Origin of the sequence: Acinetobacter sp. NIPH 284, from assembly GCF_000369425.1 — a bacterium.
In the GTDB taxonomy this organism is placed as follows: domain Bacteria; phylum Pseudomonadota; class Gammaproteobacteria; order Pseudomonadales; family Moraxellaceae; genus Acinetobacter.
In genome coordinates this window covers 1-56,255 of record NZ_KB850003.1, presented here as the reverse complement: position 1 = coordinate 56,255, position 56,255 = coordinate 1, and the positions used below count along the sequence as shown (strand labels likewise).

Here is a 56,255-nt window from a genome sequence, read left to right as displayed (position 1 = left end):
AGCTTCTACAGCCATGTATTCATGGTGTTCACTGCCGTATAGGCAGCTTAGAAAAAGAGCTATAGCTCATATCACCAGCAGCAGCGGTTCACTGCCGTATAGGCAGCTTAGAAAATACTGACTTACTAGCTTCTGCATCAGAATATGTTCACTGCCGTATAGGCAGCTTAGAAAAATAATGGTGCTGTGCATGTCGGCTTTCATCTGCTCACTGCCGTATAGGCAGCTTAGAAAAAAAATAATAGGTGCTTGCCCACCAATTGATTGCTCACTGCCGTATAGGCAGCTTAGAAAAATGCCCTAGCCTATGAGCCGAGAACAGCGGGGCTCACTGCCGTATAGGCAGCTTAGAAGTATTATTTTCAGTTATACTTATGCAAGCGAGATATTCTGTAAGTAATTCTTGTAATAAAAGCCAATTATTTCAGTGAGATAATTGGCTTAAGTGAGAGTTGCGATTATCCGCTAATTCGTCGGTCATCCCAATAACACGGCACTACAATCAAATGGTTCTCATGCAACCGTGACCATAATCTTACACCTAAATCCCGCTGCATATTTTGGACTGTGAAATTGGAAATCAGCAGGGTAGATTTCATATTGTCATAACGGCTATATAGAACCTTATGTACCATCTCTAGGCGTTTTTCATGCCGGTCATGCAGGCCATATTCATCAATCACTAATAAATCAAAACTGGAGAAATGGTCGATGACTTCTTTCTCAGAGCGTGAAGTATCTGACCAGGTATCCATCATTTTTTGAGCAATTTCTGCACTGGTATAGTAGCGTGCAGACTTTGTACTGTTATGCAGAATGTTGCGAATAATTGATGCGCTCAGATGGGTTTTACCTGTACCCGGTGTACCAATCATCAACATGTTCGGATTGTGACCAGAAATAATCTGCTGTGCAAAAGCCTGACATAGTTTGATGGCATTGTCTTGAGCAGGACATGCAACTACAAAATTCTTGAAGCCACGGTCCAGATAGCGTTTATTGAGCCCTGAGTTTTTGATTTTCTGTTGTAGCAATCGCTGTTGCAGTTCATCCTCATAGGCTGCATTTGAGTGATGGACGGTTTCTTTGGCACACAATTTACAGAGCCTGTGACCTGCAATTTCCATCAGGGGTATATGATGGGTAGCGCAAAGTGTTTCCGTTGTTTTTGCGCGAAACTGGAGTGTTTTAAGCATGGTATTCATGAATGATCTCCTAAATCCACTTTGAATTTTCTAAAAAACTCTCATTTTTTTCTTCAAAATTTGAAGATGAAGATGAAGATGAAGATGAAGATGAAGATGAAGATGAAGATGAAGATGAAGATGAAGATGAAGGGCATGATTCAAGCATGGCTTGAGTAATACTCGAGCTCTTCTCAGGAGTTGCTTGAGCATTTACTTTTCGTTGCTTGGTTGATGCTTGAGCATTACTAGCGGATTTCCCCCAACGTGCTTGAGCTGCATTTTTAGCTTTATCAGATTTCATTTGCTGATTTTGCAATGCCTGGCTTTTTAAACTGCTTAAGAAATTTGAATGAATCTGCTCAGACTCGACTTCAAACAATTCTAGGGCCATCAGCGTATTTAACAAAGTTTTAGCCTTGGTGTGCTGCGGTAATTTCGTGATGCTGCATACCGTTGCTAAATCATGAGGAATGGCACCATTTTTCCAGAAATCCATCATTAACAGCAGTGCCGCACCAATTTGTTCTGCTGTCATTCGTGCAAATTTCGCCTGTAGGTCGCCAATATAGAGTGGCATCCAAATTGAAATATCTTTATTCATATGTTGACCTTTTTATAGGTATAAAGGGGCTAAGGTCATCGATTTGATGACCTTTTATGTTTGTTTTATGAGTGAGCGAGACTCATTAAGCGGAGACGGGCCTGTTGAGCCAAGTCATCGTAATGAGCTTGCCCTTCATCCAGCATTCGCTGTAACCAGAGTCTCAATGCTTGGTGGTCATCGAAGCATTTATTGATTTCCAGCAAAAAGGCCAGATTGTGCAGTTTGGGAATGTGTAACTCATGAATGAGTTCACGAGCGACCATATCTGCTTCAGGGCTGACGACCACACCACCAAAGAAAGCTTTACTATTCATGTGCAAGCTCCTCTGTATTTAGTTTTTCCAGCATGGCTTCAAATGCACTGCCATCGCGGCGCGTAACATTGGGGATGTAACGGCTATAGACCCGGAATAGCATTTCAGTCGTTGAATGTCCCAATTGACGTGCGATCCATTCCGGATTTTCTCCTGCTGACAGCCATAGAGTTGCTGCTGTATGACGTGTTTGGTAGGCTCTTCTAGACTTCAATCCTAGAAAGCGCAAGATCGGATGCCAGACACGTTTATTCACCAGACGGTAATCGAGAGGTCCACCATCACGATTGCAGAAAACAAACTCTGATTTACCATTATTTAAGCTTTTCTGTTGCATAAAGGCTTGGTAAACGCGGTCATTCATCTGGATCGTGCGGTCAGAACCATAAGTTTTGGTTCCGCCAAGCACACCATTCACTAACGCTTCTCTGATATGGATTTCACGACGCTGTAAGTCGATATTTTTCCATTGCAGACCATCGATTTCACTGGTACGCATACCCGTAAAAAAGCGAATGGTGTAATAGGGGCGGAAGTCTTCACGCACTGTGGTAAGAATTTTATGCACCTCTTCCAGAGAAAAAGGTGTGACTTCAATCTTGCTTTCCTTCAGATTGTTAATATTTTTATAAGGCGACTCAAACTCGTATCGTTCAGCCGCATCATTGAGTATCATACGTAAAGGCGTCATGATTTGATTGATTCTCGATGCTTTCAGACTTGTCTGATTTTTTCCGTGAGTCACTTTGGCGAGAGAGGCACGGAAGTTCAGCAAGTCTGACTTCTTGATTTTCGAGAGAACCTGATTACCAAAAGCAGGAATCAAATAGTTTTTGATCACAATTGAAACCTTTTGCTGGTATGAGGTTCTCCATTCAACTTGTTTCTGTTTTAACCACAATTCAGTAAACTCTTTAAAAAGAGGAACTTTGGTCTGTACAGCAATTTGCTTACTTCTTTTTTCCTTAAACTCCTCAACACGGTTACTTTTTGGAAAGTACTTTTCGTATTCAAAAGTTCCCAAAGTAATTTCCGCCTCCAGCTGCTCGAGACGTTTTTTCAAAATACGACGATTATAGGCATTGTCTTCAAGACTAGTTGTTTCTCTGCAACGAATGCCCATGTAGCGAAAATCGGCAATCAGTTTGCCACTTCGTTCCCGGATGGTAGCCATCAGTTAAACCTCCTAAGCCTTATTGCAGGGCATCCATGCTTAAACCAGTGAATTTAAGCATTTCAGTTTCAATGCGTTCCCAAACAAAAAGAATTTTGCGACCACCAAAAGGACGGATGTAGTGAACACCTTCGATAAAGACACTGTCCTTTAGCTGGTTGCGAATAGTACGAGCGTCGTACTGGATTTTTTCAGCCAGTTGCTGGGCTGTGAGATAGGTATATGACATAATAGAGCCTCATATTTTTTACTAGGTAACTAGGAAAAATTATTCCTAAGACATAAATTATCATATTTTTATGTTGTTGCAAGTACTTTTTATGATTTAAGTAGGAAATTTTATGATTATTTCAAACTTGGCAGTTTTATTAGCAGAAAGGAAACTTAAGGTTGCTGATTTGGTAAGAAGTACTGGAATTAATAAATCTACTTTGCACAAACTTTATAATGATGAATCTGTACGGATTGATTTTGAAACCATTGATAAAATTTGTATTGCATTAGATGTGGGAGTGGGTGATTTATTGATTTTTAAGAAAATTGATAATAATCAAAATGATAATGACTAGTTTGGTCACAAATGGTCACATCAAAAAGTGAAATGGTCACAAATTATTGAACGATTGGTAAAAAATACTGTGCTTTGAAAAGAGTTAGGTGTTTTTTACAGCCAAAAAAGCTCTGAGGGGGCTAAAAAGTAGAGATGGAATGAGAGCATTTGAGATCAATTAAGACCATTTTTATTGTCGTGGGCACGCCATGGTCACATCTTGGTCACAAAATACAAATTACATTAAGAATATTTTTTATTGAATTGAATCACAAAGGAAGGCGGAATTTTCAAAAATATAATAAAATCAACAAGAAAAAAGCCCTAATCTTTCGACTAGGGCCTTTTAAATTTGGAGCGGGAAACGAGACTCGAACTCGCGACCCCAACCTTGGCAAGGTTATGCTCTACCAACTGAGCTATTCCCGCATATTGAGCAGTTTTTACTAAAACTTACACTTAAAAAACCAAACTGGAGCGGGAAACGAGACTCGAACTCGCGACCCCAACCTTGGCAAGGTTATGCTCTACCAACTGAGCTATTCCCGCGTGCCGCTTATAATACATTAAGCAAAACAAGGGTCAACAACTTTATGCAAATAAATTAATTAATTGCATAAAATTAAAGCATTTCTGCGATTAAAAAAGTTAAAAGGCAAAATTTTGTACAAAATTTTCTCTTCATCTAGGGTCATGTATACTAAGGCGCTATCACAATCTGACTTTATAGAGTGGCTGATGAAATTAGAGCAACAGTTGATTGAGCGTTTGCAAACCTTAACACCGACCCATTTGGAGGTATTGAATGAGTCGGCTGGACATGGAGGCTATTTCCCAGGAAAAGAATCACATTTTAAAGTGATTGTGGTGAGTGAGGAGTTTCAGGGTTTACGTTTAGTACAGCGTCATCAAAAAATCTATGCTGTGGCTGCTGAACTAATGAGTCCTGGTAAAATTCATGCTTTAGCAATTCATGCTTACGTTCCTAGTGAATGGCAAGGTCAAGCGCCAGCCAGTCCTGAATGTGCACACGCACCTAAAAGTTAAGGATGGATCATGGACGCACATTTACTTACCAAAATTATTCATATGTCCGCTGTAAGTTTGCTGATTATTGCTTTTGTTTTTCGTGCAGCGACTTTATTTGTTGGTGTTCAGGATCAGCAGCCAAATCCAAAGGGATTTAAAGCACTCGTTGGCTTACAACATTTATCATTGACGCTGATTATTGTGACAGGTGCTATTTTAGTGGTGATGAAAAACTTTGAGGTCGCGCCTTGGTTTTATGCCAAAGTGATTCTCTTTTTTGTACTTTGGTCATCTTTAATCAAAATTTATAAAAAAGATAACAGCGTGTTGTTACAACAGCGCCGTGCAGGTTTGTTGGTCGGTACAGTGGCATTGGTTGGTATTATTGGCTTAGTCATCATTAAACCTGTTTTTGCGTAATTGTTTGACATTGTTTTAGTAATTGTTTTTGCACTAGGTTAAACTGCGTGCAGTTTACAAAAATCTTGTAGAGGGAAATCATGTTAACTCGTGTGGTATTTAACCAAAAAGGTGGTGTAGGGAAATCAAGTATTACAGTCAACTTAGCTGCAATTAGTGCTAAGCAAGGTTTAAGAACTTTGGTGATTGATCTTGACCCACAAGCAAATTCAAGCCAGTACCTTTTAGGTGAAGATGCAACATATTCTGCTGACAAAGCAGCACTAGAGCCAAACATTGAAAATTTCTTTGAAGATATTTTGGGAAGCACGCAGCAAAAGGGCCTGATTGGTAATGCAATTGGTTCCATTTTGAAAGCACCACGTGGTAAGGGTTTAGAAAGTTACGTTCATCGCTCATCTTTTGAAAACTTAGATGTGATTCCTGCAAGTCCAAGTCTTGGTGCTTTGGAGCATGCATTAGAAAGTAAGCACAAAATTTATAAGTTACGCGACTCGATTCAGTCCCTGAGTGCGCGTTATGACCGTATTTTTATTGATACTCCTCCAGCGTTTAACTTTTTTACGTTATCAGCATTAATTTCAGCAGACCGAGTATTGATTCCTTTCGATTGTGATGTCTTCTCGAAACGCGCGTTACAAACTTTGATTGAAAATGTACTCGAAACCCAAGATGATCATAATGATCGCTTAGAGATTGAAGGAATCGTCGTAAATCAATTCCAGTCTCAAGCAAAGTTACCGCGTGAAGTGGTTCAGCAATTAAAAGATGAAGGTTTGCCTGTTTTAGAAAGCATGTTACCGCCATCCGTGTTGATGAAAGAATCACATCAAAAGAATTTACCCTTGATTCACTTGGCATCAGAACATAAGTTGACCTTAGCTTACGTCACTTTATTTGGTGAGATTGAATCAAAAAAATAAGAGAATCTTATGAAACGCTTATATTGGATGCCTGTGGTAGCACTCAGTATGTTATTAGGTGCTTGCGCATCAACGGTTAAGCCGTCTTATGTTTCACCAACTCAGTACCAAGCTTTAAACTGCCAACAGTTGCAAGCTGAATATAATCGTATTCAACAATACATCGATAATGGTGTGCAGACACCTAAACGTACTGGGGTTGGTGTCGGTATTGGACTTGGTGGTGGTTGGGCAAGAGGCGGTGGTTGGGGAATTTCGCCAACAATCTCATTAAATATGGGTCAGTCGATGAACACCAAGAATACCGAGCTTGCCAATGTGCTTGGACAGCAGGATGCAATTGTGCAAGCTGCACAGTTCAAAGGTTGTGCAATTGTGGTCAAGCCACGTTCAAAATCATAAGTTGAAATTCATTTATCACTGTAATTTACTACAGTGATAAATAACTAAATTTTAGCAAAATATTTCAAGATAAAAATATATAAAACAATGTCTTAGTAATCTTTATATTCATTTCTTTAATTTTTATAGCTCTGTACACGACAAATTTCATAGGGCCCTTGTCCTATCAGGCTTTTTCTTCCTTAAAATTGCGAGCACTTTCTTAAATTCTTCTTTTTTTCCAAAACCAATCAAACGTAGAATAGCCATTTGAACATAGTCCAAACCGTATCGAAATAAACTTACTGAAAGTCGTCCATGCTTCTTTATTTTTATCGCTTTTTTTCGATCATGTTGCCATTCACCTGTTAAATAGCACCAACAGAAACCGATAGCTAGTACTGCTATCAATTTCTTGACTCGTCTAGGGTCTGTTAAACGAGTATTTTCAAGATTGAATCCACGTCCTTTGAGACAACTAAATAAGGTTTCGATTTCCCAGCGTAATGCATAATCACGAATAGCAGAAGCATTAAACATAGGAGAAACAACAAGTAAAAGTTCTCCATCTTCTAATCGTAGCGCACTAATATACAGTTTCACTCGACCAACCCAAATACGTCGTTTACGACATTCAGTTTGACCCACTTGAAGATGACGAAATAAATCACTAATTTTATGATTCTTTGCTAAGTGATTGGTCACAATGAAGTTTTTTTAACACGTATACAGAAGTTAATGTCATTTTCAATTAACCATGTAAACCATTTCTCACCGATAAATTCTCTGTCTGCGAACACATTCACAATACGGTCTTTACCAAAAATGGAGATAAAGCGTTGAATCAAAGCAATACGCTCTTTTGTATCTGAATTTCCACGTTTATTGAGCAATGTCCAAACAATAGGTATCGCTATTCCACGATAGACGATGGCTAACATCAAGATATTGATATCTCGTTTTCCCCATTTCCAATTGGTTCTATCTAAAGTCAGTTGCACTTTGTCGAATGAAAACATATTGAAAATCAACTGAGAAATTTGACGATAATCAAAATACTGATCTGCAAAGAAGCGTTGTATACGTCGATAAAATGATTGTGGTGAGCACTTGATGGGTAAGGCTTTAGATGCGGAAGAAAGATTACATGTCTGTTTTACAATTAATGCCAGCATAATCAGTGTAAAACATTTTACATGTGACTTGTTCCACTTTAGATATTTGTTTAAGATGAGATGTAACTCATTGAAATGTGTCATCATATTCGTCGTCAGAAAACAAGTATTATGCCATTATTTCAATGAGTTATCTTCTTTTGTCGTGTACAAAGTTTTTATAGTCTAATTTTCTCCTCTAAATTTGTTTTTTTGCTTCAAATTCGTTTAAGGTGACGAGCATATTTTGTCATCTGGTCTGTCTATGATTGAAAGTTGGTTTTTTGTTTTGGCGATGTTGGCGGTATTATTAATACCCGGTCCAATCAATGCATTGCTCGCCAGTGCAACTCATCAACAAGGCGCTTTTAAGACGATAATCTTCATTCCAATTGAATGGTTGGGATATGTATATGGCATAAGTTTGTGGGCATTATTTATTCATCTCTTTGAGCCGATTTGGCCAGCTTTAGATGTGATTTTACATACGGTGAGTTTAGCAGTGGTACTTTGGATGGCATTTCATCTTTGGAAAAGTGCGCATTTGCAAAAATATGATCAACGCCATCAGAAGATACGTAAGACAAAATTGTTTAGCGCTACTTTAAAAAATCCAAAAACAGTGCTTTTAGCGGCAGGTATTTTTCCTGTTGAAACATGGAATTCGATTGAAAATGCAGTGCTGGTTTTTGCGATTTTTAGTGTGATTTTAATCCCTGTAAGTATTTTTTGGATGTACTTCGGACGAGCACTTTTGGTTGGGAGTTTCAATGGAATTACAGCCGACCATTTATATAAAGGGTCGGCAATGTTATTACTGATCTGTATGTTGCCTATGATTTTTCGATTATTTTAATTTATTGAGCTTTACGCTCATTGAGTTTTTGCCGAACAAAACCAATAACGCCCGGCAAGATACTGATGATAATAATGCCAAAAATTAAATGGGTGAAGTTATCTTTAACGATTGGCATATTACCAAAGATATAACCTAACGTAATAAATGATGCGATCCAACAAAAAGCACCAATTACGTTATAGGTGAGGAAAAATTTATAATTCATACTGCCTGCACCTGCCACAAATGGTGCAAAGGTACGTGCAAATGGAACAAAGCGGGCAAAAATAATGGTTTTACCGCCATGACGTTGAAAGAACTGCTGTGTTTTGAGTAAATGTTGTTGATTGATGAATCGTAAATTCATTTCGAATACACGTGGGCCGATATAACGCCCAATATGGTAATTTACGGTATCACCTAATACTGCGGCAATAAATAATAAAATACCGAGTACCCACGGATCCATCGCACCAGTTGATGCTGCTAGTGCACCCGCAGCAAATAATAAGCTATCTCCGGGTAAAAAAGGCATCACTACGAGACCCGTTTCCACGAAGATAATTAAAAATAAAATGGCATAAATCCATACGCCATAATTGGTAATAAATTCTAAAAGGTGTTCATCAACGTGCAGAATAAAATCAATAAGTTCCATGAAGCTGTTAACAGTATGAATTTGAGCTAAATCGTAGCAGTGCCTCTGGGGAAAGTCAGTATAAAAAGCAAAATAATTGGTAACTTTACAATGTGGTTGAAAAATAGTGCGGATGCGGCTAAAAAGACTTTTTTGTTGCAAATATGGAATGATGTATTCAAAAATATGCTGTTTATTGCAAAATAAAATATTCCTACACTGGTGTCATGTTAAAAAACAAACAGTATGGAACTGATCATGTTTAATCCGAATGTTATTATTTGGTTTTCAGGCACGCTTTGCAGCCTTTGGACTGGCTATTTTCAGCATTATCACTGCATTTATCTTCCACAGTGCCGATGATCAGGCGCAACACATCAACTTTATGAAAAATCTGGCCATGTCAGGTGGCCTGTTTTATTTAATGCTGCATGGTGCAGACCGTTTGAGCCTTGACCACGTAATTGAAAAGGTTGCCCATACCCATTAAATAACTTCAATTGATATAAAAACAGGGAGCCAATTGCTCCCTGTTTTTGCTGGTATGGATTTTAGATTTACAGCATAAAGTGAATTTGCATTTCCCCAACAAGGAAACCTAGTACTGCGCCAACAATGATCAATGACCATTCATCTTCTTTAAATGCAGGGCGGAGCATACCTTCAAATTCTTCAGGGCTTAATTTTTGCATTCGTTCGACTAAAGTCGTGCGAACATCCATGGCATCTTCGGCATAAGACTCTACATAGCGCATCGTCTCTGGGAGTTGTTTTAAAATACGTTCGGCAACTTCTGCTTTCAGATTTTGATATTTTTCACCACCAATCGCATAAACAACCAATGGACGAACAATACCTGCCTGTAGGTCAATTTCTTGTTTGACATGGCGACTGACAAGTTCGATGACTTTATCTGAATTTGTTCCAGAGAAAAGCTCTTCCATCATATTACGGGATGTGAGTAATTGTTTAGAAATGAGCGCTGCATAGTCTGCCGCGACTTCATTTTGACGCTTAATGAACAAACCTTGCCATGTGTAGCCCAAAATCTTCTTTGGGTACAATGGTCTAAACATCATTTGTAAAGCCATCCAGTCACTGAAAAAGCCGACAAAGCCACCGAACATTGGCAGCATCCAAGGATATTTTCCTTGAGTGACCACCCAACACAACATTTGTACAACACCGATCGCAAAACCAAAGACAAAGCCGACATTACTAAAGAATCTAAACTCTTGCTTACCGACTTTTTTGAAAATTTCGTTGAGAAGACGCTTATCTTTGAGGAGATTGCTAATCACCATGTGTTTGATGTCAAAGTATTTGATCACATCTTTTTGCACTTCGCCCATGATATGTTCAACAATCTCAGGGGCTTTGGCTTGAACTCGCTTAATTAATTTCTTTCGTGCGAACTCAGGCATACCTTCCCATAAACCCGGTTGATATTGCTGTGCAACTTCGCGAGTAATATCCTCGGCAGAGGCCATTAACGGTTTTTCAATTTCTTGAGCAATCCTTTTCGGATCCAGTCTGGCAAAAATTTCTTGGGGCTGAATTAACTTTGAGGTCATTAACTCAACGGCTATGGTCGCCATTTTTTCAGCTTTTCGCGGGACGATGCCTTGCCATCCGATTGGAAGACCAAATAACCTTAGTCCCTTAAATTCAAGTGGTGCAAACATCATTTGAATGGCAATAACTTTCGTTACATAGCCAATAAAGCCACTAATAAATGGGATCGAAATATATAACCAGAAATTCTGTTGAAAATCCGCAATCATTTCTTGAAACATTATTTTATTGGTCCTTCAAGTCCTAATTGTTGCTCGTGATAGGGCAAGCCATAGATGATAGTGAAATATTTTAGAATATTGACTGAGCCAATATCTTTTAGGCTTTTAGTTACCTTTTTATTTTTCCTCTTTCCAAGGATAGTGCAGTCGCACAAAAAGGAAACGATGATGCCGACTGCATACCTTTCCGTGGTCATGCATATTTTCGACTCATCATCTTAGCACCAATTTTTGCTTTTTGTTGATCAGAATCAGCAAGAATTGTTGATTTAATTCTCTTTTCCAACACGTGCTTGGGGAATTTTAGTTTAAATATCAGTCGCAATTGATCATACATACTAAAAAATAAGATAGATGATGAATTGCGGTGCGCCAAAGCGTGAAAAATGTTAGAATATGGCGCTTAATTCATTTGCCTTTAATGTTTAGCCATGACGACCAATACTCAAATTACTGAAGATCGTATCCTTATTTTGGATTTCGGCTCTCAATATAGCCAGCTGATTGCACGTCGCGTACGTGAAGCGGGTGTTTATTCTGAAATGTATGCTTTCGATATGTCTGAAGAAGACATTCGTGCGTTTAATCCGAACGGGATTATTTTGTCAGGTGGTCCTGAGAGCGTACATGAAGAAGGTAGTCCACGTGCGCCACAAGTTGTATTTGAACTTGGTGTACCAGTATTGGGTATTTGCTATGGCTTACAAACCATGTCTGAACAGCTTGGTGGTAAAGTAGAACCAGGTACAGTTCACGAATTTGGTTATGCTGCTGTTGATGTATTGGTACGCGATCAATTGTTGGGTGATCTCAATGATGGTGACGACAAGCTTAATGTTTGGATGAGTCATGGCGATAAAGTCAGTGTGATTCCTGAAGGTTTCTCTGTTACTGCAAGCACACCAAGCTGTCCATTTGCCGCGGTAAGTGATGAAGCACGTCGTTTCTATGGTGTTCAATTTCACCCTGAAGTGACCCATACGGCGAAAGGCGCAGAGTTATTATCGAACTTTGTGCATGGGATTTGTGGATGCCGTAATCTCTGGAATTCTGAAAATATCATCGACTTGCGTGTTGAACAATTACGTGAGCAAATTGGCGATCAAAAAGTTCTATTAGGTCTTTCTGGTGGTGTTGATTCTTCTGTTGTTGCTGCACTTTTACACCGTGCGATTGGCGATCAGTTGACTTGCGTATTTGTAGACAATGGCTTACTTCGTTTAAACGAAGGTGAGCAAGTAATGGATATGTTCGCGAAAAACATGGGTATCCGTGTGATTCGTGCTGATGCTGAACAGCGTTTCTTAACTGCGTTAGCGGGTGAAGTTGATCCTGAGAAAAAACGTAAAATTATTGGTCGTGAATTCATTGAAGTATTTGCTGAAGAAGCACGTAAACTTGATGGCGTAAATTTCCTTGCACAAGGTACGATTTACCCAGATGTGATCGAATCTGCTGCAACTAAAAATGGTAAAGCTCATGTGATTAAATCACACCACAATGTGGGCGGTTTACCAGATGACTTAGCTTTTGAATTGGTTGAGCCGATTCGTGATTTGTTTAAAGATGAAGTACGCCGTCTAGGTACAACTTTAGGTTTACCACATGAAATGCTTTATCGTCACCCATTCCCAGGTCCAGGTTTGGGCGTGCGTATTTTGGGTGAAGTGAAGAAAGAATATGCAGACATTTTACGTCTTGCAGATGACATCTTTATGCAAGAGCTTCGTGCAAGCGGTTGGTATGATAAAACTGCGCAAGCATTTGCAGTATTCCAGCCTGTAAAATCAGTTGGTGTTGTCGGTGATGGTCGCCGTTATGCATGGGTGATTGCACTTCGTGCGGTTGAAACAGTTGACTTTATGACAGCTCGTTTTGCACATTTACCGTATGATTTGGTTGATAAAATCTCAACGCGTATCATGAATGAAATCAAAGATGTTTCACGTGTTGTATATGACGTGTCATCTAAGCCACCAGCTACGATTGAGTGGGAATAAGACCAAGGGCAGGATGAAAATCCTGCCTTTTTTATGCGATTAGCAAAGAGGTAAAGCATGTCCGAAACCTTGCAACTGGAACAGTTAACAGGATATTTACAGCAGCTTTTGGGTGAATCTCTCTTTGCCATTTATCTATATGGATCAGCTGTTGATGGCGGGCTAGGTCCAGAAAGTGATCTGGATATTTTGGTTGTGGTGAGTCAAGCACTGACACTTCCGCAACGACAGCAACTGGCAGAAACCTTATTACAAATTTCGCATCCGATTGGTGCTGCGCAACGTGCACTTGAAGTCACCATCGTACGCAAAGACCATATTCTTTCGGGAAGTTATCCACTCAGCTATGAACTACAGTTTGGGGAATGGTTGCGGGATGAGTTAAGCCAAGGCGATATGCTTAGCGAACATGCAGACCCAGATCTGAGTATTTTACTGAAGAAAGCACAACTACATCATCGTAGCTTGTTTGGACCAAGTTTGACGCAGTGGTCAGTTGAAATTCCGGATCAGCAACTCTGGCAGGCGATGGCAGATACCTATCCATCGATAGTGGCACATTGGGATGAAGATGCGGATGAGCGTAACCAGATTCTGGCCTTATGCCGTATTTATTTTAGTTTGGTGACGAATGAGATTGCGCCTAAAGATCAGGCTGCGCAATGGGTGATTGCTCAGTTACAACCGCAACATCAGCCTGTTTTGCAGCGAATGGTGCAAGAATATAAAGGTGAGATTGAAAAGCAAAACTGGCAACAACAGCATCATGCTTTACAGCCTGTTGTTGATTTCCTGTCTTCAAAAATTGATGAACGGTTTAAACAGAAAAAAGTTTGATCAAATAATAAGATTTGAAAAAATGAATCTTATTGGAAGTAAAGTCTATTGTTAAAGAGTGCTGATGCACTCTTTTTTATTACTTAATCTTTCTGAAGATCTATTTAAAAAAATAAATAAATTATTCAGTATCAAAAGCTTAAAAATTAAAGATATATCTTAACTTGCTATAAGACTATTTAAGATATATCTTAATATGCATAAATTGTGCAATATGAGAAAAATAAAGATGAGACATCAATCAAATCATCATGAAAGCGAACGTGATACACATCATCGGGAACATCACCGAACAGGCCGTCGTGGACGTTTGTTTGAATCAGGGCGAATGAAGCTTTTGGTTTTACATTTAATTCAGCAAAGCCCCAAACATGGTTATGAAATTATTAAAGAAATTAGTGATTTAGTGGGTGATGGCTATATACCAAGCGCAGGGACAATTTATCCAACTCTCACCAGTTTACAAGAAATGAACTATATTTCTTTGCTCGATGCCGAGCGTAAACAATACCAAGTCACTGAATATGGCGAAACCTACCTGAAAGATCAGCAAGAAATGTTGACCGCCTTATTGGAAAAACTACGGATTAGACGTGAAATCCATAACAACGATCAACTGATAGAGATCCATCGAGCAATGGAAAATCTAAAAACAGCATTACGATTAAAACTCAATATCGCCGATCTACAGCAAGAAAAAATTTATCAAATTGCTGAAAAGATTGATCAAGCCGCAATTGCGATTGGACGTTTATAAACACCTTATCCAATATTAATTTAGAGAAAACTTATGAAACCACATCAATACCATGTCACCGTACAACATTTAAAAGATGCAAAAGGGCAAGCGTCAACTTATACCGAACGTTTAGAGTTTTATACTGGAAATCATGATGATATTTTTCAGATCGTTGAACGTTTAAATAGTGCTGAATTTTTTGATGATCAAACCACGAAAGCTTTTGCGGTGGGTTTAAAACTTTTCAGCGAAGTGATGCTCGAAAATAAAGATCATCCACTATTCGAAGAATTCTTACCGCAGTTCGGTCAATTTATGAAGAATCTAAAGCAACATGTAAAGAAACAGGCTGAATGAGTATGGGGACAAATGGCATACAACAAACAAAGAAGAATTTCTTTACTAAATTACCCGCAAAATATGCTGCTTGGATTATGCCATTATTATTATCAGGGCTGATGAGCGCAACATTATCATTGGTGAACTTACTAATGAATGTTGGGCTAATAGATGGATTTACAACGAAGTGGCTGTCAACATGGCTGTTTTCATGGTTGATTGCCTATCCTGTCGTGCTTATGTTTTTGCCTGTTGTTCGACGCTTAACAAGCTTTATTGTGGAAATGCCACCACATTGATATATCAAGCTGTTGAATAATAATACAGATTGTCTCATGCATAGCACTCTGCGTATTACCAAAAGACTATATTGAATACTGTTGATATTGTTAAGATCAATAAAACAACTCATTGCAATAGCATAGGTAAAAGAGAGTAATATCATGAGTAATAATAACAATTACGATATTTCTGATTCAAAAGATTGTGAAACTTATATCAATCAGTTTATTCAAGAATTTAGGATTCGCTCGGCGGAAATTGGTAAGGGCACAATCATTAAGCGAGCCTTGCCGAGTCGTCAAAAGCGTTTGGTGGGGGCATGGTGTTTTCTGGATCATGCAGGGCCAGTGAGTTTTCCCGCTGGAGATGGTTTGGATGTAGGACCGCATCCACATATTGGTTTGCAGACTTTTACATGGATGATTGAAGGCACCATGATGCACACCGATAGTCTTGGTTCAAAACAACTGATTCGTCCTAAGCAAGTGAATTTAATGACGGCGGGGCGAGGAATTTCGCATACCGAAGTTGCACCCGGCATTGAAACCAAAATGCATGCAGCACAGCTTTGGATTGCTTTGCCTGATGACAAGCGCAATATGGAGCCAAAGTTTGAACACTATCCAAAACTACCTGTGGTCAGTAAGGATCAGGTTGAATTTACCATTTTAGTGGGGGATTTTCTTGATATGGTTTCTCCTGTGCAAGTACATACACCTTTGGTTGGTGTGGACTTAACCGCACAAGCGAATACTAAAACCCGTATTCCACTCAACCCAAACTTTGAATATGCTTTTATGGCACTTGAAGGCATTGCTCAGGTCAATGGGCATGAACTCAATGCCGATAATATGGTGGTGTTGGAAACGGGGTTGACTGAAATCGAAGTTGAACTGACTGAAGGTCATCGTGTTTTACTCATCGGTGGTGAACCGTTTGAATCACCAATTTTGCTGTGGTGGAATTTTGTTGGGCGTACGATGCAAGATTTGCAACAAGCACGAGAAGATTGGATCAATCATGAAGCCCGTTTTGGTGAAATTCCTGATTATCAAGGGAAGCGTCTCGAAGCACCTGTACTGCCTGAGCAAATGAGGGCTTCAAAATGAGTGTGATTGCGAGTGCAAAAGTTCAGGCTTTAGCCGAACCGTGGAAAGGGGAAGTAACGAGTGGAACACACCAATTTCTAACCGATAAACCCGAATCTTTTGGAGGCCATGATACGGAACCTGCACCTTTTAGCATCATGTACCATGATTACCTTACGCATGTATGCGCAGCATAAGCAAATAAACTTGGGTGATTTTCAGTGTTGAAGTTGATTTTTATACTAACCGTGAACAGCAAGAAAAGATGACATATCGTATTATATTTGAGCAGATTCCATCACCAGCGTTACAAGAGAAGTTGCTGAATGTATGTAGTAAAACATCGGTGACGAAAACTTTGTTACGCAGTTTAGACATACACACCGTGATTGTTTGAGACTAAAATGCTATTGTGCTTGGGCAAATCATAATTCTAAACGTAACTGTGAGAGGGATTCATACAACAGTTGCGTAGACAAAGCAGGCACAAAAATGATTACCTTACATTACCTACAATGCTCACGTTCGTTCCGTATTTTGTGGGCATTAGAAGAGCTTGGTATGGACTACCAAGTTGAGTATTATCAGAGATTACCTAGCTACGCAGCTCCTGAAAGTTTGAAACAGATTCATCCGCTAGGTAAAGCACCAATTCTGGTGGATGATGAGAATGTCATTGTGGAGTCGGCTGTTATTTTGGATTATCTGCAACAGTAGTATGATGTTAAACAACAGTTCAAACCGCAGCAATTCAAAGATCAGCTCCAATACTCGTATTGGATGCACTACGCTGAAGGCTCTCTCATGCCTTTATTGGTGATGACTCTAGTCATCAATAATGTGAGTAAGCATGTTCCATGGATTATTCGACCTGTTGCTGAAAAAATTACCGATGGCGTGAAAGCTGGCTTTGTTCGCCCTCGAATGAAAGAACATATGCTATATCTGGAGCAGTATTTGGGAGAGCATGATTATTTTGCTGGAGCTTTTTCTTTTGCAGATATTCAAATGGCATTTCCACTGATTGCGATTCAAAAACGTTTAGATGGTAAATATCCAAATATTCAAGCCTTTGTCCAACGTGTTCAGCAGCGTTCAGCGTTTCAGCGAGCTGAGCAGAAAAGCCTGCACTCTCAATGTGCTTAAAGCCAGATATAGAATGAGAAAGGGGAAACAGATCGTTTCCCCTTTCTCATGTTATCAATGTATTAACGCTTGATTACGATGGAGTCAATGCCGCTATGTTGCAGGGTTTGCTGGGCTGCCAGAGCCGCATCCTGACTATCATAAGGGCCAGAGAAAACACGGTACCATGTTTGCCCATTTTCAACCGTTTTTATAACATCGGCAGATAAACCATTCAGAATAATTTCTGCACGACGTGCATCAGCACTGTCAGGATCAGGATAGCTACGTACTTGTAAGATATAACTGGCTTGAACTGGTGCAGTTGGTTCAGTCGAGGTGATCGTTATTGGATCTTCAGTGGTCGTTTCAGGTTTTGGTGATTCAATAATCACGACATTACCTTGTTGTTTGGTTTCAGGGACAGCCTGTTCAGGGATTGGAGTAACTTGTTGTTGTGGCAACAAATCGTAGAAACGATAATCTTTGTTGGTATCTTCTTCTTGATAATGATCGGAGGTTACCTGATTTTTTGCTGGAACAGGTTGCCATGGTTGCCATAGCATGAGCATGACACCAACACATAGAATCGCAAGAATCGCGACAAGCATTCCCAACCACTTTGGAATAAGTGGTTTTTTCGGCTTGTTTGGTCGTTCAGATACACCACGTTGCGTTTTTCCAAACACCTGAAATTCCTCTTGATCCTATTAGATTATTTGTAACTTGAATCTGCTTAAAAACAAAGCACTATGTTTGAAAATAATGCTTTGTTTAAGATATTGCCGACCAATGATAAGCTAAGTTTAAAAGTAGATCTGTATAGCGTTGTTAACAACAGGATTTCAGATTCAAACTTTTTATTGCAAATGTGTGTATTGATTACATCGCTTCAGGAGCAGATACACCCAGTAACTCTAAGCCATTACGTAAAACTTGTTGTACGTTAATTGAAAGTAATAAACGCGCTTGTGATAAAGGAATATTTGTTTCATCAACAAATTTAACGCCATCTTGAGCATACCATCCATGAAATAGCGCAGCTAAGTCTTTTAGATAATTACCAATTTGATGTGGTTCGTAGACATTCGCAGCACGAATCAAAATTTCAGGATAAGCTGCTAATTTAGCGAGAATCTCTGTTTCAGTCTCTAAAGCTAAGAGATTAGCAACTTGGCGAGCAGATGTGGCATCAAATGTAATGCCTTTCTCTTTCGCACGGTTCAAAATGCTATTTACACGTGCATGGGCATACTGAATGTAGTACACCGCATTGTCTTTGCTTTGAGAAACGGCAAGGTCTAAATCAAAGTCGATATGCTGTTCAGATTTACGCATCACGTAGTAGAAACGCGCCGCATCGTTGCCGACTTCTTTACGTAGATCACGTAAAGTCACGAATTGACCTGAACGAGATGACATTTGTACCATCTCGCCACCACGCCATAAACTCACGAACTGAACTAAAAGAACAGTCAGTTTTTTAGAGTCGTAACCCATTGCATCAATCGCAGCTTTTACACGTGAAATATAACCGTGGTGATCTGAACCCCAAATATCAATCAAGTCAGTATAACCACGTTGCAGTTTATTCAAATGGTAAGCAATGTCAGATGCAAAATAAGTGGTTTGACCATTACGACGTTTGACCACACGGTCTTTCTCATCGCCAAATTCAGTTGATTTAAACCAAATATTGCCATCTTTTTCATAGAGAAAGCCACGTTGATCAAGCGTCGCAAGTGCTTCATCAATTTTTTCGGTTAGCGAAGCTTCGCTAAACCATTCATCAAAAGTCACGCCAAAGTCAGCAAGGTCATCTTTGATATCATCCAAAATGGCATGTAAAGCCGCTTGGTGAAATACGCGATAGCCCGCACCTAACTGTTGTTGTGAATTGGCGATTAAGCCATCAATGTGTTTTTCTTTATCACCAGACAGAATAACTTTATTGCCTTCGGCATCGAGTTCTTCAGCATATTGAACATCTTCAGGCACATCGTTGTAAATGTCAGCAACTGGACGAACGTGTGCATCGCCATCTTGATCAATAATGCTTTGTGCGATTTCTTTAACATAGTCGCCTTGATAGGCATTTTTAGGGAAAACAAGCGTTTGCCCAGTCAATTCTAAATAACGTAAATAAGTTGATGTTGCCAAAATATCCATTTGGCGACCTGCATCATTGACATAGTATTCACGGTCAACTTGTGCACCTGTTGCTTCTAAAAGGTTGGCAACAGTCATGCCGTAAGCTGCACCACGACCATGTCCCACATGCAGACTAGATGTTGGGTTTGCAGAAACAAATTCGACTTGGATTTTTTTAGCTGCATTGGCTTGGCTGCGTCCATATTGGTCTTTTTGTGCTTGAATTTGATCAAGTACAGCGAAGCGTTGGTCTGCGTTTAGAAAGAAGTTAATAAAACCAGGGCCTGCGATTTCTGCTTTTGTAATGTCGGCGACTTCAGGTAGTGCCGCTAAGATTTTTTCAGCAAGATCGCGCGGTTTCATACCAGCAGCTTTAGAGCCGATCATGGCAATATTGGATGCAAAGTCACCGTGACTTCGGTCTTTGGTACGGGTTAAATGGCTCGTGTTTGTCCAATCTGAAGGAAGTACCCCTTGTTGTTGAAGGGATTGTACCGCATGATCAAGAGCTGCTTGTATTGCCGTATTCATAGTTACCGAAATAAATGTCGCAGAAAAACGTCAAATATAGCAAATTTTAGCAGCTTAAGGGGAGAGTCATTGCAGCTGAATTAACATATTCCTATAAATCTTTCGAGTTTATTGATTAGAGATGCCGTGCTTACAACACCTCTTCTCTTGTGTTATCAATTAAAGAATACGAGAACCTTTAATCCATCGCATTTTGCGACCAAATTTATAATTATATCCCTCAATACTTAAAATTAAGATGGCTTGATCTAATGGCATATTATTTTGAATTTGTTGTAAAACATCCTCAATTCGCTTTTTATTGGTGAATTGGTACCAACGAGTCGTTGAAAATGCCAAGACATAACAGGGTAAATGTGTCAAATAATCAACTTTCTTTTTGACGAAATATGCTTTCTTTAAATCCTTAATTTTGCTCAACGCATCTGTGAGCTGTTGTAACTCGATTGAACTTAAATCATGCGGAGTGAACTTATTGTTTAAGTGAAGTTGATTTCGCTCTTGCTGTGCAAAACTCTCTAATTCAAGACGTTCTACAAGTAAGTGGTGATAATGTTGTGCTTGATCTGGTTGTCCTTGTTGCCAATAAAAATCACGTAGTCTTTCATAGCAAGTTGTCATCATGAATTCATTCAGTTCTGCGGCACGAATCATGTAGACACAACCTTGATCATCATTTTTTTCTAATAATGCTCTGCCATATTCCAAACAAATTTCAGCATGTTCTGGTGCTTTTTCATGAAGTTCTGCCAATTGTTGACATGCTTGCTCTGTTTGTTTGGCAATAAATAGCGTGAGTTGAGCACGTTCAAATGCTTCATCAATATTCAAATCATCGGTCTGTTGTTTTTGATCAAGTTCGATAAGGCGCTGTTTGCCACCTTGAATGAACTGGTATCTTTCTTGCCATGAAGACGAAATATTACTCTGCCACATTTGATCAAAAGTAGCGGTCACTTTTTCGAGTTGCTTGCCAAGTAGGCGATCTGCACGTTGTTCAGCAGAAGGATATTTAAACTCAGGAACTACCCCGATTGCTTTTAAACGATCTTGTAATGATGGATGAGTATCAAGATGCGTTGTCATTTGTTGCATCGACACTGACAACCATGCTGCGGTATTTTCTTTCTCTAATTCATGTGTCAGGGCATGGGTGAGATTAAAGAACGGTGTCATCACTGGTTGTGGCATATCATCCGCATGTTTATAAATTTCAGTCCAATATTTTTCATCAAGATATTGGCTAATAATACTCACAGTGGTTAATGCCTCGGCTGTAGATTGCGAAGAGGTTAGTTGAACCGCGATGGCATCTGCTTCATATTCATTTGCCTGTGCAAGAGGGAAAGAATAAGCCGTAAAGTACGGGACAAAGCGATTGAGAAAAGGTCTAAATAAGAAGTCTCCTCGACTTTGGTTCTGTTCTAATACCTCGACTAACTGCGTCCAACGAATACGTTGACGATAAATCCAGTTTGAAAATTGTGCATGATTTTTCGCGAGATGACCAAATTCATGAGCTAGAACCGCAGTAAATTGTGCTACGGTTAAGGACTTAAGTAATGGCAACCCTAACAATAAATAATTTTGAGAAGAGCCTAAACCTAGAAAACGAGGGATTTGAACAACGCCAGCATTTAAGTCTTCTACGATAAGCACTTTATGAAAATCAGGTGCATTGAGCTGTTGTTGTAATTTATGAATAATCTCAAATAATTCAGGAGCATCCGTAGCAGTAATTGCATAACCCTGAGGTGGTATTTGCTTAACCCACAAAGATCGTAAAATGACCCAAATAAAAAAACCAACGATTAGAATGAGTTTAATTGCAAAAGCTTTTAAAAATAGAATCGACATCAGTAATAAGGGAATGAGGGCTAATAAGAATAAAATCATGATTCCTATATATAAATTTCCTAAAATAGCCAGCATAAATACTTTTAATTGATAGGTTTTAGGATTTTTTTTGATTTTCTCTTGTAGCTGGAGAATGAGCTTTTCAAATCTTTCATTTTCTGAATATTGCGTATTGTTCATATTTTTTCTTTAAACTGATTATGATTTAAATAATTCTCTTTGCAGCATATTAGATTGAGTTAGATACTATTTATGCTGCAAAGTTTTTTATTATATTGAAGAAATTTTATTCTTTTCAATTCTAAATTTTATAATTCAATAACTTCTTCGAGTAATTCATCACTTGGTGCGAAATAATATGCCCCATCAATCGCAGTAGTGAAATGCAATAAACGGTCATGAATACCATCACCTGTGGTACCGAACATTCGTTTTAACATGGCATCAATAATGCTCAAATTATTGGTATAGGCAACAAAAAATAGACCTTGTTCACCTTTACCATCACCATAAGGCAAACTGTGACGCAAGATTTCCATTTCTTCGCCATCCTCATCTTCTACCACAGTACGTGCGACATGTGAATTTTGGGGTTTGATGTCATCATCAAGTTCAATAGATTCAAGTTTGGTACGTCCAAAAACATGTTCTTGAGCATCGACTTTGAGTTGTTGCCATTTTGCTAAATTATGAATATAGCGCTGTGCAAAAATAAAGCTGCCATCTGCAAAAGCCCCTGCTGTTTCTGCAAGGAGCGCAGCTTCAGCACGGTCATCTGGGAACTGAGGGTTTTCTGTACCATCAATAAAGCCTGTCATATCGCGACCATCAAAGAAACGGAAGCAAGCACGCTCATCTAAAACATCAACTTTGCTTTGAATACCATTGAAGAAAGCTTGACTGATCGCAAAGCAGATATCAGCACGAGCACTCGCAATGTGTATAAATACATCCGCGGGAACCACAGGCATGTCAAAAGCCCCATGTTGCGGGTCAAGCTGTCTAAAGTCCTCAGGTGTCTGAGAATAAAGCTTTGACCAAAGCTCAGGACCAAAGGCAATCGCTGTTTTAATTTGATCGTTAGGGTGTTGGGTAATCAGACGATCACGGGTTGAGAGTAGAGCTTCAATCTGCTGTTTGAGTTCAGAAATACTTAAATCTTTTAAACGCAAAACAATAAAACGGGCATGATCAGAAGGTAATGGAAGAATGACGGATTGAGCAGTCATGAAGCTCTCCTTGGTTCGTTATTTTTAAATGATGCAAAGATATGATTTTGCCCGATGTGAGCAGTGCTTAATAGCTTATTTTTGATGATTTTTGCGATATTGATAATCGTTAAATAATAGTCGACATAGCATCCAAGTATTGAATGCTAAGATTGGAAACATTTAATTGGTTTTAAAATTCGGTAAGAATTTTTGTACTGCAAAAATAACGGCAAAGCAAAGCGCCATACATAAAACGATACTGAGACCTGTGGCAATATTTAACGCCGCACTAGACCATAAGCCAACCGTCACAGCCAATTGAGCCAGTAAGAATGCCCAAGTCACCATTTGTTTAGGTGAATGTGCAAGTAAGCGTGCGCTTAGCGCAGGAATCACCAGTAATGCACCCATAAGGAGTGAGCCAACAGCACGGAGCGCAAGTACCGTAAATAGCGCCAATAACAGCATGAAAATCAAGCGTTGCCAATTGGCTCTCACCCCTTCACTCATTGCAATATCGGGATCAATTGCAATTTGAATTTGTGCAGACCATGAACGATACAAAACGATAAGCGAACCTACAATCACGACCGCAAACATGGGTAAATCAGACCATTCAATACTAAGAAGATCGCCAAATAAGTAGCTTAATAATTCGGGGCGTAAACTCGGAATATGCTGAATTAATAACAAACCAGAGCACAGTAATGTCGCTGAACTTAATGCGAGTAAGGCATCATTAGGGAGGCGAGAGTCATGCAGTACCCATAAAATACCAACCAGTAAAGCAGCCAGAAAAGCGACCCCTAACCAAAAGGGTAGATGAAGTAAGGCTGCAATAGCGACGCCTAATAGCGTGCCATGTGCCATGGTATCAGCAAAAAAAGACATTCTGCGCCAAAGCATCAGACAGCCGAGTGGTGCTGTCAGAAATACCAAAAGTGACCCCATAATCCAAGCAGGTAATAGCAGTTGTAACCATTCCATCATCGCTTAGACCTTCGGTTCAGGGTGAATGTGTGGGCGTGGATCATGAGAACAGGGTTCCGCATGATCGCTATGTCCACAATGATTGTGATGATGCTGATAGAACATCCGTTGCGTACCAAAAATCGCTTGGTATTCAGGATGCTGCTGAATACTTTCAGGTAAACCACTACAACAAATGTGTTTGTTCAGACAAACAACGCGATGCGTGCCTTGCATTACCCATTGTAAATCATGTGAAACCATCAATACCGCACAACCGTAGCGTTCAGGTAGGCTTCTCACATAGTCGTAAAGCTCAGCTTCGGATTGAATATCCAAACCTTGCATGGGTTCATCAAGCACTAGGATATCGGGTTGGCGGAGTAGTGCACGTGCCAGTAAAACCCGTTGTCGTTCGCCACCTGAGAGTTGTTGTACTTTGGAGGCTTGTAATTTTTGAATGCCCGTATCTCGGATAATTTCTTCGCGTAAATCAGCGGCACAAACTTCTAGATCCAGTAAATCTTGAACACGTAAGGGAAGACTGGCTGAAGGGTTGAATTTTTGTGGGACGTAGGCCAATTTTAATTTCTTGGAAAAGTGAACTTTTCCTTTATTTGGCGACATAATGCCAAGCAAGATTTTAATTAATGTTGATTTACCAGCACCATTGGGACCAATTAATGTCACAATTTCTTTTGCCTGCAATGCAAAATCAATATTTCTTAAAATATCTCGTTCGTCGCGTCGAACAGAAATATTCTCCAACTGAATAAGTGGAGCGCTTATTGGCGTGTGTTGCACTGATGACATTTTCCAGAAATTTCAATAATGCTGTGTTGGGCAGCAAATTGGTCAGAAGCAGCAAGTTGATCGAGCTGTTGAATTAATCCTTGTGCTGAAGCCTCTTTCACTGAATGACATTCAGTGCAAATCAGAAAAGCAGCTTGATGCCCTTCACGTGGGTGGCAACATGGAATATAGGCATTAATTGAGGTCAGTCGATGAATTAGACCTTTTTCTAATAAGAAGTCTAAAGTTCTATAAACTGTAGGTGGGGCAGCAGGGCGGTCTGCTTGACCTTTGATTTTAGCCAGTAAGTCGTAAGCGCCCATTGGAGCAGAAGCATTTAGAATGAGTTCAAGCACTTCTTTACGTAAGGGTGTTAAGCGAGCGCCAACCGCAGTACACAAAATTTCTGCTTCAGCAATGCGAGCTTTAATATCGTGATGACCGTGAACACCATGTAAAGCATTGTCATGTTCATGTGAACAAGAACTCATAGTAGACCTCATTGTTTTTGTAGAACCTATTGCTTTTCATTCGCTCATCGCCTTTCATGATGTCGCAATAGACTCATTATCATAACATGCAATTCAATATAACTATCTATATAAGTTGAACCTCGGCAGGCGAGTGCGACAAATCTAAAAAAGACATAGGTGTTTTTTAACTTTTGTTATATTATAACACGATTCGCTGAGTTGAGTAATGTTGTGATGTCCCGCCTAATTGTATTTGTTTTCTTTTCAATGTTAAGTACATGGGGATGGACTCAAAGTTTAGTTGTTTCAACGCATCCAATTTATTTAATTGCTAAAGAGGTTACAGCAGGCATAGAAGAGCCTGTTCTGTTACTTGGCGATCAAACTGGGCATGATGTACAACTCACACCCGCTCATCGTAAGGCGATTCAAGATGCTTCGCTGGTATTGTGGTTAGGTAAAGTACATGAAGCACCTTTAGATAAGTTGCTTAATCAAAACCCTAAAGCAATTGCACTTTTAGATTCCGGTATTTTAACGATTTTGCCTCAACGTAGTTTACGCGGTGCTGCATTGGCAAACACTGTAGATAGCCATGTCTGGTTAGAGCCAAACAATGCAGTGCGGATCGCTTTCTTTATTGCAACTTTACGTTCACAACAATATCCAGAAAATAAAGCCAAATACATGGCCAATGCAAAAGAGTTTTCGCAACAAATGCTGCAGGTTTCACAGCAATATGAAAGTTCCAATAAAGCAAAACCTTATTGGTCTTATCATGATGCTTATCAATATTTAGAAAGAGCACTCAATTTGAAATTTGCTGGAGCATTGACTGATGATCCTCATATTGCACCCACAGTAGCTCAAATTAAATTCTTAAAAGATAGTCGCCCTAAAACACAAATGTGCTTGTTGGCTGAAACATCAGCAAGTAGTGGTCAATATCAAAAGCTAAATCCAGTCGTGTTCCAACCAGTTGATGAAAGTATGCGTGGTGAAGATAATTTTGTTGCTGCATGGAAAAAATTGGCTTCAAAAACCGATAAATGCGTATTAAGTACTCAAAAATGATGAAAAAAATAAAAATGAGTTGACTCTATCGTCAGAAAATATGCTAACGAAAAAAACAGACTTAAGTCGAGAAAAGATTGCATGTTCAGGGGTGTAACTCTATAATGCCTGCGATTCGAAACGATCATCAATAAAACTTGTCAAGCAGTTATGTTGTGAGTGGATAAAAAATGAGCCAAACTAGTCGCTTGATTGACCGACGATTAGCAAAAGCTTTGGTCTTCTTACAAGCGTGTATGATTCCTGTTGCAGCTTTGCTTGCATGGATGATGAAAGACACCACTGCTGCTCTAAGTGCTGCGCTTGGGGCTTTGGTATGTTGGTTGGCACATTGTTATTTTGCTTGGCAGTCGTTTAGAACGGCAGGCGCAAGAGCATCAAAACAAGTCATGCTGAACATGTATCGAGGGATGCTCGGTAAGTTTGCAATCGTGATCGTGGGTTTTATTTTAATTTTGAGCAATGTTAAACCGCTGTCACCGGTTGCGTTGTTTTGTGGATTTATCCTCGTTCAAACGATGTCGTGGGTCGCGCCATTTTGGGTGTCACGTCTACAAAAACGAGTTTAAAACACATTTAAGATTTTTTGGAAGTGTGAGTGAGATTATTGCAGTTCGCAGAATTCGCTTCGCTTCTTTTTAATGATTGACATTGACCAGGTGTGATTTATGGCTGCTGAAGAACATGCCCTTACTTCGACCGAGTATATCAAGCATCACTTGACCAATATGACCTATGGCAAAATGCCTGATGGTACATGGAAGTTGGCTGAGACTGCTGAAGAAGCTCATTCGATGGGGTTCACTGCAATTCACTTGGATTCAATGGGTTGGTCTATCGGACTTGGTGTTATTTTCTGTTTGTTATTTTGGACAGTTGCGAAGGCTGCAAATGCTGGCGTTCCAACTAAATTCCAATCTGCAATCGAAATGATTATCGAGTTTGTGGACTCAAGTGTTCGTGATACTTTCCACGGCAAATCGCGTTTAATTGCTCCTTTATCATTGACCATCTTCGTGTGGATTTTCCTCATGAACGCAATGGACTTGATTCCTGTTGACTGGATTCCTTTCCTAGCTCAAAAGATTGGCGCAAGCGTGTTTGGTATGGACCCTCACCACGTTTATTTCAAGGTTGTTCCATCTACAGATCCTAACATTACCCTTGGTATGTCATTGTCTGTATTTGCACTGATCTTGTTCTATAGTATTCGTGAAAAAGGGATCGGCGGTTTCGTCGGTGAATTGGCACTTAACCCATTTAACCCAAGTAACCCAGTTGCAAAAGCGTTATTGATTCCAGTGAACTTGATTTTGGAATTAGTAACTTTTCTTGCTCGACCAGTTTCGTTGGCTCTACGACTGTTCGGTAACATGTATGCGGGTGAGTTAATCTTCATCTTAATCGCGTTATTACCGTTCTGGATTCAATGGGCGTTATCTGTGCCTTGGGCTATTTTCCACATTCTTGTAATCACGTTGCAAGCATTCATCTTTATGATGCTGACCATCGTTTACTTGAGCATGGCAAGCGAAAAGCATTAATGGTATTGCCTAATTATCAATCGATGGTTAGGCTTAAATTTTAGTTTAATTTGGTAATAACCTAACCTCTGAGGAATTTTTCATGGAACTCACTTTAGGTCTAGTTGCAATTGCATCTGCTATCTTGATCGCTTTTGGTGCTTTAGGTACTGCGATTGGCTTCGGTCTTTTAGGTGGCCGCTTCTTAGAAGCTGTTGCTCGTCAACCAGAATTGGCTCCACAACTTCAAACTCGTATGTTCTTAATTGCGGGTCTTCTTGATGCTGTGCCTATGATCGGTGTTGGTATTGGCTTGTTCTTCATCTTCGCTAATCCATTTGTAGGTTAATAGCTTAATTCCTAAATCCACATATTGAGGAATAGCGAAATGAATATCAACCTCACATTGATTGGTCAAGCGATTGCATTTGCGTTCTTTGTCGCATTCTGCATGAAGTTCGTTTGGCCACCACTAATCAATGCGATTAGTGAGCGTCAGCGTAAAATCGCTGATGGCTTAAATGCTGCTGAAAAAGCAAAAGCTGACCTTGCTGATGCGCAAGCACAAGTTAAGGCAGAATTAGACGCAGCAAAAGCACAAGCGGCTCAATTGATCGAACAAGCGAACCGTCGTGCAGCACAATTGGTAGAAGAAGCGCGTACCCAAGCATCTGCTGAAGGTGAGCGTATTCGTCAACAGGCGAAAGAAACTGTTGATCAAGATATCAATGCTGCTCGCGAAGAATTACGTCAACAAGTTGCTGCTTTGGCAGTTGCTGGCGCAGAAAAAATTCTGAACCAACAAGTTGACGCAGAAGCTCATAATGCCATGCTGACTCAGCTGGCTGCTAAACTTTAAGCGAGGCGAAATATGGCTGAACTCTTGACGTTGGCACGCCCATACGCTAAGGCAGCATTTGCTTATGCATCTGAGCAAAATGCAACTGACTCTTGGTCAAATGCATTACAACTGCTCAGTGCTGCGGTGCAAGATGAAGCATTTTCCGCTTATTTAAATCGCCCTGAGTTGACTCCTGCGGAGCAGGTAAGTCTTTTTGCGAAAGTTTTAGGTGAAGATCAATCACAAGCAGTGTCGAACTTTTTGACATTACTTGCAGATAATGATCGTTTAGTTTTATTGCCTGAAATTGCAGCAGAATACGAATTACTTAAATCGCAGAACAACAACACTTTGGAAGTAGAGATTGAATCTGCTTTTCCATTAGATGCGACACAAGAGCATATTTTAGCTCATGCGCTTGAAAAACGTTTTAACAGAACTGTTCATGTGACTGTTAGCGTTAATCCAGCGTTAATCGCAGGTGTTGTGATTCATGCAGGCGACCAAGTGATAGATGACTCTGCGCTTAACAAGCTTGAAAAAATGCGGACTCGTCTTCTTGCGTAATAGCAAAAAGACTGAACTTAAAAAAGATTGAGGAATAGCGCAATGCAACAACTGAATCCATCCGAGATCAGTGCGCTCATTAAACAGCGTATCGGCGATCTGGACACCAGCGCGACCGCGAAGAATGAAGGTACCATCGTCATGGTATCTGACGGTATCGTGCGTATTCACGGTCTTGCGGATGCAATGTACGGTGAAATGATCGAATTCGACGGCGGCTTATTTGGTATGGCACTGAACCTAGAACAGGATTCAGTGGGTGCCGTTGTTTTAGGTAACTACCTAAGCCTGCAAGAAGGTCAAAAAGCTCGTTGTACAGGTCGTGTATTAGAAGTTCCGGTTGGTCCAGAACTTCTAGGCCGTGTCGTAGATGCTTTAGGTAACCCAATTGATGGTAAAGGCCCAATTGATGCAAAATTAACTGATGCTGTTGAAAAAGTAGCACCAGGCGTAATTTGGCGTCAATCAGTCGACGAACCTGTTCAAACTGGTTATAAATCAGTTGATACAATGATCCCTGTAGGTCGTGGTCAGCGTGAGTTGATTATTGGTGACCGTCAAACTGGTAAAACAGCAATGGCGATCGATGCGATCATCGCTCAGAAAAATTCTGGCATTAAATGTGTATACGTTGCGATTGGTCAAAAACAATCAACAATTGCAAACGTTGTACGTAAGCTAGAAGAAACTGGCGCTATGGCGTATACAACTGTTGTCGCAGCTGCGGCAGCTGATCCTGCGGCAATGCAGTATTTAGCTCCGTACTCTGGTTGTACAATGGGTGAATACTTCCGTGACCGCGGTGAAGATGCGTTAATTATTTATGATGATTTGTCTAAGCAAGCTGTTGCTTACCGTCAAATTTCATTGTTATTACGTCGTCCACCAGGTCGTGAAGCGTATCCAGGTGACGTATTCTATCTTCACTCACGTCTTCTTGAGCGTGCTTCGCGCGTTTCAGCTGACTATGTTGAGAAGTTCACTAACGGTGCAGTAACTGGTCAAACTGGTTCTTTAACTGCATTACCGATCATTGAAACTCAAGCGGGTGACGTATCTGCATTCGTACCAACGAACGTAATTTCGATTACTGACGGTCAGATCTTCTTAGAAACATCATTATTCAACGCAGGTATTCGTCCTGCTGTGAACGCGGGTATCTCTGTATCGCGTGTTGGTGGTTCTGCTCAAACTAAGATCATCAAAAAATTGTCTGGTGGTATCCGTACTGCTTTAGCACAATACCGTGAATTGGCTGCGTTTGCTCAGTTCGCTTCTGATCTTGATGAAGCAACTCGTAAGCAACTTGAGCATGGTCAACGTGTAACTGAGTTAATGAAGCAAAAACAATATGCTCCTTACTCAATTGCTGACCAAGCTGTTTCTGTTTATGCATCTAACGAAGGCTATATGGCTGACGTAGAAGTGAAGAAAATCGTAGACTTTGATGCTGCGTTAATTTCTTACTTCCGTTCTGAATATGCTGCGTTAATGCAACAGATCGATGAAACTGGTGATTATAACAAAGACATCGAAGCAGCAATCAAATCAGGTATTGAGAGCTTCAAAGCGACTCAAACTTACTAAGTTTACCTTTAGTTAAGTTTGGTTCACGGATCAACCTTCGAAAGCTCGAAAGGGCTTTCGAATACTAGGTTAAGCGTATGGCAAATTTAAAAGAAATTCGCGCCAAAGTAGCTAGTATCAAGAGCACGCAAAAGATTACTCGCGCGATGCAAATGGTAGCTGCTTCTAAAATGCGTCGTGCGCAAGAGCGCATGGCTCAGGGCCGTCCGTATGCCGATAATATGCGCCGTGTAATTGCTCACTTAGTTCAAGCAAACCCTGAATACAAACACCGTTATATGGTTGACCGCCCAGTTAAGCGTGTTGGCTATATCGTAGTGTCTTCAGATCGTGGCTTGGCAGGTGGCTTGAACATTAACTTGTTCAAGAAAGTTGTGCAGCATGTCAAAGCACAACAACAGCAGTCAATTGAAGTTGAATTTGCTTTGATTGGTCAAAAAGCGGTTTCGTTTTTTAAGAATTACGGCGGTAAAGTGCTTGGTGCAACGACCCAACTTGGCGACGCGCCGAGTTTGGAACAGTTAACTGGCTCTGTACAAGTTATGCTTGATGCATTTGATAAAGGCGAATTAGATCGTATCTATCTCGTTTCAAATGGTTTCGTCAATGCGATGACTCAACAGCCTAAAGTAGAACAACTTGTTCCTTTAGCACCAGCGCAAGCAGGCGATGATCTCAACCGTACTTATGGTTGGGACTATATCTACGAACCAGAAGCAGAAGAATTGTTAAATGGTTTGTTGGTTCGCTACATCGAGTCTATGGTTTATCAAGGTGTGATTGAAAACGTTGCATGTGAGCAGTCTGCTCGTATGGTCGCAATGAAAGCAGCGACAGACAACGCAGGCCAATTGATTAAAGACCTACAACTCATTTACAACAAGCTGCGTCAAGCCGCGATTACTCAGGAAATTTCCGAGATCGTTGGCGGTGCCGCTGCCGTTTAACATTATTAAGTTTGAATTGAGGAGACAGCAATGAGTAGCGGTCGTATCATTCAGATCATCGGCGCGGTTATCGACGTCGAGTTTGAGCGCAATAGCGTTCCTAAGATCTATGACGCTCTCCAAGTTGACGGTACTGAAACTACTTTAGAAGTTCAGCAACAGCTTGGCGATGGTGTTGTTCGTACCATCGCAATGGGTTCTACAGAAGGTCTTAAACGTGGCCTTAATGTAACTAGCACAAATGCACCGATTTCTGTTCCAGTGGGTCCTGCTACGCTTGGTCGTATCATGGACGTATTGGGTCGCCCTATCGATGAAGCAGGTCCTGTAGCGACTGAAGAACGTTTGCCGATTCACCGTCAAGCACCTTCTTATGCTGAACAAGCAGCTTCTACTGATCTTTTAGAAACTGGTATTAAAGTCATTGACTTACTTTGCCCGTTCGCGAAAGGTGGTAAAGTTGGTTTATTCGGTGGTGCGGGTGTTGGTAAAACCGTTAACATGATGGAGTTGATCAACAACATCGCTAAAGCGCACTCAGGTTTATCTGTATTCGCTGGTGTTGGTGAGCGTACTCGTGAAGGTAACGACTTCTATCACGAAATGAAAGATTCTAACGTTCTTGACAAAGTAGCAATGGTCTACGGTCAGATGAACGAGCCACCAGGTAACCGTTTACGCGTAGCGTTAACTGGTTTGACTATGGCTGAATACTTCCGTGATGAAAAAGACGAAAATGGTAAAGGTCGTGACGTATTATTATTCGTCGACAACATCTACCGTTATACACTTGCGGGTACTGAAGTATCAGCATTGTTAGGTCGTATGCCATCTGCGGTAGGTTACCAACCGACACTTGCAGAAGAAATGGGTGTTCTTCAAGAGCGTATTACGTCTACTAAATCTGGTTCGATCACATCGATCCAAGCAGTATACGTACCTGCCGATGACTTAACTGACCCATCACCTGCAACAACGTTTGCTCACTTAGATGCAACAGTAGTATTGAGCCGTGATATCGCATCTTCTGGTATTTATCCAGCGATCGATCCACTTGACTCAACTTCACGTCAGTTAGATCCATTGGTTGTTGGTCAAGAGCATTATGAAATTGCACGTTCTGTACAGAACGTATTGCAGCGTTATAAAGAGCTTAAAGACATCATCGCAATCTTGGGTATGGATGAGTTAGCAGAAGAAGATAAATTGGTTGTTTACCGTGCGCGTAAAATCCAACGTTTCTTCTCTCAACCATTCCACGTAGCTGAAGTGTTTACTGGTGCTCCTGGTAAATTAGTACCACTTAAAGAAACGATTCGTGGCTTTAAAGGTCTATTAGCTGGTGAATACGATCACATCCCAGAACAAGCGTTCTATATGGTTGGTGGTATTGACGAAGTGATTGCTAAAGCCGAGAAACTTTAATTAGCAACTCTAATTTAAGGAGATTCTCATGGCGACTATGCAATGTGATGTCGTAAGTGTTAAAGAGTCTATTTACTCTGGACAAGTGACGATGTTAATCGCAAAAGGTGCGGGTGGTGAGCTAGGTATTTTACCAGGGCATGCGCCACTTGTAACTTTACTCCAACCGGGACCGATCCGTGTTCAGTTGGAAAATGGTACAGAAGAAATCGTGTATGTATCAGGCGGTGTGTTAGAAGTTCAACCTCATGTTGTTACTGTGCTTGCAGATACTGCAATCCGTGCTGACAACTTAGATGAAGCTGCAATTATGGAAGCTCGTAAACAAGCTGAACAATTGTTAGCAAATCAAAAGAGTGATTTGGACTCGGCTGCTGCTCTTGCTGCGCTTGCAGAAACTGCGGCTCAGCTTGAAACCATCCGTAAAATCAAGAATCGTGCAATGTAATTGCAGATTTAAGATTGAGAAAGCCACCGAAAGGTGGCTTTTTTTATTGATACATTTTAAAACAACGGGTCAGTTTGATAAATGCTGAGCTCGAAAAGTATAAACAAATGAATCAAATGGGGCATGATTTTCCAAATCTAAGCAAGCAGAAAGCTAATACTTCAGTTTCTATGCCATCGTATCAGATACAACCCATCAAAATGAGTTATGAGATTTAATATTGCTAAGATCATGTAATAAGTATTCTTATTCTCTAAAAGCTCAAGTATTTCTAATAAAGATACTTGAGCTCAAGAATTTAAATACTCATATCAGCAAGCCAGAGGAAATAACCACCGTAGCTATTAAATTTAAATTCACCACCAACATTTTTCCCTTCATCTGTTAATTGGTGCCTACCTTTATCATTAATCATGAGAAAGCCTTTAGCTACAAATTTTTCTAAAAGCTCATTTGTTTTCAGTTTATGTTTGGCAGCAAGTTTTGAAGTTGTTAATTTGCTAAAATCATCTTGTTCACTATTTTCTTGGCTTATTTCTGTATCTTTCACCTCATCAAGAGAAATTCTAACTTCATCGCTGATTCGAATAATGCGTTGGGCTTCTTCATAAGCATCTTTGAACACTAATTCATCATGATCTTTTTCAATCAAAATTCCCATCTCATTATTATTCACTTGGCTAAACTCATATAAGTTTAGACTGGAAATTATACAAGTTGATTCATTGATGTAACATTTAGCATGAAGATTCTTACAGAAGCTCACCCTTACATAATCAAGTTTTTGCATCCATTTGATTTCATCAGGATGTAAATCACTTTTGCCATAAATTATACGAATATCAATTTTAAGACGATTTTTATCTTCAAGAAGTTCCTTTATACGATCATTTAGTTTTAAAAAAGGGCTAATTAGGATAAGGCGTTCTTTTGCATTTTTAATTAATTCTTCTAGATAAAAATTAGTTGCACTTGTATTAAGAAATTTAGACATGCCGTTCCAACATTTATGTAAATATTAAAATTAAAGTAAAAAAATTATAATATTTATTTTAATAAAGAGAATAGTTAAACCATTCTCTTTATTAATTTTTTATTTTATTTTGCTAATTCAGCTTCAATCGCACTGACGATACGTTCATCATCTGCGGTAATGTCAGGTGCAAAACGCGCTACGATTTCCCCATTTTTATTGACTAAGAATTTCTCAAAATTCCATAGTAATTCAGGTGGATTGTTTGGTGTTAAGCCATAATCAACGAGGTCTTTCCACCAAGGTCCTTCACCAATACGTTCTGGAATTGCTTGTGTGAGTGTTTGATATAAAGGATGTTTGTCTTCACCTGCAACAGAGATTTTTGCAAATAAAGGGAAGTGGACGTCATAGTTGAGTGAACAGAATTGTTCGATTTCATCATTTGTCCCTGGTTCTTGCTCTAAGAAGTTATTTGCAGGGAAGCCTAAAATTTCTAAGCCCTGATTTTTTTTCGCTTGATAAAGTTTTTCTAGGCCTTCGTACTGTGGTGTTAAGCCACATTTTGAGGCTACGTTAACAATTAGTAGAACTTTACCCTGATATTGCTCAAGATCAACGTCTTGACCTTTAATATCTTTAACTGGAATGTGATAAACCGACTGGCTCATGGAATACGTCCTAATGTTGTTGTGACAAGACTTGTTTGTTTTAACTGCTAATTTCGTACAGTGCAATCCTCTTGATATGAATCCATACAAATTATGAGCAAAAGCACGTCTTGGATTTATATCGAGGCATTTTTGAGTTGAATAGGAGTTTGTCCTGTATAGCGCTTGAAGAATTCAATAAAGCTAGAGCTATGGTGATAATCTAAAGTATATGCCAATTGTTTAATGGTCATGCCCTGACGAATCTGGTTGATGGCAAAGATGATCTTGGCCCGATTGCGCCATTCAGACAGCGAAAGCTGCAACTCCTGCTGGCTTAGGAGCAAGACATGACGCTCACTCACGGCAAAGTCTTGTAGCACCTGCTGGAGACTGGCATTAAATAAATCGGGATTAGAAAGTTTTTCCAGAATTGGCGACAAAACTGGATGGGTGCTTTGCGGTAAATAGTGTGAATAAGCAGGCGCTTGCTTTAATTGATCAAACAATACCTGTAGCAAGTGTTCAAGGTATTCAGGTCGCGTATCCTGTTTCTGCTGTTCCAGAATCTGTACCACTAAGGCACGGAAAAAGGGTTCAATACTAAAGCAACGGCACACATCACCTAAATATTGTCCAAATTTGGGGTGCAAACGAATACAGATATAGTGGATTTGATGTTCAACAGGGAGCGACTGATGTTCAGTACGCGGTGGCAACCATAGTCCATAACTGGGCGGAGAAAGATAGTATTGCCCCTCAATATCAAACTCCAGCGTACCATTTAAACTAAAATTAAAGTCGCCCCAGAGTGAGGAATGTGGACTGACAATATCATCCTTTTGGTATAGAAATTCATGTACTTCGATACCATTTAAAAAAGATAATTTTTCAGTCTCATCATACTTCATTCAGGGTTTTCATTTAATTTTCACAAGTGACTTTAGGATTGTTCAAACCTTTTGCTAAGGTGAAAAGATGGATACAGACGGAGGTAATAAAGCTGATTACAGCATAAATTAAGATATTTTTATTGAAGTGATCAAGCGTATAAGTCTCAAGTTGTAAATTTGGATCTGCTTTTAGATTTGATGTCGACATAGCGGTATAAATGTCTGAAATACGATATTTCAATTATTTTAGACATCTTTCAGAATAATCCTAATCTAGAAATATTGTGAGATGGCTGATGACTCAGTTAAGTAAATACCAAAAATGGGCATTTGTACTGCCATTGATAGCAGTCTTAATTTGGTCATTAAATATTGCAGTGACTCGTTATGTTGCGGACTATATTTCACCCGTCAGTATTAGTTTTTATCGCTGGTTTGTTGCCTTTCTCATTTTGACACCATTTATGTTGCCCAAAGTATGGAAACAGCGAGCTTTGATTCGCCCATATATTCCTAAATTAGCAGTTCTGAGCGCTTTTGGAATGGTTTTATATCAAGGGCTTTCTTATACAGCAGCACATTATACCACTGCAACAAATATGGGTATTGTAAATGCCTTTGTTCCAGTTTTTACCATTTTTATCTCTTATATTATTTTAAAAGATAAGCCAAATCGATTTGCGATTTTTGGCAGTTTCCTATCATTTTTCGGCCTACTTTATGTAATGAGCCAAGGACATTTCTCTCGCTTATTTGATCAAGGAGGTCATTGGGGAGATGCTGTTATGGTCTTGGCTGTAGGTTTTTATGCATTTTATGGCGTCTTTCTAAAAAAATGGCAAGTACAATTGCCATTGATGACCAGTCTCTATATCCAAATCGCTTTTGCGTTGCTATACCATCTTCCATTTCTACTTTGGTTGGGCTTAGATACAATTAATGTAGATAATGTAGCAAGTGTATTGTATGCAGGTATTTTTCCATCGTTAATCGCACCTTTATTATGGATGATTGCTGTACAAAGCATTGGTCCAAACCGTACTAGTATTTTTATGAATTTGATGCCTGTATTTACTGCAATTATTGCAAGTGTATGGCTATCTGAGCATTGGACGATCTACCATACCTTAGGCGGTGTGACGATTTTGGTCGGTATCATTTTAGCGCAAAAGAAAACGGAAAAAGCACCTGTAGAATTGATTTAAAGCGCCACTTAAATATGAAATGATCGTATAAAATTGGTTGAAATAGCGACAAACACATCAAAATTTTTATTTAATGAAGATTATTTCTATATGATTTTCAAATATATTTTAGATATTTATCAAGTTTGTGACCAAAAAAATTTCAATAAAAATAGAAATATAATTTTATTGAAATTTTAAAACTGACAAAAATGGTACGCTTTTCACATTTTTTGTTAGAGAAATAATATATTTGTATAAATCAAATGATTGATCCATAATAACTTTCAGAGTAGCTAGATTCATTTTTAATGATGAATATACTCAACCAATTTGCAGACCCTCTGGATGTGATTATACACATCCTTTTTATGCTCAGTTATCCCTATATAACTGAGCTTTTTTTTATTCACTATTTACATAATCAAGCGCGAATTACTTCACCTGTTAATGCGTTGAGAATTCGACTAGGTTCTTGGCTAAGCCCTAAATCACCCTCCAAATAATTCAGGGATACACCAAAATAACCTTGAGCTTGTTCTAAATTTTGTGCTGGGTTTAGTCCCGCGGGATTGGCACTGGTCGATACAATAAAGCCGCCAAAGGCATTACAAAGTTCGACGCACAAAGGATGCGTGGTTACACGTACAGCAACCAATGGATGTTGACCTTTAATCCAAATAGGAATGTGCTCATCAGCGGGAAGTAACCACGTAGTTGCTCTTTCAGTTGCTACACGATCCGTCCAACTATCAATCACTTGCTTACGTATCTTTGGGGCTAAGCTTTGTAACAAATGCTCAACTTGCCCTAAGTGACCTGCTAATAAAATGACTCCTTTTTCAATTGGGCGATGTTTTAGCTCAAGAATGTTTTGAAAAGCTTGTTGATTGAATGGATCGCAGCCTAAGCCCCAAACAGCTTCTGTTGGATAAGCAAGAACTTGTCCTAGCTTCAAAAGCTGTGCTGCTTCCGAAATTGATGAGGTAATCATGGGATTATATTTAGCGACAAAGATAGGGTTATTTTAATGAATTGGACGACAACGTAAATAGCGACCGCCCTGTTGTATACAGAAACCGAGTAATTCTAATTCCATCAATTGAACTGTAAGTTCTGCGATCGGAATTGGATGACGTTGAGCAAGTTCATCCAAGTCTTGTCCAACCCAGTCGAGACTTTGATAAAGAGCAATCAAATGTGTTGGTAAGCTTGGTGTGATGGTTACATGGTCTTCTGGAATTTGTTGTTGTACTTGCCATTGTGTAGGTAAGGCTAGATCTTCAATAATTTGTTCTGGATGATCAACTAAAGTTGCACCTTCACGAATTAATTGATGACAGCCTTGATGATACTCACTGTAAATATGTCCAGGAATGGCAAATACCATTTTCCCTTGATTGGCTGCTTCATTTGCTGTGATCAGTGAACCACTTTTCAAAGCGGCTTCTACAACTAAAACCCCAAGACTTAGACCACTAACGATACGATTACGGCGTGGAAAATGCTGCTGTAAAGGTAGGGTAGTCGGAAGAAACTCAGTGACAAGAGCGCCTGTTTGAATAATTTCTTGGGCTAGTTTGCTATTTTGCGATGGATAAACTGTGTCTAAACCTGTTCCAGTCACCGCGATTGTCCGATGATGGGCTAAACCGCCACGATGAGCCGCTTCATCAATTCCGTGGGCTAAACCGCTGCTGATGTAAAATCCTTTTTCACTTAAATAATACGCAAAATCATAGGCAACTTGTCGTCCATGAGGACTCGGCTTTCGACTTCCAACCATAGCAATCTGGGGCTGTAATAATGCTTGTAGCTGGCCTTGACCAAATAAAATAGGAGGGTGATCAGAATAAGGTAAAAGTTGAGTAGGGTAGTCGATATCTTCAGGGGTTAAAATAAAATCGGTATGCTTACAAATCAATTGAACCATGTGGTCAAATTGCTGCTTTCCGTGTGGGGTTTGGAATTCTTCTAGACGTTTTAAATGATTTTTGTGTAAACCGAGCTGTTGCCATTCAGAAAGTCGATGTGTTTGGACTGCTTCCGCACAATTACCGAAATAGTTTCGAATTTTTTGAAAACTAGAAAGCGAGTGTTGAACCAAGTACCACACCAACACAGTATGATAATGATGGGGCGATAGCTGATTCAACATTTCTAATTAGAGATTAGTTATCAAGACGAGGCGGCTTGATATTTGAACCAATTTTAATTGGCAACTCACTCTCTAAAACATAGCCGTAGCTGATGCGATCAAAACTTTTGAAAATCATAATACTACCAACATATTGACCTGGTAACTTTATACTTTCTTTAGTCTTAGGATCACGAACAGTTTCGCCATCTTGGTACGTACTAAAAACTTGTCCGATTTCAATGCCATCTGCTGTACCACGGTCAACAGTGACGACACCATTTTTCGCAGCTGTACCTATAGACCCCATGACACGGATGACTTTACCGCCATCTTTCACCTGATTTGGTTCAGTTGGGTAGAATAAAGTAGGTAACATGGCATCTTGTTCAAGCATAACACGATCACCACGACGTACTTCACCATTATAACTATCGGTTAATTCAAAGGTTGTAATGTCATTTTCATTGGTAATCGCAACACCCGAAGCGACTTGCGTGAGCTCAACACCTAGATTTTGTTTCTTCCCTGTTTCATCAAGCACGATATATGGTTCACCTTCACGGTATACGCCATAACGTTGACCATTTTCGATACCTTGACCACGTACATAGATGATCTGACCTTTGCCTGCAAGTACACGATTATCCGCTGTGCCCAAGACATATGGGGTATTTGCAATCGCACTCGCTGGAAGTACAGAAGTTCGTTCTAACCATTGTTGAATATCAGCTAATGGAATAACAGGGACGCTATTGTTCAAAGCTTCAATACGAACTTTTGGACGTAAAGTAGAAGTATTGCCAGAGTAACGACGAATGATACCGTCACAACCATCACCTTCATCTTTACCAATCAGTGGCTTACCGTTCAAACTACAAAGTAGCAAGCGATCACCAGGATAAATCCAATGTGGATTCTTGACATGTTTATTGCTTGCCCAAATTTCAGGCCAGCGCCAAGGCTTGCTTAAAAATTTGCCTGAAATATCCCAAAGCGTATCGCCTTTTTTCACCACATAGACATGTGGTGCACCCGCTTTTAAGGATGGTGGGTTTGCGTTAGGGCTTGCTGCATGAGTAAGGTTTATGCTCATGCCTAATCCTGCACAAATTGCAGCAGCAATCAGTTGTTTTTTTAACCCCAAGGCATGAAATGATGGTATGCCGTTTAAAACCTTTTTCATTATCATAATTCCTAAAAATTATCTGTGTAGTTGCGTTATAATAACGACTTTACACACAATTTTTTGATCAAGCATTCCCTTCAGTTGGTTTCCTGATCAATGGCATAAATGAGGAACGGTATGGCCTTATTACCTATTTTAAGTTTTCCTGATCCCCGTCTTCGTACCATTGCTAAGCCAGTCGAAGAAGTCACTGATGATATTCGTCAGCTTGCAGCAGATATGTTAGAAACCATGTACGAGGCACCGGGTATAGGTTTAGCGGCAACTCAGGTTGATCATCATATTCAGCTTATTGTTATGGATATCTCTGAAGAGAAAAACCAACCGATGGTGTTCATTAACCCCAAAGTCACTCCACTGACCGTAGAGACACAGCCCTACGAAGAAGGCTGTCTCTCTGTGCCTCAAATATACGATAAAGTTGAGCGTCCGTCACGTGTAAAAATTGAAGCAATTAACCTTGATGGTCAAGCATTTGAGTTAGAAGCTGACGAACTTCTCGCAGTTTGTATCCAACATGAAATGGATCACTTAAATGGAAAACTGTTTGTAGACTATTTATCGCCATTGAAACGTCAACGTGCACGTGAAAAAGTTGAAAAAGTTGTACGTCAACGCGATAAGGAAAAAGTTGCGGTTAAACGTTAACACATGTTTTTCGGTTATTAAAAGTGCCCTTATTGTTTCGTAGTGGTTTAATGCTTGCATTTACCGCAGTCTGTTTACAGATTGCGGTGTTTTTGCAGCCTCTACTGCCGAAGCAATATCAGATTGCACCCGTCTGTGAAACGATTACCCAAGCGTTATTGTTGCCTAAATTAAAAGCTGAACAGCAGTCTGTATCACACAATATGCATCATCATTCACATCAGCTTGAACAACATCAAAGCTTGATGTCGAAACATGACCACCACGATCCAAACCATCAATGTCAGTACTGTACTGTCTATGCCAATCTGGTATTACCACCAGAATTCGGCGTGAAAGAAGTTTTAGTCCGAATCCAAATCCGTTTAGTCGCGTATCAACAGGCATTTAAGCATGTTTATTTTGCACTACAACGGCTATTCTTATTACCTCAAGGGCGAGCACCGCCACTCTTTGCATAAATTAAAACGTCAATTTCATTAGGGTTTTTAAAACTCTAGCCTCGTTTTATTTATGTTTTAAGAGAGACCAATCATGGCTCAACCTAAATTTTTATTACAACCCCTCACGGTTGCGATTCTTGCTGCCTCAAATAGTACATTATTATGGGCAAATATGCATGTTCAGCCCGATAAAACCCCTGTTGTATTAGCACCTATTGTCGTTACAGCACAGCAGCCAAATGATGCAAATGGATTGATTATTCACGCTGACCCTAAGCAAGCAATTCAACCTATTCCTGCAACCGACGGTGCAGACTATTTACAAAATATTATGGGATTTAGTTCCATTAAAAATGGCGGAACGAATGGTGATGTTACATTTAGAGGAATGTTTGGTTCTCGGATAAAAATGCTGGTGGATGATAGTGAAAATTTAGGTGCGTGCCCGAATCGTATGGATGCACCAACTTCTTATATTCAGCCAGAAAGCTTTGATCAAATTACGGTGATTAAAGGGCCGCAAACTGTTCAGTACGCAACACCTGGTTCGGCTGCAACTGTCATTTTTCAGCGTCAACCTGAAAATCTCAGCAAAGAACAGCCTTATCGTGGCCAAGCCAGTGTTTTGATGGGTTCATATGGTCGTCTAGATCATAATATTGAAGCGGCAATTGGCGATGAAAGCAAATATGCTCGTTTAAATGCCAATCGTTCTGTTGCAGATGATTACAAAGATGGCAACGATAAAAGCATTCATTCAAATTGGGAGCGCTGGAATACTGACTTGGCATTGGGTTGGAAGCCAACAGATGATTCTTGGTTAGAATTGCGTGCAGCTAAAGGTGATGGTGAGGCTGCCTACGCTGGCCGTAACATGGATGGTTCGCAGTTTAAACGAGAAAGTCTTGGTCTACATGCTGAACAGAAAAATATTACAGAGGTGATCAAGAAAGTTGAAGCCCAAGTGGACTACAGCTATAACGATCATGTCATGGATAATTTTAGCTTACGTACGCCGCCAATGACGACAATGAACATGCACGGAATGAATATGACTGTGCCAAATAAAATGTCGATGCGGGTTGATCGTCGTACTTTAAATACCCGTTTAGCAGTAACAACCGATTGGGACAAATTTAGCGTGATTTCGGGTGTAGATACGCAACAAAATAAACATGGCGGTGATATGGTCATGTATGCCATGCCATCAATGAGTTCACCTTATGCTGAGGACTTGAAGTTCCAATCTTATGGTGCATTTAGTGAGTGGACTTATACATTGAGTCCAGATCAGAAGTTAGTTGCAGGTGCGCGTGTTGATCAAGTGAAGATTGATAATCTTGAAGATGGAAACAATCGTAAAGAGATAGTACCAAGTGGTTTTATCCGTATCGAAAAAACCTTGCCTGAACATGGCCTCAAAACTTACGCAGGGCTGGGTTATGTGGAGCGTACTCCAGATTTTTGGGAGCTGTATAGCACCTCAACAGATCGTGGTGTTGGCTCAACTGACATGATGGGAATGACCAGCTACCGCATGCTCGATAATTTAGATAATCTGAACAATGAACGTACGGCACAACTTGATCTTGGCTTCCAAGCTGAACAGGGTGCTTGGAGTGCGTGGGCATCAGCTTATGCAGGTTTAATCAAAGATTTTATTTTGTTGGAATATAATACGCCAACCATGAGACAGCCATTGGCACGTAATGTTCATGCCACGATTGCGGGTGCTGAGGCAGGTTTAGGTTATCAATTCACTGATCATTTCCAAGCGGATATTTCAACTATGTATGCTTGGGGGGAAAATACATCGGATCATCGCGCATTAGCGCAAATTGCACCTTTAGAGGGTCGAATAAATTTACGCTATGTTGATGAAAAATATAGCTTAGGTCTATTGTGGCGTGCTGTTGCAAACCAGGATCGTATCAGTTTGAATGAGGGTAATGTGGTGGGTTATGACATGAATGAAAGTAAAGCATTCGATACCCTAGCTGTAAATGGAACTTATAGGCTCACTGATGCAGTCGATGTTTCAGTCGGAATTGATAACGTTTTAGATAAGGCTTATACAGAGCACTTAAATAAAGCGGGTGCGTCTATGTTTGGTTATGCTGCAACTGAGCAGTTTAATAATATTGGACGCAACTACTGGATGCGGATGAGCATGAAGTTCTAAATTGCATTTAAAAAAACAAGGTGGTAAGTTCCACCTTGTTTTATCCGACCTTAAGCCAAACAATCTTGTTTTGGCATTAAGCTATCGCAGTACAATGGATTTAGTGCGCACTGCAAATCATCAATTTGTTCTTGAGTTACATAGTTTTTTGCGATGAGATATTCGGCGACGCGATCATCACGTAAACTTAAAAATGCAGCATCATAAACACCTAAATCTACAAATAAAGCTGCTGTTTCAAGGCTATTAAAATGATCTAAAAATACATCATTTTCGTGCATCAAAAAGATATGGGTTAGATCAACAGTTGAATCTATATTTAATCGTTGAGCTAATTGTTCTGGGCGAGTTTTGATAAATAATAAATCTGATAGTTCATCGAACTGACTTTTATCCAGTTGATTTTCGCCATCTTTGACATGACCTAACCATGCTTTGAAGACCAGCACGGCACCACCACGAAGTAGCATACTCCACATTTGATGACGAGTTTCATGATCCAAATGAGCGGATTCTGTTTCTAATACATCCAAGAATTTTTGTTCTTGTAACGCTAGTTTTTCAAATAGTCCTAGACCTTGTGGCTGATAAGCTGCAGGTGCAAATACATCAAAATTCAGCTCATGGAATACATTGAGGGCAAGGGGGACGGCTGCTTGATAAAGTGTATTCAATGCTTTTAGATGAGTATCATCTAAGTTGCTCTGTACAAAAATATCCTGCCAGTTGAGCTCTGGTAATAATGCATTGGCACTATATTGGCGGTAAAATTGCTGTGAGGTATGTTCAGAGGCGGGGTGGCTAGTATTCATGATCAATATCCTTTGTGATAGTTTTGCTAGAAACCTAAACACATGAAAAACGGCTTCTATCAACAAGTTGATCAATTTTTGCGTGTTTGTGGATGCAAGTAGAATACGACTAAAGTTGTATAGAGGTTTTTTAGGGTAAAAATCATAAATAAAAACAATGAATTGTCTAATTGTAAGTAAGTGTACAAACGTTCACTAGTGTAAGTGAACGTTTTTGCCATAGCCAATAAATTTTTGAGCATTTTGGTCAATTTATTGTCATTTTAATGCGCTTTTTTTGATGGTTTTTGCCTATGTTTCAAAATATTTTGCCATTTAGCCCATCGGCATAATTTTTAAAGCAGAAAGCCACGCACGTAAACCCGCAGGTTTGAGCGGTTTTTTCAATAGAACAATATTTTGCTGTTTCAAATATTGAGGCAACTCAGGATCAGAATCTGCTGTAATTAATGCGACTGGAATGTGTGCAGGGCGATATTGTTCAATAAAATCTAATCCCCGTTGATCATGATTTAAATGCTGATCGATTAACCACACTTGAATATCTTCTTGTTCAATTAGTTTTAGTGCTTCCGACGGTTCAGTCGCGGTAAAAATTTGATAGCCCCATTTGCTTAATAAAGTCCGCATACCTTGTAAAATAGTTTCATCATTGTCTAAACAAAGCACTTTATATGCAGTATGTTGCAGTGCGGTCACATGCGATGTAGTCGCTTGAATTTTTGGTGCTTCGGCGAGCGGTACTTCGATCATAAAGCAAGAACCTTTACCTAATTCTGAGTAGACATGCACTGGGAAATCCAGCAGGCTGGTCATACGTTGAACAATCGCGAGACCAAGCCCAAGTCCTTGTTCACCCCAAGGGGAGGTATGCCCGCAACGCTCAAATTCTTGGAATAATTTCACCCGTTGTTGTTCATTGATGCCAGGTCCTGTATCCCAAACACCGATTCGAATATGGTTTGGTCTTTGTGCAGAACGTAATACACCAACAACGACACGACCTTGTGCTGTATAACGCAATGCATTACTAACGAAATTTTGAATAATTCGTCGCATCCATTGTGGATCGGTATCAACCCAGAATTGAGTATCGTGTACAGACAGTTGAATATTACGCTGCGCTGCAATTGATTTGAATTGAAGTTCAAGATCACTCAATAAGTCGTGTAATGAATACGCTTGGCGTTTTGGTTGGATGGTTCCACCTTCTAAACGGGCAATATCGAGTAGGGCAGAGAGCATGCTTTCAGCACCATACAGTGCGCGATCAAGTTGTTGTAAGGTTTGTTGATCTTCAGTTGAGCTGACACTCTGTTCCAATGCCGTACTGAACAAACGTGCTGCATGCATCGGTTGCAGCAAATCGTGACTGGCCGCTGCTAAAAATCGACTTTTAGATTGATTGGCTTTATCGGCTTGTTCACGGGCAAGTTGCTGTTCAGCTAGTGCATTTGCAAGCTGTTGAGTTCGATCACTCACTCTTTCTTCAAGAATCGCTTCATTCTCGCGGAACGCAGTAATATCGGCGAAGGTCGTGACGAATCCTCCACCCTCAATAGGATTACCGCGCATTTGAATGACCAAGCCATCTTTACGAATACGTTCAAATTCATGGGCGCTACCGACTTTCATCCAGTGAATTCGTTTACGCACATGTTCTTCAACTGAACCGGGTCCACATTCACCCCGTTCTGCGTTATAACGGATTAAATCCGCGATTGGGCATCCTACATAAACAAGGTCTTTAGGATAATCAAATAAGGTAAGATATTGATTGTTCCATGCTACCAGACACATATTTTTATCAACAACACTTACCCCTTGAGTCATGTGGTCGATCATGGTCATCAAAAGATTTTGGTTAAAGCGTTGCCATTGTGAAGCTTGATCGAGAATATTCGCGACTTGCCCCAGTGCTAATCCATTATTGATCATGGCGGTGGTGAGCAAAGTACGTGCTGATGCAGCACCAATAATGCCTGCCAAGTATTGTTCAGTGAAGCGCCACCACATGCCATTCGCCACATGATTTTCATTTAAAACCACATGATTTTGTTCACAAAATTGCTGGAATGCTTGAGTCGTAGGGCGATCACCTGTAATACGTTTAGCCAGCGCCAATAAATCGCCAACTTTGAGCCGTGCTGCATTTTGCGGTAAATCGGTTAAATCAAGGTTTGTCTGGGTAGAGGGTAACGGTTTGCTTTCATAGTAGAAAAAGCTTTCAGCCTGAATCTGTTCCGCAACACTTGGGCGGTACAAACGAGAACCCCAAATATAGCAAATAATATTCAGTCCCAAAGACCACATGACACCATGGGTCAATGGTGCAAAAGATTCAAAACCAAGCAAAGCTTCTGGACGTAAGCTATTAATATCGAAAGGTCCAAACAATAGTAAATGTTGTGCGAACGCTTGATATTGTTCTGGGAGACTACGTAACAAAGTAGGAAAGAGCAGTGTGTAGCTCCACATGATGAAGCCTACGATCAGACCAACGTAGACACCTTGACGGCTTGCACCACGCCAATATAAACCACCAATGAGTGCTGGCGAAAATTGCGCAACTGCGCTAAAAGCCAATAGGCCAAATACTGATAATTGATTAATGTCATTAAAAAAGTGGAAGAATAAAAAACCCAGTAACATCACACTGATAATACTAATTCTTCGAGTCAGTTTGAGTACTTTTGGTAATTGTTGATCATGTCGAGAGATAATCTTAAAGTGCCATAAAGCAGGCATAATTAAATCATTACTGAGCATGATAGAAAGTGCGACTGAGGCAACCAGTAACATACCTGTTGAAGCAGAGAAACCACCTAAAAAAGCGAGTAATGCCAACCAATCTTGCTGATAACTTAGAGGGAGCGCCAATACCGCAATATCAGGTGTACCTAATGTATCAGGGAGGGAGTGTAACGCCCAACTGGCGATAGGAATAATCGCCATAATGGTTAAAATTAAATAAGCTGCAAACCAGCGTCTGGCCCCACGAATATGTTTTTCATCACGTAATTCGACTACGGCAACATGAAACTGTCGTGGTAAACAAATCATAGCTAGCGCAGCGAGTAAGGTTTGTACCCAGAAGGTTTCAGGAACCCCTAATTGTTGCAAATCTTGAAAATGTTGAGTGACATCATTGCTGACTTGTTTGATATTTTCGGGGGATTGGAATAAGAAAAAAACTGCAACGCTAAGTAATGCAAACAGTTTTACAAAAGATTCAAAAGCGACTGCAAGCATTAAGCCGCCGTGCTGTTCAGTATGTGCAATATGCCGCGTGCCAAAAATCATAGCCAAAATCGCAAGTACCGCTGTAAGTAATAACACACTATTTGTGCTGGTATGAACATGTGCATTCTGTTCGAGTACAACGGAGGCACTCAATGCAATCGCTCTTAATTGCAAAGCGAGATAGGGGATAATTGCAATCACTGCAAGAATAGTGACTAAGGCTGCGAGACTACCGCTTTTGCCATATCGGGCAGCAACGAAATCGGCAATTGAAGAAATGGCATGATGCTGACGAATCCTTCCTAACCGTTTCCAAATGTCGTAACCAAACCAAATAAAAAGTAATGGTCCTAAATAAATTGGTAAGAAAATAATACCTTCACGGACAGCTGCACCTGTTGCGCCGTAGAATGTCCAAGATGAGCAATATACGCCTAAGGTTAAGCTGAACATCAACATGCGACCACGTGTACTTAAGCGACTGGCATGTTTTTCTCCAAAAAAGGCACAGCCGAATAACAGCGCGATATATAGGGCAAGTGCCCCAATAATAAGCCAATTGTTCATATTGCTCACGTGATCAAACTCCATTTTCTATCATACCCGAAGCATCAAAAGGGTTATGAGCAGAGATTTGTATTTAGAGACCAAAGTCTAAGTTACGAGTCAAGCATAATCTTGTTAATTTAAATAATGAAAAATCCCTAGTAAAAAAGGGGTCCACGGCTGGACACAAAAATAAGGAGTTAATGATGGATGACTCACAGGTAGAACGTATTCTACACAATCCAAAGTTTCAAGAAATGGTCAGCAAAAAACGTACATTAAGTTGGACATTAACAGCAATCATGTTGTTTATCTATGTCGGATTTATGCTTTTAGTTGGCTATAACAAAGAGTTCCTAGCAAGTTCTTTTAGTGGTGGTGTAACAACATGGGGCATGCCCCTCGGTTTAGGCATTATCGTACTGTCATTTTTATTGTGTGGTGTCTATTCATACATCGCCAATAATAAACTAGATCAGTTGAATGAAGAGGCTCTCAAGGAAGTTGAGGCAATCACACATGAAAAAGGGATGCACTGAGATGAAAGGGACGTCATTCAAAGCGAAACTGTTCGCGCTTGCAAGCCTATGTTGTTCTCAAGTTGCATTTGCTGGCCCTGATTTAGGTGCAGCAGAGCAACAGGCAACGAACTGGCATGCAATCATCATGTTCACCATTTTTGTTGGTTTCACTTTGTTTATTACTAAGTGGGCAGCAAAACAAACCACGAATACAGCTGATTTCTATACCGCAGGTGGTGGAATTAGTGGCTTCCAAAATGGTTTAGCGATTGCCGGTGACTATATGTCAGCCGCATCGTTCCTCGGTATTTCAGCACTTGTGTTCAGTTCAGGCTTTGATGGTTTGCTCTATTCACTTGGTTTCATGGTCGGTTGGCCAATCGTACTTTTCCTTGTTGCTGAACGTTTACGTAACTTAGGTAAATATAATCTTTCTGATGTAGTTTCTTTCCGTTTGGAAGAAAAACCAGTTCGTACCTTAGCTGCATTAAGTTCTTTAGTTGTGGTTGCATTTTATCTGATTGCTCAAATGGTAGGAGCAGGTCAGTTAATCAAATTACTTTTTGGTTTGAACTATAATATTGCGGTTGTAATCGTCGGTTTGTTGATGATGGCATACGTAATTTTTGGTGGTATGTTAGCAACCACTTGGGTACAAATCATTAAAGCCGTAATGTTACTCAGTGGCGCAACATTTATGGCATTCATGGTGATGAAAGCTGTTGGCTTTAGTTTCTCAAACATGTTCAATCAAGCGATTGGTGTCTATAGCCAATCTCACAGCATTAGCTGGGATGAAGCTGCAAAAATCATGGGGCCTGGTAAATTGGCTGCAAACCCGATTGATGCGTTATCACTTGGTCTTGCATTAATGTTTGGTACAGCAGGCTTACCACATATCTTAATGCGCTTCTTCACTGTTAAAGATGCTAAAGAAGCTCGTAAATCAGTTGTAGTTGCAACAGGTTTCATTGGTTACTTCTATCTATTAACTTTCATCATTGGTTTCGGTGCGATCTTATTCGTTTCTAACAACCCTCAGTTCCTTGATGTCGCTAAAGCAGCGGTAACAGGTAAATTAGAGTTGGTTGGTGGTAACAACATGGCTGCGGTTCACTTAAGTGATGCAGTTGGTGGCGACTTGTTCATGGGCTTCATTTCAGCAGTTGCATTTGCAACAATCCTTGCTGTAGTGGCTGGCTTAACACTTTCAGGTGCTTCTGCGATTTCACATGACTTATATGCAAACGTATTCAAAAAAGGTCAAACTACGCCTCAATCTGAATTACGTATGTCAAAAATTGCGACTTTAGGTCTAGCAATCTTTGCCATGATTCTAGGGATTTTGTTCGAAAAACAAAACGTTGCGTTCATGGTTGGTTTGGCATTCTCAGTGGCTTGTTGTGCAAACTTCCCAGTACTCGTATTGTCTATGTTCTGGAAAGGTTTAACGACTCGTGGTGCAGTAATTGGTGGTATTGTTGGTCTAGTGACTGCAGTAACCCTGATCATTCTTTCTAAAGCAGTTTGGGTTGACACGTTGAAAATTTCAGACACCGCAGTGAATCCATTCAATGGCCCTGCAATTTTCGCGATGCCATTATCTTTCCTTTGCTGTTGGTTCTTCTCAGTAACTGACAAATCAGCTCGTGCAGAGAAAGAGCGTAAAGCGTTCGATGCTCAGTTTGTTCGTTCACAAACAGGTATTGGTATCTCTGGTGCATCTGATCACTAAGTAGATCGAATCCTAAGAATTAAAGCCCTCAACATTTGAGGGCTTTTTCTATTATTGATGCATACTGGCCAGTTGTTGCGCTTGATTACGATAGAGTGACAAACCGATTCGTTGTAAATGCCGTCCTTTTTCTTCAAGCAGTTGATTTAATTTTGGGATATGTTTGGCAGCTGTATAGAGTGCTAGATTGCGACCAATTAAATAATAAGCAAACCATGAAGCCGATTGCGGTGCCAAGCCCAGCTTCTGCATTTTCTTGCGACCAATAAAGAACTGGGTAATTTCCAGATGCTGCTTATAGGCCAGTTTTTGCTGGAAAGAACGCAGATAGCGATATTTCCGTTCAAAGGGTTCTTTGGAAAGACTAGAGCCAAGACAAACACTGCTCTCATCAGATTGAGGATGTGCAAACTGCATCCAGTACATGAGTTTCCAGCCATCAGCTTCATTATCCACTAACCATTTTTCTTCAACGCCCATCAACCAGCCCGCATATTTCCAAAAATGTAAAAAACTATCAATCTCTTGTGCGCTAGGGAAAATTCCCAATGCCCTGATACCAATCAATACCACACCACTAAAGGCAATATTTGTCATCGCTTGATCATATTGGTTAATAGGTAGCCCCCAAGTCTCGGCATCCCATTTCTCAGATTTTTGTAATTGATAGCGTACCAGTGAATGAATGAAGCGCACAAAAATAGTAGAGGTGAAGCCTTTGCTAAAACGTTCAAAACCATCTTGTTCAGTGATATCGACCCACCATTTAGTTGTTTCGGCTAAGCGTGTTCCCGCCTGTTTTTTTAGTGCACCTGTCAGGACTAGGGGTTGATTAAAACCAGGGTATAAATAACCTGTCATTAGCGATAGATCTCGTAGGATCAGTCCGTTATTGATGCCTAGGCGATAGGTAAATTTAAGTGCTTCATCGACTTTGGCTTGGTCGTACCAATCAGGTTTTTGTTCCACTAACTGGAAGAAGGTAGTCAGTTCAGCAATCTCATGTGGTAATTTCTCAAGACCTTGATATAGCGCAGTTTCAAAGTACTTACGATGCAGTTTTGGATTTTGAAGTATCCAAAGCAGTAGTTGGTCCATGGGCGCGTCACCACTTTGCAACGCTGTGTTCAAGGAGAGATATTCTTGATAATTCGGTTGAATTTGTTGATGCGTCATATAACCAAGAATTTTGGTTTTAATATTTGATTGAATCATGTCTTCAAACGCTGCTAAGCGTTTAGGTTTAACGATGCTTTGCATTGCATAAAGCCCCTGATTGTTATTTAATCAAAGCTTAATATGAATAAATATTCGTATTCAATTCGCGTTTTAATAAAGGCTGAACATGAGAAAAAGACCCCAGCAGCAACGTGCAAAAATGATTGTCGAAAGTATTCTTGAGGGAACGCAAAAATGCATTTCTGAATATGGTGTATTGCATGTCACTACACCGAAAATCTCTGAAAAATCAGGGGTAAGTGTTGGATCAATTTATCAATATTTTGAAAATAAAGAACAGATTGTTGCTGAACTATTGTTACGTAAAAGCGAAAATTTAGGGCAAGCACTAAAGCAGTTAGTGATGTTCCAACAACAAACAGCTATTCAAGACATCATCACATTAAGTATCGCTTTTGGTTTTGAATCATTGAAATCGGATCATGGTTTCTTTATCGAAATCTTAAAAAATTGGCATGCCTATAGTGATTCAGAAGCGGCACAAGTATTAGAGCAGCATTTCTTGGAAGTGGGTATGTACTTATTTGGACGTTATTACCCCCATTGGGATTTTGAGACTTTAAAACACAAGTCTTTTGTGATTATTAACAGTACCTTATTTACCATGATGCGTTATGCCAGTAAAAATACCTTTTTAATTGAAGAACAACGTTTGCAACAAGAACTCTCTAAAATGATTGTTGCCTTTTTAGATACGGTGTGATGCCATTAACTTAATGAAAATCATAACAATCACATGGAAAACAACATGCAAAGCTTAAAACAATTTTGGGGCAGTTTTCGTTTATTACCTTCTGCGTGGTTGTTGTTGGTGCAATTGGCCTTATTAGTTATGGCGATGTTGACTTATGGAGATAGTGAATATCGTGCCTTAACTTGGTCACTAGGTGTTTTAGCTCTCTTAATCATCGCCAAGGTTATTCGCCAAACACCAGTATTCACATTTTGGGGCTTAGTCTTTGTCAGTGGTGCTTTTCTGTTTTCAATTTTAATTTTTATTGGCTATGACAATTCAAAAATCCAAATCATCGCTTATAGTTTTGAAGCATTAGCGTATTTTTATGCTGCTTATGGATTATTACGTTATATGTTTGCAGATCGTTATCTCACCAAAGATGAATTATTTGCTGCAGGTGCAGTTTTTACCCTCATCGCTTGGGCATTCGCCTTTTTATATAGTATTTGCCAGTTGCTTTTACCCCATAGTTTTCAAAACCCAAATCAGCCACAAGATTTACAAGTTTGGCTCGATTTATTATTTCTGAGTTTTAGTCTGCAATCAGCAACGGGTTTATCTGATTTGATGCCAATTAGCCCAGCCGCTAGAGTATTAACCATGCTACAAATGTTTGGTGGGGTGATGTATCTCGCTGTCGTGGTTTCTCGATTAATTGCATTGCAATATATTGCCCATTTGCCTAAGCAATCGAGCGATAAAGAATAAATACAGTTACAGCATTACAACTGCTTTATTTTTCACATTTTTTATAATCAGTATCGAGTTTTACACCGCTGAACTCGCTTTTATTCACTATGTGAATGTCTTATTTGACCCTTAGGGTCTGTCATTATCATTAAAAAAATATGGGGGAATTATGCCTTCCAAGCCATCTTCGCAGTTTGCGAATGTGAATCCAAACGTGTTTTTAAGCACGGTGATTATCATTGCGATTTTTATCGCAATCGTCATTATCGCACCCAGTTCCTTTGAATTTCTGACACAACAACTGAAGCAATGGATTACAGATTCCTTTAGCTGGTTCTATGTCCTCTCTGTTGCGGTGTTTTTGATTTTACTGATTTATATTGCCTGTTCGGCCAGCGGCAAAATTAAATTAGGACCAGATCACAGCCAACCTGAATATAGCAATGGTTCTTGGTTTGCTATGCTGTTTACCGCAGGTATGGGCATCGGTTTGATGTTCTTCGGTGTTGCAGAACCTGTGATGCACTATGTCAGCCCACCGAGTGGTGATCCTGAAAGTATCGCATCTGCACAACAAGCCTTAAGGATTACCTTTTTCCACTGGGGTTTACATGCATGGGCAATTTACGCCGTGGTCGGATTGGCTTTGGCCTATTTTGCTTATCGTCATAATCTGCCGTTAAAAACCCGTTCAGCCTTATACCCTATTATTGGTAAGAAGATTTATGGTCCTTGGGGCGATAGTATTGATACCTTTGCCACCATCGGTACTGTTTTCGGGGTAGCAACCTCTTTAGGCTTTGGTGTTACTCAAATTAATTCTGGCTTACATTATTTATTTGGAGTGGAGCAAAGTAGCCAAGTCCAAGTGGGTTTGATTGTCTTTGTCAGTATTCTCGCTTCAATGTCAGTATTTCTCGGTTTGGATAAAGGCGTAAAACGTCTTTCTGAGCTGAATCTGGTCTTGGCTTTAGTACTTTTAGCCTTTGTATTTATTGCTGGCCCAAGTATCTATCTACTACAAACGACCATTCAAAACATGGGTTCGTATATGTCGAACCTATTTGGCATGACCTTTAACTTGTACGCCTACCAACCGAATGGCTGGATTGGTGGTTGGACCATTATGTACTGGGCATGGTGGATTTCATGGTCGCCATTTGTAGGGATGTTTATTGCCCGTGTATCGCGCGGCCGAACCATCCGTGAGTTTATTGTGGGTGTATTACTGATTCCGACTGGTTTTACTATTATCTGGATGGGCTTTTTAGGTAATGCTGCACTGTTCAATATTATGCAAGAGCATAATCACAGTCTCATTCACGCCGTACAAAGTGATTCATCTGTAGCTTTATTTGAGTTTTTGAATCATTTGCCATTTTCAGGAGTGATGAGTTTATTGGCTACGGTATTGGTGATGCTCTTTTTCGTCACCTCTGCGGATTCGGGTGCGCTGGTTACTGATTATCTCACCGCTAAAACCGACAATTCTCCAACATGGCAAAGACTATTTTGGACGGTGTTGATGGCCGCATTGGCCATTATTCTGCTGTTGGTGGGTGGTCTATCGGCATTGCAATCTTCCATTATTATGAGTGCATTGCCTTTTACTTTTATTATGTTGCTGATGAGTTGGGGCTTACTCAAAGCCTTGAAGTTAGATGTCACTAAAATGAAGGCCATTCAAGAGGCGCGTATTACTCCACGTGCCATCAATAATCCACGCAGTTGGCAGCAGCGTCTGGGTTTGATCATGCATTATCCGCATACAGAAACTGAAGTTAAGCACTATATCGAGACACAGGTACGTAAAGCCTTTGAAAGTATTCAGCGTGAATTTAAACGCCGTCATTTGGAAGTGGATATACATGAAATCGAAAATGGTCTGCAATTGCATGTCGATCATCACCATGAAATTAACTTTATCTATAAAGTGGTTTCGCATGCCACTGTTCCACCTAGCTTTATGTTGGGACGAGCAGAAGAAGATGAAGCCAATTACTTTCAAGCAGAAGTCTTTTTAAGAGAGGGTGGACAAAACTATGATGTGATGGATTGGACGCAAGAAGATTTAATCCAAGACATTATTGATCAATATGAACGTCATCTATACTTCTTGAATATCGTGAGAGGGAGTACTCCTTAAGAGAAAGTACTTATTGCAATACTGAGAACAACGGTTTTGAGCGATCAAAGCCGTTGTTTTTATTTTGGGTGGTGAAGTTTTAAACATCAATCGAATAAGAGACAAATTTTTGCATGGAGTAAGGTGCTTAAAATAAAAGCTAAACATAAAGATAAAGTTGTTTTTTGCTGATAATTAAAGCGTATTTATTGAAAAGTTACTAAATTACATATACTTACTTTGATTAAATTCACTTTTAAGAAAATTAATAAATTTTAAATTATATAAATCAGTAAATTAGGTAAGTTGAAGTTTAAAAAAAAAACAACCGAATTTTAAATTTTCTAAAAGTGCTTGCGTGTGTTTTGAAATGGTGTAGAATGCACATCCATCGGCGGTGATGCAGATAAAAACTTGTTGAGAAACAAGGATTTGGCTAGATTAGTTAGGTTCTTGGGTTGATTAGTGAGTTTTAAAAATATCGAAATTACCTGTT

55 protein-coding genes, 2 tRNA genes, 4 pseudogenes and 1 CRISPR repeat array are annotated in these 56,255 nt (G+C 39.9%); of the genes and pseudogenes, 34 read left to right on the top strand and 27 right to left on the bottom strand.

Annotation, left to right across the window (positions count from 1 at the left end):
- Window positions 1-26: 26 nt before the first annotated feature.
- Window positions 27-355: direct repeats of the CRISPR family, unit length 29 nt; unit sequence GTTCACTGCCGTATAGGCAGCTTAGAAAA.
- A gap of 103 nt (window positions 356-458) precedes the next feature.
- From F908_RS00310 to F908_RS00290, 5 genes are all read right to left on the bottom strand, one after another.
- The gene (locus F908_RS00310) at window positions 459-1,205 is read right to left on the bottom strand and encodes an ATP-binding protein (RefSeq protein WP_005155355.1); all 747 of its coding nucleotides are present in this window, start codon (window positions 1,203-1,205) and stop codon (window positions 459-461) included.
- 10 nt (window positions 1,206-1,215) lie between these two features.
- Window positions 1,216-1,788: a DUF1376 domain-containing protein gene (locus tag F908_RS00305; protein WP_005155353.1), complete on the bottom strand. Its 573-nt coding sequence runs from the start codon at window positions 1,786-1,788 to the stop codon at window positions 1,216-1,218.
- Between the two features lie 65 nt (window positions 1,789-1,853).
- Window positions 1,854-2,105: a hypothetical protein gene (locus F908_RS00300; RefSeq protein ID WP_001084945.1), complete on the bottom strand. Its 252-nt coding sequence runs from the start codon at window positions 2,103-2,105 to the stop codon at window positions 1,854-1,856.
- Window positions 2,098-3,279: a site-specific integrase gene (locus tag F908_RS00295; protein ID WP_005155352.1), complete on the bottom strand. Its 1,182-nt coding sequence runs from the start codon at window positions 3,277-3,279 to the stop codon at window positions 2,098-2,100. The genes F908_RS00300 and F908_RS00295 overlap by 8 nt, the downstream gene beginning before the upstream one ends.
- A 19-nt stretch (window positions 3,280-3,298) precedes the next feature.
- Window positions 3,299-3,508: a hypothetical protein gene (locus F908_RS00290; protein WP_000122748.1), complete on the bottom strand. Its 210-nt coding sequence runs from the start codon at window positions 3,506-3,508 to the stop codon at window positions 3,299-3,301.
- Between the two features lie 112 nt (window positions 3,509-3,620).
- On the opposite strand from F908_RS00290, the gene F908_RS00285 reads away from it, so the two are divergent.
- The gene (locus F908_RS00285) at window positions 3,621-3,848 is read left to right on the top strand and encodes a helix-turn-helix domain-containing protein (protein ID WP_000587224.1); all 228 of its coding nucleotides are present in this window, start codon (window positions 3,621-3,623) and stop codon (window positions 3,846-3,848) included.
- Between the two features lie 334 nt (window positions 3,849-4,182).
- On the opposite strand, the gene F908_RS00280 is transcribed toward F908_RS00285, so the two are convergent.
- Window positions 4,183-4,258, bottom strand: a tRNA-Gly gene (locus tag F908_RS00280).
- A 44-nt stretch (window positions 4,259-4,302) separates the two neighbouring features.
- A tRNA-Gly gene (locus F908_RS00275) sits at window positions 4,303-4,378 on the bottom strand.
- 189 nt (window positions 4,379-4,567) lie between these two features.
- Between F908_RS00275 and F908_RS00270 the strand changes: the two genes are divergently transcribed.
- From F908_RS00270 to F908_RS00255, 4 genes are all read left to right on the top strand, one after another.
- The gene (locus F908_RS00270; RefSeq protein ID WP_004665260.1) at window positions 4,568-4,876 is read left to right on the top strand and encodes a BolA family protein; all 309 of its coding nucleotides are present in this window, start codon (window positions 4,568-4,570) and stop codon (window positions 4,874-4,876) included.
- 9 nt (window positions 4,877-4,885) lie between these two features.
- Entirely contained in the window at window positions 4,886-5,278 is a 393-nt protein-coding gene (locus tag F908_RS00265) for a SirB2 family protein (protein ID WP_005155351.1), read from the top strand.
- Between the two features lie 80 nt (window positions 5,279-5,358).
- Window positions 5,359-6,201: a ParA family protein gene (locus F908_RS00260; protein WP_004665257.1), complete on the top strand. Its 843-nt coding sequence runs from the start codon at window positions 5,359-5,361 to the stop codon at window positions 6,199-6,201.
- Between the two features lie 9 nt (window positions 6,202-6,210).
- On the top strand, window positions 6,211-6,603 hold the full coding sequence (locus tag F908_RS00255; protein ID WP_005155349.1) for a hypothetical protein: 393 nt from the start codon (window positions 6,211-6,213) through the stop codon (window positions 6,601-6,603).
- Between the two features lie 147 nt (window positions 6,604-6,750).
- On the opposite strand, the gene F908_RS15810 is transcribed toward F908_RS00255, so the two are convergent.
- Window positions 6,751-7,841 (bottom strand): IS4-like element ISAba33 family transposase gene (locus F908_RS15810; protein WP_155756586.1). Its coding sequence is split into 2 segments (ribosomal slippage): window positions 6,751-7,301 and window positions 7,301-7,841, totalling 1,092 coding nucleotides; the frame shifts between segments, so codons are not numbered across the junction.
- 160 nt (window positions 7,842-8,001) lie between these two features.
- Between F908_RS15810 and F908_RS00240 the strand changes: the two genes are divergently transcribed.
- Entirely contained in the window at window positions 8,002-8,592 is a 591-nt protein-coding gene (locus F908_RS00240) for a threonine transporter RhtB (protein ID WP_034602437.1), read from the top strand.
- 1 nt (window position 8,593) lies between these two features.
- Here F908_RS00240 and F908_RS00235 read toward each other — a convergent pair whose 3' ends face one another.
- Window positions 8,594-9,232 carry a DedA family protein gene (locus tag F908_RS00235; RefSeq protein ID WP_005155341.1) on the bottom strand — a complete coding sequence of 213 codons (639 nt, stop codon included), beginning with the start codon at window positions 9,230-9,232 and terminating at the stop codon, window positions 8,594-8,596.
- Between the two features lie 253 nt (window positions 9,233-9,485).
- Between F908_RS00235 and F908_RS00230 the strand changes: the two are divergent.
- Window positions 9,486-9,701: pseudogene (locus F908_RS00230) on the top strand (DoxX family protein); the annotation flags it as partial.
- A 67-nt stretch (window positions 9,702-9,768) separates the two neighbouring features.
- On the opposite strand, the gene F908_RS00225 reads toward F908_RS00230, so the two are convergent.
- Window positions 9,769-10,995, bottom strand: a complete 1,227-nt coding sequence (locus F908_RS00225) for a DUF445 domain-containing protein (protein WP_171063521.1) — start codon at window positions 10,993-10,995, stop codon at window positions 9,769-9,771.
- Window positions 10,996-11,438: 443 nt separating this feature from the next.
- On the opposite strand from F908_RS00225, the gene guaA reads away from it, so the two are divergent.
- From guaA to F908_RS00180, 8 genes and pseudogenes are all read left to right on the top strand, one after another.
- Window positions 11,439-13,007, top strand: coding sequence for a glutamine-hydrolyzing GMP synthase (guaA, locus tag F908_RS00215; protein WP_005155336.1), 1,569 nt, complete (start codon window positions 11,439-11,441; stop codon window positions 13,005-13,007).
- A gap of 57 nt (window positions 13,008-13,064) precedes the next feature.
- The gene (locus F908_RS00210; RefSeq protein ID WP_004680079.1) at window positions 13,065-13,844 is read left to right on the top strand and encodes an aminoglycoside nucleotidyltransferase ANT(3'')-IIc; all 780 of its coding nucleotides are present in this window, start codon (window positions 13,065-13,067) and stop codon (window positions 13,842-13,844) included.
- A 229-nt stretch (window positions 13,845-14,073) separates the two neighbouring features.
- A complete protein-coding gene (locus F908_RS00205; RefSeq protein ID WP_005155335.1) occupies window positions 14,074-14,601 on the top strand; it encodes a PadR family transcriptional regulator in 528 nt (175 codons plus the stop codon).
- A gap of 33 nt (window positions 14,602-14,634) precedes the next feature.
- Window positions 14,635-14,940, top strand: a complete 306-nt coding sequence (locus F908_RS00200) for a DUF3861 domain-containing protein (protein WP_005155333.1) — start codon at window positions 14,635-14,637, stop codon at window positions 14,938-14,940.
- A gap of 2 nt (window positions 14,941-14,942) precedes the next feature.
- Complete coding sequence (locus tag F908_RS00195) at window positions 14,943-15,221, top strand: DUF2798 domain-containing protein (protein ID WP_005155332.1); 279 nt, start codon at window positions 14,943-14,945, stop codon at window positions 15,219-15,221.
- Between the two features lie 144 nt (window positions 15,222-15,365).
- Window positions 15,366-16,313, top strand: coding sequence for a pirin family protein (locus tag F908_RS00190; RefSeq protein WP_005155331.1), 948 nt, complete (start codon window positions 15,366-15,368; stop codon window positions 16,311-16,313).
- Window positions 16,310-16,689 (top strand): annotated as a pseudogene (locus F908_RS00185) (OsmC family protein). The gene F908_RS00190 and the pseudogene F908_RS00185 overlap by 4 nt, the downstream one beginning before the upstream one ends.
- 95 nt (window positions 16,690-16,784) lie before the next feature.
- Window positions 16,785-17,438, top strand: a pseudogene (locus tag F908_RS00180) (glutathione S-transferase family protein).
- 62 nt (window positions 17,439-17,500) lie between these two features.
- Here F908_RS00180 and F908_RS00175 read toward each other — a convergent pair.
- The 7 genes from F908_RS00175 to F908_RS00145 all read right to left on the bottom strand — a co-directional run bounded on the left by F908_RS00175 (window position 17,501) and on the right by F908_RS00145 (window position 25,419).
- Window positions 17,501-18,106, bottom strand: coding sequence for an SPOR domain-containing protein (locus tag F908_RS00175; RefSeq protein ID WP_005155325.1), 606 nt, complete (start codon window positions 18,104-18,106; stop codon window positions 17,501-17,503).
- A gap of 193 nt (window positions 18,107-18,299) precedes the next feature.
- A complete protein-coding gene (gene argS, locus F908_RS00170) occupies window positions 18,300-20,099 on the bottom strand; it encodes an arginine--tRNA ligase (protein WP_005155323.1) in 1,800 nt (599 codons plus the stop codon).
- Between the two features lie 159 nt (window positions 20,100-20,258).
- The gene (locus tag F908_RS00165; protein ID WP_005155320.1) at window positions 20,259-22,136 is read right to left on the bottom strand and encodes a M48 family metallopeptidase; all 1,878 of its coding nucleotides are present in this window, start codon (window positions 22,134-22,136) and stop codon (window positions 20,259-20,261) included.
- Window positions 22,137-22,264: 128 nt separating this feature from the next.
- On the bottom strand, window positions 22,265-23,185 hold the full coding sequence (locus F908_RS00160) for a Dyp-type peroxidase (RefSeq protein ID WP_005155317.1): 921 nt from the start codon (window positions 23,183-23,185) through the stop codon (window positions 22,265-22,267).
- 162 nt (window positions 23,186-23,347) lie between these two features.
- Window positions 23,348-24,157 carry a zinc ABC transporter permease subunit ZnuB gene (gene znuB, locus F908_RS00155; RefSeq protein WP_005155315.1) on the bottom strand — a complete coding sequence of 270 codons (810 nt, stop codon included), beginning with the start codon at window positions 24,155-24,157 and terminating at the stop codon, window positions 23,348-23,350.
- A gap of 3 nt (window positions 24,158-24,160) precedes the next feature.
- Window positions 24,161-24,949, bottom strand: coding sequence for a zinc ABC transporter ATP-binding protein ZnuC (gene znuC, locus F908_RS00150; RefSeq protein WP_005155313.1), 789 nt, complete (start codon window positions 24,947-24,949; stop codon window positions 24,161-24,163).
- The gene (locus tag F908_RS00145; protein WP_004665215.1) at window positions 24,922-25,419 is read right to left on the bottom strand and encodes a transcriptional repressor; all 498 of its coding nucleotides are present in this window, start codon (window positions 25,417-25,419) and stop codon (window positions 24,922-24,924) included. Before F908_RS00145 ends, znuC begins: the two co-directional genes overlap by 28 nt.
- 216 nt (window positions 25,420-25,635) lie before the next feature.
- Between F908_RS00145 and F908_RS00140 the strand changes: the two genes are divergently transcribed.
- The 10 genes from F908_RS00140 to F908_RS00095 all read left to right on the top strand — a co-directional run bounded on the left by F908_RS00140 (window position 25,636) and on the right by F908_RS00095 (window position 33,813).
- Complete coding sequence (locus F908_RS00140; RefSeq protein ID WP_005155299.1) at window positions 25,636-26,475, top strand: metal ABC transporter substrate-binding protein; 840 nt, start codon at window positions 25,636-25,638, stop codon at window positions 26,473-26,475.
- Window positions 26,476-26,645: 170 nt separating this feature from the next.
- Window positions 26,646-27,044, top strand: coding sequence for an ATP synthase subunit I (locus F908_RS00135; RefSeq protein WP_004665211.1), 399 nt, complete (start codon window positions 26,646-26,648; stop codon window positions 27,042-27,044).
- Between the two features lie 99 nt (window positions 27,045-27,143).
- Complete coding sequence (gene atpB, locus F908_RS00130) at window positions 27,144-28,019, top strand: F0F1 ATP synthase subunit A (RefSeq protein ID WP_004665210.1); 876 nt, start codon at window positions 27,144-27,146, stop codon at window positions 28,017-28,019.
- Window positions 28,020-28,101: 82 nt separating this feature from the next.
- Complete coding sequence (atpE, locus tag F908_RS00125; protein WP_000424060.1) at window positions 28,102-28,347, top strand: F0F1 ATP synthase subunit C; 246 nt, start codon at window positions 28,102-28,104, stop codon at window positions 28,345-28,347.
- Between the two features lie 39 nt (window positions 28,348-28,386).
- Window positions 28,387-28,857, top strand: coding sequence for a F0F1 ATP synthase subunit B (locus F908_RS00120; RefSeq protein ID WP_004665208.1), 471 nt, complete (start codon window positions 28,387-28,389; stop codon window positions 28,855-28,857).
- Window positions 28,858-28,869: 12 nt separating this feature from the next.
- On the top strand, window positions 28,870-29,406 hold the full coding sequence (locus F908_RS00115; protein WP_004665206.1) for a F0F1 ATP synthase subunit delta: 537 nt from the start codon (window positions 28,870-28,872) through the stop codon (window positions 29,404-29,406).
- Window positions 29,407-29,448: 42 nt separating this feature from the next.
- Window positions 29,449-30,993: a F0F1 ATP synthase subunit alpha gene (atpA, locus tag F908_RS00110; protein ID WP_004773229.1), complete on the top strand. Its 1,545-nt coding sequence runs from the start codon at window positions 29,449-29,451 to the stop codon at window positions 30,991-30,993.
- A gap of 77 nt (window positions 30,994-31,070) precedes the next feature.
- Window positions 31,071-31,940 carry a F0F1 ATP synthase subunit gamma gene (gene atpG / locus F908_RS00105; RefSeq protein ID WP_004665202.1) on the top strand — a complete coding sequence of 290 codons (870 nt, stop codon included), beginning with the start codon at window positions 31,071-31,073 and terminating at the stop codon, window positions 31,938-31,940.
- A 30-nt stretch (window positions 31,941-31,970) separates the two neighbouring features.
- Window positions 31,971-33,365, top strand: a complete 1,395-nt coding sequence (gene atpD, locus F908_RS00100) for a F0F1 ATP synthase subunit beta (protein WP_004798063.1) — start codon at window positions 31,971-31,973, stop codon at window positions 33,363-33,365.
- A gap of 28 nt (window positions 33,366-33,393) precedes the next feature.
- Complete coding sequence (locus F908_RS00095; protein WP_004665198.1) at window positions 33,394-33,813, top strand: F0F1 ATP synthase subunit epsilon; 420 nt, start codon at window positions 33,394-33,396, stop codon at window positions 33,811-33,813.
- Between the two features lie 298 nt (window positions 33,814-34,111).
- Here the strand turns inward: F908_RS00095 and F908_RS00090 are convergent, their stop codons facing one another.
- The 4 genes and pseudogenes from F908_RS00090 to F908_RS15290 form a co-directional block, all read right to left on the bottom strand.
- Window positions 34,112-34,807, bottom strand: a complete 696-nt coding sequence (locus tag F908_RS00090; protein ID WP_005155294.1) for a phospholipase D family protein — start codon at window positions 34,805-34,807, stop codon at window positions 34,112-34,114.
- A 104-nt stretch (window positions 34,808-34,911) separates the two neighbouring features.
- Window positions 34,912-35,457, bottom strand: coding sequence for a glutathione peroxidase (locus F908_RS00085; protein ID WP_005155292.1), 546 nt, complete (start codon window positions 35,455-35,457; stop codon window positions 34,912-34,914).
- A 116-nt stretch (window positions 35,458-35,573) separates the two neighbouring features.
- On the bottom strand, window positions 35,574-36,347 hold the full coding sequence (locus F908_RS00080) for an AraC family transcriptional regulator (protein ID WP_005155285.1): 774 nt from the start codon (window positions 36,345-36,347) through the stop codon (window positions 35,574-35,576).
- Between the two features lie 13 nt (window positions 36,348-36,360).
- Window positions 36,361-36,489, bottom strand: a pseudogene (locus F908_RS15290) (MFS transporter); the annotation flags it as partial.
- Window positions 36,490-36,625: 136 nt separating this feature from the next.
- On the opposite strand from F908_RS15290, the gene F908_RS00075 reads away from it, so the two are divergent.
- Window positions 36,626-37,534, top strand: a complete 909-nt coding sequence (locus F908_RS00075) for a DMT family transporter (RefSeq protein ID WP_005155284.1) — start codon at window positions 36,626-36,628, stop codon at window positions 37,532-37,534.
- A gap of 403 nt (window positions 37,535-37,937) precedes the next feature.
- On the opposite strand, the gene F908_RS00070 is transcribed toward F908_RS00075, so the two are convergent.
- The 3 genes from F908_RS00070 to F908_RS00060 are packed head-to-tail and all read right to left on the bottom strand — an operon-like array spanning window position 37,938 to window position 40,836.
- Complete coding sequence (locus F908_RS00070; protein ID WP_005155277.1) at window positions 37,938-38,507, bottom strand: L-threonylcarbamoyladenylate synthase type 1 TsaC; 570 nt, start codon at window positions 38,505-38,507, stop codon at window positions 37,938-37,940.
- A gap of 33 nt (window positions 38,508-38,540) precedes the next feature.
- Window positions 38,541-39,671, bottom strand: coding sequence for a DNA-processing protein DprA (gene dprA, locus F908_RS00065; RefSeq protein ID WP_005155275.1), 1,131 nt, complete (start codon window positions 39,669-39,671; stop codon window positions 38,541-38,543).
- A 13-nt stretch (window positions 39,672-39,684) separates the two neighbouring features.
- Window positions 39,685-40,836 carry a LysM peptidoglycan-binding domain-containing protein gene (locus F908_RS00060; RefSeq protein ID WP_005155273.1) on the bottom strand — a complete coding sequence of 384 codons (1,152 nt, stop codon included), beginning with the start codon at window positions 40,834-40,836 and terminating at the stop codon, window positions 39,685-39,687.
- Window positions 40,837-40,956: 120 nt separating this feature from the next.
- On the opposite strand from F908_RS00060, the gene def reads away from it, so the two are divergent.
- The 3 genes from def to F908_RS00045 all read left to right on the top strand — a co-directional run bounded on the left by def (window position 40,957) and on the right by F908_RS00045 (window position 44,112).
- Window positions 40,957-41,487, top strand: a complete 531-nt coding sequence (gene def, locus F908_RS00055) for a peptide deformylase (RefSeq protein WP_005155271.1) — start codon at window positions 40,957-40,959, stop codon at window positions 41,485-41,487.
- 50 nt (window positions 41,488-41,537) lie between these two features.
- The gene (locus F908_RS00050; protein WP_005155270.1) at window positions 41,538-41,948 is read left to right on the top strand and encodes a DUF2946 family protein; all 411 of its coding nucleotides are present in this window, start codon (window positions 41,538-41,540) and stop codon (window positions 41,946-41,948) included.
- 73 nt (window positions 41,949-42,021) lie between these two features.
- Window positions 42,022-44,112, top strand: a complete 2,091-nt coding sequence (locus tag F908_RS00045; RefSeq protein WP_005155268.1) for a TonB-dependent copper receptor — start codon at window positions 42,022-42,024, stop codon at window positions 44,110-44,112.
- 50 nt (window positions 44,113-44,162) lie between these two features.
- On the opposite strand, the gene F908_RS00040 is transcribed toward F908_RS00045, so the two are convergent.
- A complete protein-coding gene (locus tag F908_RS00040; RefSeq protein WP_005155265.1) occupies window positions 44,163-44,924 on the bottom strand; it encodes a hypothetical protein in 762 nt (253 codons plus the stop codon).
- Between the two features lie 315 nt (window positions 44,925-45,239).
- A complete protein-coding gene (locus tag F908_RS00035) occupies window positions 45,240-48,734 on the bottom strand; it encodes a hybrid sensor histidine kinase/response regulator (RefSeq protein ID WP_171063519.1) in 3,495 nt (1,164 codons plus the stop codon).
- Window positions 48,735-48,919: 185 nt separating this feature from the next.
- Here F908_RS00035 and F908_RS00030 point away from each other — a divergent pair, with 185 nt between their 5' ends.
- Both F908_RS00030 and F908_RS00025 read left to right on the top strand, forming a co-directional pair.
- On the top strand, window positions 48,920-49,252 hold the full coding sequence (locus F908_RS00030; protein ID WP_005155260.1) for a DUF485 domain-containing protein: 333 nt from the start codon (window positions 48,920-48,922) through the stop codon (window positions 49,250-49,252).
- Between the two features lies 1 nt (window position 49,253).
- Window positions 49,254-50,969 carry a cation acetate symporter gene (locus F908_RS00025; protein WP_034602428.1) on the top strand — a complete coding sequence of 572 codons (1,716 nt, stop codon included), beginning with the start codon at window positions 49,254-49,256 and terminating at the stop codon, window positions 50,967-50,969.
- Between the two features lie 51 nt (window positions 50,970-51,020).
- On the opposite strand, the gene F908_RS00020 is transcribed toward F908_RS00025, so the two are convergent.
- Window positions 51,021-52,229: an oxygenase MpaB family protein gene (locus F908_RS00020; protein WP_005155256.1), complete on the bottom strand. Its 1,209-nt coding sequence runs from the start codon at window positions 52,227-52,229 to the stop codon at window positions 51,021-51,023.
- A gap of 85 nt (window positions 52,230-52,314) precedes the next feature.
- Here F908_RS00020 and F908_RS00015 point away from each other — a divergent pair, with 85 nt between their 5' ends.
- The 3 genes from F908_RS00015 (at window position 52,315) to F908_RS00005 (ending at window position 55,780) form a co-directional block, all read left to right on the top strand.
- Window positions 52,315-52,911, top strand: coding sequence for a TetR/AcrR family transcriptional regulator (locus tag F908_RS00015; protein ID WP_005155254.1), 597 nt, complete (start codon window positions 52,315-52,317; stop codon window positions 52,909-52,911).
- A gap of 45 nt (window positions 52,912-52,956) precedes the next feature.
- Window positions 52,957-53,652, top strand: a complete 696-nt coding sequence (locus F908_RS00010; RefSeq protein ID WP_005155251.1) for an ion channel — start codon at window positions 52,957-52,959, stop codon at window positions 53,650-53,652.
- 151 nt (window positions 53,653-53,803) lie between these two features.
- The gene (locus F908_RS00005; RefSeq protein WP_005155250.1) at window positions 53,804-55,780 is read left to right on the top strand and encodes a BCCT family transporter; all 1,977 of its coding nucleotides are present in this window, start codon (window positions 53,804-53,806) and stop codon (window positions 55,778-55,780) included.
- Window positions 55,781-56,255: the final 475 nt, after the last annotated feature.

Excerpts from the sequence above, each read along its gene's own strand:
- F908_RS00310 (WP_005155355.1), bottom strand. The coding sequence starts at position 1,205 with ATGAATACCATGCTTAAAACACTCCAGTTTCGCGCAAAAACAACGGAA.
- F908_RS00305 (WP_005155353.1), bottom strand. The coding sequence starts at position 1,788 with ATGAATAAAGATATTTCAATTTGGATGCCACTCTATATTGGCGACCTA.
- F908_RS00300 (WP_001084945.1), bottom strand. The coding sequence starts at position 2,105 with ATGAATAGTAAAGCTTTCTTTGGTGGTGTGGTCGTCAGCCCTGAAGCA.
- F908_RS00295 (WP_005155352.1), bottom strand. The coding sequence starts at position 3,279 with ATGGCTACCATCCGGGAACGAAGTGGCAAACTGATTGCCGATTTTCGC.
- F908_RS00290 (WP_000122748.1), bottom strand. The coding sequence starts at position 3,508 with ATGTCATATACCTATCTCACAGCCCAGCAACTGGCTGAAAAAATCCAG.
- F908_RS00285 (WP_000587224.1), top strand. The coding sequence starts at position 3,621 with ATGATTATTTCAAACTTGGCAGTTTTATTAGCAGAAAGGAAACTTAAG.
- F908_RS00270 (WP_004665260.1), top strand. The coding sequence starts at position 4,568 with ATGAAATTAGAGCAACAGTTGATTGAGCGTTTGCAAACCTTAACACCG.
- F908_RS00265 (WP_005155351.1), top strand. The coding sequence starts at position 4,886 with ATGGACGCACATTTACTTACCAAAATTATTCATATGTCCGCTGTAAGT.
- F908_RS00260 (WP_004665257.1), top strand. The coding sequence starts at position 5,359 with ATGTTAACTCGTGTGGTATTTAACCAAAAAGGTGGTGTAGGGAAATCA.
- F908_RS00255 (WP_005155349.1), top strand. The coding sequence starts at position 6,211 with ATGAAACGCTTATATTGGATGCCTGTGGTAGCACTCAGTATGTTATTA.
- F908_RS00240 (WP_034602437.1), top strand. The coding sequence starts at position 8,002 with ATGATTGAAAGTTGGTTTTTTGTTTTGGCGATGTTGGCGGTATTATTA.
- F908_RS00235 (WP_005155341.1), bottom strand. The coding sequence starts at position 9,232 with ATGGAACTTATTGATTTTATTCTGCACGTTGATGAACACCTTTTAGAA.
- F908_RS00225 (WP_171063521.1), bottom strand. The coding sequence starts at position 10,995 with ATGATTGCGGATTTTCAACAGAATTTCTGGTTATATATTTCGATCCCA.
- guaA (WP_005155336.1), top strand. The coding sequence starts at position 11,439 with ATGACGACCAATACTCAAATTACTGAAGATCGTATCCTTATTTTGGAT.
- F908_RS00210 (WP_004680079.1), top strand. The coding sequence starts at position 13,065 with ATGTCCGAAACCTTGCAACTGGAACAGTTAACAGGATATTTACAGCAG.
- F908_RS00205 (WP_005155335.1), top strand. The coding sequence starts at position 14,074 with ATGAGACATCAATCAAATCATCATGAAAGCGAACGTGATACACATCAT.
- F908_RS00200 (WP_005155333.1), top strand. The coding sequence starts at position 14,635 with ATGAAACCACATCAATACCATGTCACCGTACAACATTTAAAAGATGCA.
- F908_RS00195 (WP_005155332.1), top strand. The coding sequence starts at position 14,943 with ATGGGGACAAATGGCATACAACAAACAAAGAAGAATTTCTTTACTAAA.
- F908_RS00190 (WP_005155331.1), top strand. The coding sequence starts at position 15,366 with ATGAGTAATAATAACAATTACGATATTTCTGATTCAAAAGATTGTGAA.
- argS (WP_005155323.1), bottom strand. The coding sequence starts at position 20,099 with ATGAATACGGCAATACAAGCAGCTCTTGATCATGCGGTACAATCCCTT.
- F908_RS00165 (WP_005155320.1), bottom strand. The coding sequence starts at position 22,136 with ATGAACAATACGCAATATTCAGAAAATGAAAGATTTGAAAAGCTCATT.
- F908_RS00160 (WP_005155317.1), bottom strand. The coding sequence starts at position 23,185 with ATGACTGCTCAATCCGTCATTCTTCCATTACCTTCTGATCATGCCCGT.
- znuB (WP_005155315.1), bottom strand. The coding sequence starts at position 24,157 with ATGATGGAATGGTTACAACTGCTATTACCTGCTTGGATTATGGGGTCA.
- znuC (WP_005155313.1), bottom strand. The coding sequence starts at position 24,949 with ATGTCATCAGTGCAACACACGCCAATAAGCGCTCCACTTATTCAGTTG.
- F908_RS00145 (WP_004665215.1), bottom strand. The coding sequence starts at position 25,419 with ATGAGTTCTTGTTCACATGAACATGACAATGCTTTACATGGTGTTCAC.
- F908_RS00140 (WP_005155299.1), top strand. The coding sequence starts at position 25,636 with ATGTCCCGCCTAATTGTATTTGTTTTCTTTTCAATGTTAAGTACATGG.
- F908_RS00135 (WP_004665211.1), top strand. The coding sequence starts at position 26,646 with ATGAGCCAAACTAGTCGCTTGATTGACCGACGATTAGCAAAAGCTTTG.
- atpB (WP_004665210.1), top strand. The coding sequence starts at position 27,144 with ATGGCTGCTGAAGAACATGCCCTTACTTCGACCGAGTATATCAAGCAT.
- atpE (WP_000424060.1), top strand. The coding sequence starts at position 28,102 with ATGGAACTCACTTTAGGTCTAGTTGCAATTGCATCTGCTATCTTGATC.
- F908_RS00120 (WP_004665208.1), top strand. The coding sequence starts at position 28,387 with ATGAATATCAACCTCACATTGATTGGTCAAGCGATTGCATTTGCGTTC.
- F908_RS00115 (WP_004665206.1), top strand. The coding sequence starts at position 28,870 with ATGGCTGAACTCTTGACGTTGGCACGCCCATACGCTAAGGCAGCATTT.
- atpA (WP_004773229.1), top strand. The coding sequence starts at position 29,449 with ATGCAACAACTGAATCCATCCGAGATCAGTGCGCTCATTAAACAGCGT.
- atpG (WP_004665202.1), top strand. The coding sequence starts at position 31,071 with ATGGCAAATTTAAAAGAAATTCGCGCCAAAGTAGCTAGTATCAAGAGC.
- atpD (WP_004798063.1), top strand. The coding sequence starts at position 31,971 with ATGAGTAGCGGTCGTATCATTCAGATCATCGGCGCGGTTATCGACGTC.
- F908_RS00095 (WP_004665198.1), top strand. The coding sequence starts at position 33,394 with ATGGCGACTATGCAATGTGATGTCGTAAGTGTTAAAGAGTCTATTTAC.
- F908_RS00090 (WP_005155294.1), bottom strand. The coding sequence starts at position 34,807 with ATGTCTAAATTTCTTAATACAAGTGCAACTAATTTTTATCTAGAAGAA.
- F908_RS00085 (WP_005155292.1), bottom strand. The coding sequence starts at position 35,457 with ATGAGCCAGTCGGTTTATCACATTCCAGTTAAAGATATTAAAGGTCAA.
- F908_RS00080 (WP_005155285.1), bottom strand. The coding sequence starts at position 36,347 with ATGAAGTATGATGAGACTGAAAAATTATCTTTTTTAAATGGTATCGAA.
- F908_RS00075 (WP_005155284.1), top strand. The coding sequence starts at position 36,626 with ATGACTCAGTTAAGTAAATACCAAAAATGGGCATTTGTACTGCCATTG.
- F908_RS00070 (WP_005155277.1), bottom strand. The coding sequence starts at position 38,507 with ATGATTACCTCATCAATTTCGGAAGCAGCACAGCTTTTGAAGCTAGGA.
- dprA (WP_005155275.1), bottom strand. The coding sequence starts at position 39,671 with ATGTTGAATCAGCTATCGCCCCATCATTATCATACTGTGTTGGTGTGG.
- F908_RS00060 (WP_005155273.1), bottom strand. The coding sequence starts at position 40,836 with ATGAAAAAGGTTTTAAACGGCATACCATCATTTCATGCCTTGGGGTTA.
- def (WP_005155271.1), top strand. The coding sequence starts at position 40,957 with ATGGCCTTATTACCTATTTTAAGTTTTCCTGATCCCCGTCTTCGTACC.
- F908_RS00050 (WP_005155270.1), top strand. The coding sequence starts at position 41,538 with ATGCTTGCATTTACCGCAGTCTGTTTACAGATTGCGGTGTTTTTGCAG.
- F908_RS00045 (WP_005155268.1), top strand. The coding sequence starts at position 42,022 with ATGGCTCAACCTAAATTTTTATTACAACCCCTCACGGTTGCGATTCTT.
- F908_RS00040 (WP_005155265.1), bottom strand. The coding sequence starts at position 44,924 with ATGAATACTAGCCACCCCGCCTCTGAACATACCTCACAGCAATTTTAC.
- F908_RS00035 (WP_171063519.1), bottom strand. The coding sequence starts at position 48,734 with ATGAACAATTGGCTTATTATTGGGGCACTTGCCCTATATATCGCGCTG.
- F908_RS00030 (WP_005155260.1), top strand. The coding sequence starts at position 48,920 with ATGGATGACTCACAGGTAGAACGTATTCTACACAATCCAAAGTTTCAA.
- F908_RS00025 (WP_034602428.1), top strand. The coding sequence starts at position 49,254 with ATGAAAGGGACGTCATTCAAAGCGAAACTGTTCGCGCTTGCAAGCCTA.
- F908_RS00020 (WP_005155256.1), bottom strand. The coding sequence starts at position 52,229 with ATGCAAAGCATCGTTAAACCTAAACGCTTAGCAGCGTTTGAAGACATG.
- F908_RS00015 (WP_005155254.1), top strand. The coding sequence starts at position 52,315 with ATGAGAAAAAGACCCCAGCAGCAACGTGCAAAAATGATTGTCGAAAGT.
- F908_RS00010 (WP_005155251.1), top strand. The coding sequence starts at position 52,957 with ATGCAAAGCTTAAAACAATTTTGGGGCAGTTTTCGTTTATTACCTTCT.
- F908_RS00005 (WP_005155250.1), top strand. The coding sequence starts at position 53,804 with ATGCCTTCCAAGCCATCTTCGCAGTTTGCGAATGTGAATCCAAACGTG.